This window comes from Streptomyces doebereineriae (genome assembly GCF_031845645.1).
In the GTDB taxonomy this organism is placed as follows: domain Bacteria; phylum Actinomycetota; class Actinomycetes; order Streptomycetales; family Streptomycetaceae; genus Streptomyces; species Streptomyces canus.
Genome location: NZ_JAVREZ010000002.1, coordinates 739,366 through 796,428, shown reverse-complemented (window position 1 = coordinate 796,428; position 57,063 = coordinate 739,366). Strand labels below are relative to the sequence as shown.

The following is a 57,063-nucleotide window of genomic DNA, read 5'->3' as shown; positions in this document are numbered from 1 at the left end:
CCACCTCTGGCTGACAGGGCCGCCCGACGCCGCGGTCCCCAACTCGGCCGGCCGCCTCGCCCCCGGCATCGACATCCGGGGCGCCGGCGGCTACCTCGTCGGCCCCGGCTCCCGCACCGACCACGGCGTCTACGGCACGGCCCCCGGCACCGCCCACCTCGCCCCCGCGGCCTGTCCACCGGCCCTGCTCCGCCTGCTCCTGCCACCACCGCGCCCCACCCACCCCGCGACCCATCCCTCGGCCGGCGACCAGGGCCAGGGTCTGGTCCAGTTCGTCCTCGCCGCCCACGAGGGCCAGCGCAACACCCGCCTCTTCTGGGCCGCCTGCCGCGCCTACGAGAACGGCATCGGCCCCGCACTGGTCGCTCCCCTGGTGGACGCGGCCCTCAACACGGGGCTCACGGAACGGGAGGCACGGGCGACGATCGCGTCGGCGGCGCGGATGACGGGGCATCGGCCATAGAACGGAACAGCATCACCAGCACCATGGGAGCGCCACAGAGTGCCGATCATGACCCTGTCCCGGCTCGTCCTGACCTCCGGCCGCAGGGTCGACCTCGGGGAGCTGCGCCTGACGTCGACGTACGGCGGGATGCTGGACGGCTACCCGTGCAGACCGGTCAACGAGCTGAGGATCAAAGGCCTGCTGAGGTCGGCCGAACACGACTACCCGACCGCCCCTGTGTACCTGGTACCGCCCCCGCACGAGTACCCGGACCACTACCCGGGCGCCTTCGGCCCGGTCGAGATGCTGCCGGCGGTGGCCTGCGTCGGCGTCTTCCGCTCCACGGCCCTGACACCCTCCCGCGATCCCATCCTCTACGGCTCCCACCTCACGATCATCTGGTTCCAGCCCCACGCACGCGTGCCGTCGGAGTGCGACGCGCAGGAGGGGCTGAGGGAGATCGCGTGGGAGGATCTGGCTCGGGACTACGAGCTCTAGACCTGGGCTCTGTCCGACCCACCCGACCCACCGCAACAGGGAAAGGGTGCCCCTCACCGAGGGACACCCTTTCTGACCAGCACCTACGAACTACTGCGGTGGGTGTGGGATTTGAACCCACGGTGACTCGCGCCACGACGGTCTTCAAGAGCGTCGCGTACGCGGGGTCGATATGGGGCCTGACCTGCCGATACACGGCACCAGCCAGTTCTTCATCGGTAGTTGGCCCACACATGGCCCACGCGCACCCGCCTCATGGACGCGTGCCCTTCCAGGAGACTGCGTCGCTGGCCCGCACGCACCACCACCCGGGACCACCGCTAGCCACCCGTGGGGCACGTGCAACCAACCTGACAAGCCCGAGTGTCCTACACATCATGATTCACACGCGCGGAAGGCGAGGCCGATGGCCCCGGTGTGGCTACGGTCCCCCGGAACAGCCTGCCTGTAATGGCTACCGACTGGTACCCTTCGCATTCTGCCTGACCCATCTACCGGAGGAAAACAGGCGCGATTATTTGGCTACCTTCTCCTATGGCATGGACGTAAATTTTAGCGGCACAACATTCACCGCGGAGCTACTCAGTCAATTACTTGATTCCGTGCGAGACCCTGAAACCGGAAGAGCCGGCTTCGGGTCGGCTAAATTCACTGGGGCCGTCTTCTCTGAGGCAGCAAATTTTAGCTCCGTACACTTTCTAGGTGAAGCCACTTTTCATAGAACTCGCTTCCTCGAAGACGCCCAGTTCGGTGGAGCGAAATTTCAAAGCAAGATCGAATTCGTAGATTCTGAATTCAAAAAGGAGTGCCGGTTCGAGGGAGCCAGATTCCATGGTGTTGCAATATTCAACAACACAACGATCGAGGGCGCCGCATCTTTCACGAATTGCACTTTCTCAAGCATGGCCGAGTTTCGAGCATTGCAATTTTCCAGAGCTTCCTTTGTTCAGGCGATATTCGGAGACCGCTGCGCGTTCACTCAGTCGACGTTCAACAAAAGGACGAAATTCACTAACGCTCAATTTGCCCGAACCGCAGATTTCTCCTCCAGCTCATTCCATAGCCTCGCCCAGTTCGTATCTGCCAAGTTTCACTCGGTAGTTACGTTCTCCGAAGCCTCGATCAGTGAGGCCTTTTTTAGCAGCGCCACCTTCGACCGTGAAGCAGACTTCCATAACACAGTCTTCGGTCGAGCAGTATTCTCTGAGGCGCTATTCTCCGCTTCCGCAAACTTCGACAACACAAGGTTTACTAGAAAGTCATACTTTACCGATTCCGTCTTCTCTAAAGCGGCTTTGTTTCGCGGTGCAAAGTTTCACCAAGACGTACACTTCGTTAGAGCAGCTTTCGAGCGAGCCAAGCGCATGGGACCCATTATTTCGCATGGGTGCATAGTCTTTAGCGGCGCAACATTTGAGCGCCCTATAATCCTTGAACTTTCCGCAGTCGATCTTTCCTTCCAGCAGGCAGAATGGTCATCCACCGGCGTCCTGCGAGTCAGGCACGCCAAGGTAGACCTGAGTGGCGCGTACTTTTCCTCTAACATGGTCGTCGCAACGATGCCTAATCCTTTTCGTAATGCAGAAGGTTCAGCCCTGGACGACTCGCCCATTAGCGAGTCGCTTCCAGCAAAGATAACTTCATTGCAGGGCACCGATGTAGCGAAACTTCTACTGGTCGACGCCGACCTTAGGGAATGCCAATCCCCTGGGGCCATGCACTTAGACCAAATACGTCTTGAGGGGGAATGCCAGTTCAGTAACTCGCCTCGCGGAATTCAGGTCAACGGTTGGCGGATAACTCGTTGGCCCCCACGGCGAGTGCTGGCCGAAGAAGTTGAATGGAGGTCAACTAGCCAGTCCCCAAGAGGGTGGAGCATAAATACGTCAGCTACAAGCACTACACCTGCCGCATTATCCGCGAATTACAGGCATCTCCGAAAATCCTTTGAAGACTCGAAGAATGAACCGGATGCGGCAGATTTCTACTATGGCGAAATGGAAATGCGGCGGAATGACAGAACGCGGCCACGTTCAGAACGCTACTTGCTCGCTATTTACTGCCTGGTTTCCGGATATGGACTGCGAGCCGGACGGGCATTGGTCTGGCTCGCATTCACCATAGTTGCAACGCTAACTGGTTTAGTTTTCTGGGGTTTGCCGTCTCAGGCACCAATGACGGTGTCCAACGGTGTCATCCATGGTCGCACTTTCGAGGAAGTAACGAAGACACCAAAGCCGGTGAATCCGTCTGGTCCGATACATGACCGCGCGACTCTACAGCGTTTTGAGAAGGGATTTCGCGTAGTGGTCAACTCGGTCGCGTTTCGATCATCCGGCCAGGTCCTGACGACTTCTGGAACATATATCGAGATGTCTTCCAGGATCATCGAACCTGTTTTTCTGGGCCTGGCAGTACTGGCTATCCGAAGTCGCATTAAGAGGTAGGAAGCTTAAGGCATCTGCTCCGGAGTAGCCACACACCGAAACCCAGTCAATCGTTTCTTGTGCGTCATTGGCAACAGCTGGCGCGCCTCGAGGATGCCGACGAACCGGCCCTGGGCATCCTGGTCAGCCTTGGCAAGCACGGTGTCTAACAACGGCTAACACAATGAGGTGGATCGGTCCTGATGGCCGTGTCCGAGGCGGGAGTTGAGCGTTCGGCTGGACGTGGGGACATCGCCGTGGATCGTGTCGGATGAGCTGTGGGACCGTCTGGAACCGTTGCTGCCGCAGCATGCGCGCAGGTTCCGGTATCCCGGCCGCAAGCCATTGCCGGACCGCGAGGTGCTGTGCGGGATCCTGTATGTGCTGCACACCGGCATCCAGTGGGAGTACCTGCCGCAAGAGTTGGGGTTCGGGTCGGGCATGACGTGCTGGCGCAGGCTGCGGGACTGGAACGAGGCCGGCGTCTGGCAACGGCTGCACGAGGTCCTGCTCGCCGAGCTCAACGCGGCCTCGCGCCTGGACTGGTCCCGCTGCGTGGTCGACTCCTCCCACGTCAGGGCGCTAAAAAGGGGCAGCACACGGGCCCGTCGCCGGTCGACCGGGGGTGAGCCAGCTCGAAACACCATGTGATCACCGACGGCCACGGCACCCCGCCCGCAGTCCTGCTGACCGGCGGCAACCGCAACGACGTCACCCAGCTCCTGCCCCTCTTCGACGCGATCCCACCGGTCCGCGGCCGAGTCGGCCGTCCCCGCCGCAGACCCGACTCCCTCTTTGCCGACCGCGGCTATGACCACGACATCTACCGCGACCAGGTCCGCGCCCGCGGCATCGTGCCCGCCATCGCCCGCCGCGGCACCCGGCATGGCACCGGGCTGGGCACCTACCGGTGGGTGGTGGAGCGGACCTTCGCGTGGTTGCATGGCTTCCGCCGCCTGCGTATCCGCTGGGAACGCAGAGCCGACATCCACGAAGCGTTCCTCAAGCTCGCCTGCTGCCTCATCACCCAACGACAGATTCGCTTCCTGTGTTAGCTGTTGTCAGTAGGCTGCAGGTATGACCGAGTTGGCGGCCAGCAGGCCCGGGCCACGCAAGCCGCGAGAACTGCGTGATGTCCACGAGTTCCTGGACCAGGTGAGGCTGCGCCCGGGAATGTGGGTTCGCCGCGGCTCTCTTCAGCATCTGGACTCCATGCTTGTCGGCTACGCGGTCGCCTGCGAGATCCACGACAACGACGAGAGTTTTGACTTCTGGAACGGCGGCCCCTTCTCCCAGTGGCTGTGGAAGCGGACGAACATGGCGCACCCCAGCAACCTGGGCTGGGCTGTCGAGATCGAACGGGCAGCCGAGTCGGCGGGTACGCCACCGATGGAGATGTTCTTCTCCCTCTTGGACGAGTTCCGTGCTGAGCAGGGTAGAACGCGGAGCACACAGGAGAGGTAGCAATCCCTCCCGACAGACGGGACCCGCACTCCCAGCCGAACGCACAACTCGCTCCACCATTGCTCCGATCAGGAGCCATCCGCCTCATTGTGTTAGCCGCTGTAAGGCCGCTTGGTTCACCTTGCGCAGGTGCCCGCGCGTACGCGGGGCCGTAGGGGTGCTCGTAGGCTGATCCTGCTCGGGCCTCACGCGGCGCTTCGCCCAGTGGAGTCAGGAGCGGGACTGGGGCCGGCTCCACCGCGTGATCCTCGACCCACCGCATCCCGTCGGAACTTACGCCATCAGAGTGCAACAAAATCCTGGCTCGATCATGGCGAAGGATTCTGGGGGACATCCTCCTCAGGAAAGTTGGTTGAGCGCCCTCTGGAGGTATGCCATGGAGAAGTCACTGTTGACCCACATCGACGCCACCACAGGCAGCGGAAAGGCGACAATCTCGGCGGACGAGTCTACCGTCGTAGGCATCGTCAAGGATGCTATCAAGAACGGCAGGACAGCGTCATTTTACCTGACAGAAGGTCAAGCAGAAGCGTTTAAAATCTGGTACTGGACCCCGGAGCGGATCAAATCTTCGGGGCTCAGGTCGTTGTCTGACGAAGAGAAGGAACGGATCAAGTCTGAGCTTGGCATCGATGTTGGCACCTTTCGGTGCAGCCGTATTGAGTGTGTGTGCGGACACACGTATGGAGGGTTTGAATTTCTACAACAGGGAATTCGCCAACATGGCCTCGATGGCGTGAAATCTGTATTTGAGCTAAAAAACGGAAAACTCCTGCAAGTGAATACCACACTTTTGGTAGTTTGCCCAAACTGCGACGAGCTACTGGACCGTGGCATCGAGTACGAGGGCGATACGTACGCAGGGTGCTGCTGCTGTGCGGAACAGTAAGATTCCGTGCATAAGAGCGAAATGTCATGGCGGTCGCCCGGGGGCGGGACAGTCGGTCAAGGTTCCGGCCTCCGCCAGGCATCGCAGTTACCAGGATTTGGGTATCTGTCAGAGTTGCCGAGCGATTAGTTACCAAATCCATGGCTGGCAAGCTGCTTCTGTAGTCACAAACCATAATGCTCCACCCTGTTGATGCCAGGGTTGATATCAGCACGTAGCGCCTTATCTGACTTCCAACCCAATCGACATTTATGATGGAATACCCTGACGTCAGGAAACATCACCTCCCGGATTGCCTCCGGTTGGTTGCCGTGAATCCACCTGGCCATCACCCGAAGTGGACCCCATGATGGAGCCGAGAATGACTCGGGGAGAAACTCCAAGGCTTTTCCCGCCCCAGATCACTGGCCCCACAAGAGAGACGAGAGCTGCAGGCAATACCGCTGTTTCCGCGGAAATGCCAACCGTAGTCGCCAGGCCGACTACGAGAGCGGCAATTGCGGCTCCACTTATGATAATCAGGGCATTTCGTCTGGAATCCCGATCTCCAGCGGAGCGAACTATGGACTCAGCGTCTGCTGCATCTGGCAAATCCAGCAGCCCTAGCCATCGCTGATCAACCAAACGCTCAAGAAATGGGCCGACCGTCTTAACCAAGTCGGGGAGAGCAAGAACGCCATCAGATAACAGTCGATCAGAGCATTTCATCAACTCTCTCTGAACTGCGGCCACGTGCCGCAATACAGAATCCCGCCGCTCAGGATCAGCAAAATAATCAGAATGGGCGGCAAAGTCTCCGAGATTGGCGCGAACCAGGGAAAGGGCCTCGTCTACATCCAGTACTTTTCCTTTGCCATTTGCGAGGTCCCAGGAAATCCAGAGAACGCTATAGCCGAAAAAAATGGCAGACACGTCAGCACTTTCACGCCTCCACGCCTCAGCTCGGCGCAGCAGGAGGATCAGAAATACAATTTCTGAAAGCAAGATTGAAGTGACGAAGCTTAGGTCACTGAGGTCCGCCGCAGTAAAGCCCGGACGATTAGGTGTTACGGTGTTGAGATATAGCGCATACGTAGCGGTAATAGCCGCAGAAATAAACGCCACTGCATGCATTAACAGATAGAATGCCGAACGCACCCTTAGAGCGTCACATACCTCGCTCACGTGATCGCTAAATGTCTTTTCGAGGGGAAACCCGAATGCGCGACAAGCTGCAATAGCTCTTCGTACCTGAGCCCTAATTGGACCCGTCCGCACGAAATATCGAAGCGGTATAAAGGGAACGATTTTCCCGTCGCGCCATGGAGTTAATGCAGACAGGGGTAGGAATATGAGCTGCGCAGTCAGGGCGCCAAGAGACGGAATCAGCACTAGATTAACTGCAGTATCCACAATGGCGCGAGACCAAGAAACACTCATTACGCCTCTTCCTGAGCCTAGGCTGCCATCGGAAGTCGTGAGGGGGGTGGTGTGCGGTCCGTGAAGCCGTGATCTGTCTGTCGCGCCGGGCGCTGTGCGAGCCAACCGGAGACCCGTGGGCCACCGTTAACGGCCGCTCCCTCCCGGACCGTACGGATGTGAGTGAAGCCCTGCTCGACGTAGTACCGCTGGAGCGCGTCATTCGTTGTCCACGCGTCCAATCGAATCCACTGGGCCCCCGCACGCTTCGCCCGATCACCCGCCCAGTCGAGCAGTCGACTGCCCAGGTTCTGCCCGGCGTATTCGCGGGCGACGGTGAGCTTGTTGATGAACATCGACGGTTCGGTCAGTTCATCGTCAGTCCAGAGGCCATCTTCGGCGTCCGGGGTGAGCGTGATGGTGCCGGCGGTCGTGTGCCCGTCGCGCAGCATGAACACCGTGCCCGCTTCGATCGTGGCGAGCAGCTTGTCAGCCGGATACGGACGGCTCCACTGGTCAGAGCCGAGCCCACGCAGCCAAGCAGCGGCCTCCTCGCGGAAGGCCAACAACTTGGCTACGTCGTGCGGCTCAGCAAGCGTGATGATCACGTGTTCTCGCTCCGGGCGGCCAGATCGCCGATCTCGTAGTTCATCCGGTTCAGATCGCCCCGGAAAGTGGTGATGGTGCACCGGATCGGGCGGTCTGCCGAGTAGCCGGTTCGCGTCCAAAGCAGTACCGGGACGCCTGCTCCGACCTCCAACAGCCGTGCCTCCTCCGGGGTCGGCATCCGCGCGGCGATTTCGTCGAAGTACCCAATCTGCTCAATGCCTTGAGTAGCCAGGTAGCGCGTTGTGCCCTCTTTGATGTCTCCAGGCTCAGCCAGTCGCGGTGATGCGTCGACCAGCCAGGATGGATAGTAGGTCGCCTGGGTGGACCAAGGAACGTCGTCCACATAGCGATGACAAAACCGCAATACTGCCGTAGTGCCGGGCTCGACCTTCAAGCGCTCGGCGACCTCTTGGGGTGCTGGCAGCATCTCAACTCGGAACGTCTGGTGCGGTCGTCGCCCCGCATTGGTCACGTCGGTGCTGTAGGCGTCGCCGTTCTGCGGGAAGGTCAGGTTCTCGAACCGAGACGCGTTGAGTTCGAACACCTCCTGCGACTTCACCTCGTAGCCGAGTCCCTGGCTGGACGAGATAAGGCCCTCGCCCACCAGCAGGCTTAGGCCGTTCCTGATGGTGTTCCGCGACGCGTCAAACCGCTGCTGTAGGTCGTTCTCCGAAGGCAGCCGAGCGCCTGGCGCGTAGGTGCCGTTAGCGATCTCGCGACGTAGGACGTCCGCGACCTGTCGGTACTGCGGCTGCTTGCTCATGCCAAAGCCGTTACCGCGTTCGCCGACTACATGGAGCCGACGGAGGCGGAGCTGGACGCGATCGACCGCGAAATGCCCGTCATCCTCGCGGATATCGACCTGCTGGATGCGCACATCGCCACCCTCGACCGCACCCCGAGCGAGCTGGACCAGCGGCGCATCCGCCGGGCCCGCCGCCGGCCACTGGCCGCGCGGGTTGAGCTGATCAACCACACGGTCACGGCGTCGGGGGTCGGGGCGTGATGGCCCAGACGTTCACGGCGCAGATGTCCGTGTTCAAGGGCCAGTGGCGCCTGTACGTGGTGCTGCTGAACACCACCGAGGCGTGGCCGGAGTTCGGCTTCGACCGGGCCCTTCCGGTGCCGACGTTCACGGAGCGTACGGACGCGCTCAGCGTGCTCGGATTCGAGCCGGTACCGGGCGCTGAGTGGCGGTGGACCGAGGACAGCGACGACCCCGGCAACCCTGCCTCGCCGGTCGTTCTGATCGCTGCGACGCAGGTGCGTTCAGGGACGGGGGCGATCGCGTGAACGCCGTTCAGATCCGTTCAGCCGAACGCGCCCTGTCCGTCGGCACATGGCTGATCGTGGCGGGCGCGATGCTGTATTCGATCCTCACCGTCACCCCCCTCGCCGCCGCCCACACCCCCGACAAGTGGAAGTGGACCGCCCCGATCCTGCCCCTCGTGGTGGATGCCGCGGTGGTCATCGTGGTCCGCCTCGATGCGGTGCTGGCCCGGCTCGGAGGGCACGGCGGGAAGTGGCCGGTCGTGCTGCGCTGGATGACCGGCTGCATGACCCTCGCCCTCAATGTCGCCGACTCCGCCCTGCACAACGACCTGGTCGGGGTCGCTGTGCATGCGGTCGCACCACTGCTGCTGATCGTCACCGCGGAAACCGGGCTCGCCTACCGGCGGGCAATCGCCGCCGCCGTGACCGAGCTGGAGACACGGCAGCAAGCCCAGCGCGAAGCCCGCGAGCGGGCGATTGCCGAGCAGCGTGAGACGGCCGCCCGGCTGGCCCGCGAGGAGCGCGAGCACGCCGCGCTGCTGGCGCGTGAACAGCGTGAACACGAAGCCCGCCTGATCCGCGAACAAGCCGAACGCGAGGAAGCCGCCCGCCGCGAGGAACGCGAGCAGGCTGCGGCCCGTGAGCAGGCTGAGCGGGAGGCGCGTGAACGCGCTGAGCGCGAGCGTGAACAGCAGCAGCGGGAGCGTGAACGCCGTGAACGCGAGGCCGCTGAGCGGGCCGAGCAGGAGCGGGCCGCTCGCGCGGAGCGTGAACGCCGTGAACAGGCTGAGCGTCAGGCCCGTGCCGAGCGTGAACGCGCCGCGCTGCTGGCCGCTGGGCCTGCTGTGGAGAAGCTCCCCGAGGACCGTGCCCGTTCGACCGTGCAGGCCGCGTTCGAGGTAGGGCTTCCGGTGCGATCCGCTGCCGAGCTGTGCGGCTGGTCGGTGGGGTGGGTGTCCACCCGCTACTAAGAGTTCCGCGACGCCGGCCACCCCGAGTTCGAGGCTGACGGGGCGGTGGTCTGATGCCGACCGCCTACGCGAAGTGCTTCGACCCGAACGGGGCCCGCTTCGGCGTACCGACCTACCCGTGGCGCATGTCCCCTCACGGCTACGCCACCCGCCGCCAGCTGCGCGCGAAGGGCTTACGGCCCGGCGGGCAGCCGATCGCCGCACAGGTCATGGTCACCAACCGCAAGACAGGGACGCCCCGCGTGGCCTTCCTCTACCGCGAGGACCTGGCCAAGCCGGTCCGTCCGATGAGCTCGCGCAAGTGGGGCGCCCTCGCGCTGGCGATGCTCGCGCGGCGCACGTGCCCGCGCTGCCGGCTGGACGTCGGTTACTGCATTCCCACCTCGCACGGCATCTGCGGCCTGTGCCTGGCCGCCGAAGAACAGCGCACCGCCTGAACATCCCAACCCGGCAAGGGAGTTCGAGTGAAAGACACACGTCACCGCGTCCTCGTGACCGGCGCCGTCGCCTTCAGCGCGGCGCTGTCCGTGGTCATCGGCCTGCGGCTGTCCGGCTACGGCGTCCCGCTCTCGCTGCTGCTGGCCTGCGGCCTGTCCTGCGTGGCCACCTTCTCCAGCCTGCTCTTCCGCCTGATCAGCGCCATGTCGACGACCACACACCGGTGTACGCGGCCCGGCTGCGACTTCCGCGTCAGCCTCGCCCACACGGACGCCGCGGAAAACCGGCGCTGGCAGGAGATCGCCGCCCACCACCCGCACCGCAGCGCATGAGTAAGGAGACCAGCATGAGCACCGCCCAGCCCATCATCGACAGCCGGTCGGGCACGCACTTTTGGGTGCTGTCCGTCGACAAGCCCGGTCGGGTCTCCACCACCCGCAGCGGCACCTGCACCCCGGCGTCCGGCAGCACCCGCGAGAGCGTCTACCGGAACATCTACCTGTCCGTCACCGACGCGGATCCGATCCTGCGGGGCGCCACGGTCCTGTTCTTCTCGCTGGAGCCCAACCGGCTCTGACCTGCTCTCAGTCCATCTGCCGGGCCTGGCCGCCGACCTCTCACAGCTAGCGGCCAGGCCCCTTTGACTCCCGTGAAGGAGTGCTCACAGCATGACGGAACTCAGCACTGAGCCGGTAGTAGCCCCGGCTCCCGACGCACCGCCCCTGCCGCCTCCCGACACGGCGCCCGCCAAGGCGCAGGACGTGCCGGAGGTGGAGCACACGCCCGGTGGCTGGCCGATCGTCCCGCTCGCCCTGTCCGGGGCGAACAGCACCGTGGGCGCGGTCGCCGCCGCTTCCCTGGCTGGCGGGCCGGTCGCCGCTGCCGTGGCTGCCACCGGCATGGTGGTGCTCGGCACGGTCGCCGCCGCCCGCTCCCGCAAGCCCAATCCCCGCCGGGAAGCGCGCCGTTCCGCGGCCCGCGCTGCCGGCCGTTCGGCTGCTCGCTCCGCAGGGCTGCGCCGCTCCGGTACGGGCACCCGCGGAAGCTCCGGGGGCCGTTCGTCCGGCTCGCGTGCCGGTCGCTCCGGTGGCCGGTCGGGCAAGGTGCCCGGCCAGCACCGCCGCAGCGCGACCGGCGGAAAGACCCTCGGCAAGAGCAGTCACGGCACGTCCAAGCACCCGGCATCCCGCACCGCGGGTACGGCTGCGGGCCGGGCCGGACAGGTCAAGGCGCTGCGGGCCGCGCAGAAGGCCCGCGCCGGGTCACGGGCCGGGCAGCGGGCGCAGACCACCAGCGCGCGGCGCGCGGTCGCCGACGCGCGCCGCAACGCCAAGGCCGCTGCCGGCAACACCCGGTTGAACAAGCGGGCCGGTCTGGCGGGCCGCCTCATGGGCGGGGCGGTCCGTAAGGCGCGGGCGGCGCGGGATGCGGCGATCGCCAAGCAGCGCGCCAAGCGGGACGCGAAGAGGGGCGGCACGGTCGCGGCGCAGCGCGCCAACATCCGTAAAGCCCCGGCCCGTGCGGCGGCGCGTAAAGCGCTGCGCAAGTCCGCGGCCCGCTTCCACGGACGCCGCCTGCTCGCCGCACGGGGAGCTCCGGTGGCGGGTTGGCTCACAGCCGCATTCCAAGAGCTACAAGCTCAAGCCACAGGCTGATGGACGCCGTTCCGAACTCATGGCCGCGCTGCGGGAAGGGCAGCAGTTCGACGAGGAAACGGGGCTCCCGGCGAAGGAGTTGGCCGCGCTCGCGATGCCGACGTGGTTCGAGCACGCTAAGGCGTATGCCCTGATGAAGTGGCCTGGTGCGGCAGCGAAGCTCCGCGCCGGCATCGCGGAATCCCTCGCTGTCGTCACCCCTGCGTTCGTGAGCACGAAGCAGGGAACCCCCCAACCCACGGTGTTGCGGGCCGCCTTGTACCAGTGGGCTTTCCGAGCCGTACAGCGGGAGAACGGCGAACACCTGCTGCGCTGCGACGCTGAGGACGCTCCTACGGAGATCCGGGAGGCTCTCGATTGGGTCGCCGCTCACTCCTTCAAGGTCGACGAGGCCGCGCGGCCGGAGCACGTCCGCGCGGCACTCACGGCCCTCTCCAAGTTGCTGAACGGGAAGCCCGCGGCGGAGAACACCTTCAACCGGAAGCGCATGGTGCTGAGCAACGCCTTCCGCTACGCCGTTGAGGAGCGCGGCCTGTTGCTCCGGCATCCCTTCCTCGCGGTCGACTGGGCTGTCACCGACACCTCGGATGAAGTCGACTTCCGGTATGTCCCTGGTCCTCGGCTAGCTCGTGACCTGCTCGCTGCGGTGGCGAACCTCGGGACTCGGGGCGAGCACCTGGAAGCGTTCTTCGGGGCGATCTACTACTCAGCCACACGCCCTGGGGAAGCGGTAACCCTGCGAGAGCAGGACTTCGTTCTGCCACCGGAGAGCAAGCCCGATGCCTGGGGCGAGGTGCTGCTCTCGGAGAGCCATCCGGAAGTAGGTGCGGGATGGACCGACAGCGGCAAGTCGCACGACGAGCGAGGTCTCAAGCACCGCGCGCGGAAGACCGTTCGGGCCGTACCGATCCCTCCGGTGTACGTGCGAATGATCCGCTCGCACATCGCACGTTTCGGAGCGGCCCACGATGGCCGGCTGTTTCGGGCAGCGCGGGGTGGGCGAGTCGCATCGACGGAGTACTGCGACGTCTGGCGGCAGGCTCGGGAAGCCGTCCTGACCCCGCACGAAGTCGAGACGGAGCTAGCCGAAGTGCCGTACTCCCTGCGCCATGCCGGCATCTCACTGTGGATCAAGTCAGGCGTGGACCCGGTGGAGGTCGCTCATAGGGCGGGCCACAGCCTCACCGTGCTCTACCGCTTCTACGCCAAGATCCTCAAGGGTGGGTCGGCCCGTGCCAACAGCCTCATCGAGCAGGGGCTACAGGCCGAGGACGAGCGCTGATCCTGGCCCACGTATGGCCCACACGCACTGGTCAGAGGCGGTACACACCCGATCCGGGGTGAGACAGGGTGAGCAGAGAGGGCGTGCCCCCGTATCGGGGGCACGCCCTCTGAGCTGCTATTTCTCTGACCTGCTGCGGTGGGTGTGGGATTTGAACCCACGGTGACTCGCGCCACGACGGTTTTCAAGACCGTTCCCTTAGGCCGCTCGGGCAACCCACCCCGCGCCATCGGTGACCGTGGCGCGGGGACCAGAGTAACGGGTCAGGACGGGCGCGTGCCGGTCAGCTGTCCCCTGTGCGGGCGCCCAGGGTGAGATCCACCGTGTGGGTCTGGCCGCCACGCTCGTAGGTGATCTTGACCTTGTCGCCGGGCTTGTGGGTCCAGATCTCGCCGATCAGGGTGGGGCCGGAGTCGATCACGTGGTCGTCCAGCTTGGTGATGACGTCGCCGGGCTTGAGGCCGGCCTTGGCGGCGGGGCCGCCCGCCTCGACCGGGTCGGAGCCGCCGGCGCCCTCGGTGGTGATCTTCGCGCCGCCCGTGGAGTCCTCCAGGGAGACGGACGCGCCGATCTTGGCGTAGACCGGCTTGCCGGTCTTGATCAGCTGCTGGGCGACGTACTTGGCCTGGTTGATCGGGATGGCGAAGCCGAGGCCGATCGAGCCGGACTGGCTGGTGCCGCCGAGGCCGCCGCCGCTGGTGGACTGGATCGCGGAGTTGATGCCTATCACGTTGCCCTGCGCGTCGAGGAGGGGACCTCCCGAGTTGCCCGGGTTGATGGACGCGTCCGTCTGCAACGCGCTCATGTAGGAGGCGTTGCTGCCGCTGCCGTCGCTCGACGCCACCGGGCGGTCCTTCGCGCTGATGATGCCCGTCGTGACGGTGTTCGACAGACCGAAGGGGGCGCCGATCGCGATCGTGGAGTCGCCGACCGCCACCTGGTCGGAGTTGCCCAGGGTGAGCGGCTTGAGGTCACTCGGCGCGTTCTTGAGCTTGATGACGGCCACGTCATAGCCCTGCGCGTGGCCGACCACCTCGGCGTCGTACTTCTTGCCGTTCGGGAAGGTGGCGGTCAGTTTGCCGCCGTCGACCGCGTCGGCCACCACGTGGTTGTTGGTGACGATGTGGCCCTGGGTGTCGAAGACGAATCCGGTGCCGGTGCCGCCCTCGCCGCTGGTGGACTCGGCCTCGATGGTGACCGTGCTGGGCAGGGCCCTCTGCGCCACGCCCGCGACGGTGCCGGCGTCCCGCTTGACGCTGCCACCGCTGTCGGAGGCGGAGAGGGTCGTCGAGGAGCCGTTGTCGTTGTCCTTGGCCAGGGTGTAGCCGAGACCGCCGCCCACGCCGCCGGCGACGAGCGCCGCCACCAGGACCGCGGCGACGAGACCACCACGGCCGTTCTTGGGCTTCGGCGCGGGCTGCTGGTAACCCGAACCCCAGGCTCCGCCCGCCCCGCCCGCGCCGCCATCGGCGTACAACGGGGTGCCCGGGGCCTGTGGCGGCGGCCAGGCGCCCTCGGGGCCCGGACCGGGGTGCTGCGGCGCGCCGCTCGCGCCCTGCTGAGCACCGCCCTCCGCCGAGGCGTACGCCCGCGCCGGTCCCGCATGCACGAGTTCCGGCCCCTGTGCGCCGCCGGAGGCGTGCGGCGGCACCGGCGGGATCGGGGTGGTGGGGGCGCCCGCCTCGGAGGCCTGGGGCGTCGAAGCCGCGGGAGCGTCCACCGGCACGGGGGGTGCAGACGGGGCCGGGGGTACCGCGGTGCCCTCGTTCTCGGTGCTCACAGCTTCTCTCCTCGGTCACGGCTGTCGGTTGTCGGTCGCACTCGGTCACGCTCGGCCAGTGCCGCTCGGTGTCCGGCGTGCGTCAGCTGTGCATGTCCTTTTGTATGCCGTCAGCTTTTCCCACGGGCCGTCAGGGCACCATAAGCGGTGCCTGTGGGTTCGTGGCTGCTCTTTATATAGGCCATGTAAGACAAATGAGGCGCAATCCATATGCCTCCGTTCGCACGCGTACCCCTTAGCGGTGGCACCATGACGCAGTGACCCACGCACGGCAGCAGCTGACTCAAGTCGTCGCCCACCGCGGAGCATCGGAAGACGCTCCCGAGCACACTCTCGCCGCGTACCGGAAGGCGATCGAGGACGGTGCGGACGCCCTCGAATGCGATGTACGTCTCACGGCCGACGGTCATCTCGTGTGCGTCCACGACCGACGGGTCAACCGTACGTCCAACGGCCGCGGAGCGGTCTCGGCCCTTGAGCTCTCCGACCTCGCCGCCCTGGACTTCGGCTCCCGCAAAACCAGGGAGTTCTGGCGCACCCGCGACGAGGAGCCGGACTGGGTGTACCGGCCCGAGGACCGGGAGGACACCTCCGTCCTCACCCTGGAGCGACTGCTCGAACTCGTCGCCGACGCGGGGCGACGGGTGGAGATGGCCATCGAGACCAAGCACCCGACGCGCTGGGCAGGCCAGGTCGAGGAGCGGCTGCTGGTGCTCCTGAAGCGGTTCGGCCTGGACGCCCCCGCCTCGGCCGCCGAGTCGCCGATCAGGGTCATGAGCTTCTCGGCCCGGTCGCTGCATCGCGTGCGTGCCGCCTCGCCGACCCTTCCGACGGTCTATCTGCTGCAGTTCGTCTCACCCCGGCTGCGGGACGGCCGGCTGCCCGCGGGGGTGGGGATCGCGGGTCCCTCGATCCGCATCCTGCGCAACCACCCCGGCTACATCGAGCGCCTGAAGCGGGCGGGCCACCAGGTGCACGTGTGGACCGTGAACGAACCCGAGGACGTGGACCTCTGCATCGAGCTGGGCGTCGACGCCATCATCACCAATCGCCCGCGCGCGGTGCTCGACCGACTGGGCCGCTGACGTCCCCTCCGTCACAGGGTGTACCCCGGCGCGTTCGGTGCGTGTTCGATCGTTACGAATGCGTCGGCGGAACGTGATTGGCCGGTTTCCGGTACAGGCCAATGGGGCATCCACACCGTGGCGTGGGGCGAAGGAGGTCTCGGGGGTGGCGTTGGTGGTGGCACAGGAGGTGCCCACGTCGTCGAGCATGGCCATACCCCATGGCCCTGCGGGCGTGGGGGAAGCGAGACACCGTATGCGCGTGCAGCTGCGCAGGGGTGGCGTGAGGGAATCGGTCATCGACGACGCCGTACTGATTCTTTCCGAACTCTTGAGCAACGCGTGCAAACACGGCCGGCCGCTGGGCGACGCCCTGGCCGGGGACGGTGACGTCCGCGCCGCCTGGCGGGTGGACACGGGCGGCAGGCTCACGGTCGAGGTGACGGACGGCGGCGGGCCCACCCGCCCGGCTCCGGCCACGCCCTCGGTCACCGCGCACGGCGGCCGCGGGCTGAACATCATCACCGCGCTGGCCGACGACTGGGGTGTCAGGGACGACGCCCGGGGCGAGGTCACGGTCTGGGTGATCGTCCACTCGGACGTTCACGATCCAGACGCCGGCCGCCGCCGGGACGACTTCGCCACACGTGTCGTGGCCCCGTCGGTCGCGATACCCGACCTGGACTTCTCGGACGCGTTCGACGATCTCGACTGAGGCAACCTGGACCGAGCGTCCGTGAAGGACACCGGGGTGGTTGTCCACAGGCTCCCGTCGGCCAAGTCGCAAGCGGCTAGGCTCGCGCCCGTACGAGACGAGCCGTAACCGGGAGACAGCCACGATGGCCAAGAAGCGACCCCTGACGAAGGCCAAGCGCCCGCAGCTCACGGATGGGGAGGTCCCGGTCGTCGGCGCCCGCGAACCCTGCCCGTGCGGAAGTGGCCGCCGCTACAAGGCCTGCCACGGCCGGGCCGCCGCACAGGCCGCGACCGAGCTGGTGCACCGCCCGTTCGAGGGCCTCGCGGGCGAGGGCGACTGGGTGGCCCTGCGCGAGCTGGTCCCCGCCGCCACGGTCGAGCTGACCCTCAAGAGCGGCCTGCCCGAAGGCGTCCCGTCGGTCACGCTGGCCACGGTCCTGCCGATGGCCTGGCCCGCCCTGCGCCGGGACGACGGCTCGGTGCTGCTCGGCCTGCAGAACGACACCGCGTCCGGCGACATCAGCCGCGACCTCGCCGACACCCTCCAGCGCGCGCTCACCGCGGCTCCGGGCACCCCGGTGGAAGGCCGACGCGCTCCCGCCGACGGCCCGCGGCTGCAGGACCTGCTCGATCCCGAAGGCGCGTTCGAGCCAGTTGTGCACGAGGGCTTCGAGTTCTGGGTGCCGGACGCGGAGAACGCCACGCCCGAGGTGACCGCCTCGCTGGAGCGGGCCAACGCCGCGGCCATCCCGACCGTCCGGCTGACCGGTGTCGACGCCGCCTACTGGTGCGAGACGCCGGACAAGAACCACCTGCGCTGGGTCATGCCGCACCCCGAGGAGCAACTTCTGGACGCGCTCGCGCGGCTGCACGCGGCCGGGAAGTCGAGCCTCGGCGAGGGCACCCGGCTCGTCGGTTCCTTCCGCGCCCACGGCCTCACCGTGCCGGTCTGGGACCTGCCGAGCGGGGTCACCGCGGAGGATGTCGAGAAGCCGGCCGCCGAGTTCGCCGAGCGGCTCGCAGGCGCTCTGGCCACGGACGCACCGCTGACCGCCGACGAGCGCCGCGCCCGTGGCGGCCTCACCAACCGTCAGGTCACGCTGAGTTGACAGAGCCGGTGCGGCTGACCGGTCGGTCAGCCGCGCCGCACCTTCACGGAACGTCCGGGCCCTGCTCACAACTCCCCCCAGGAGAAGGTGAATCGGTGTCCGAATAAGCCACGAAGCGTCACGGTCGAATTTGCGAACAGCCGATCTCTTGTTACGGTTCCAATAGCCCGGTTGCTGGTGCATCCCCCGTCGCCAGCAACCGGGTCTTTCTGTGTCCGGGCAGCTTTACGGAACGCCGCCGCGCGTCAACTGCCCGTAGTTTCCCCGGAGTTGCTCCCGGACCGCAGCAGCAGTGGTCCGCTGCCCCGCCGGGCGGCGAACTCCGCGACCGCCGTGTAGTCGGCCGGCGTCCCCCGGGTGCGCCCCCGGGGTGTCTCACAGCTGTCCGGCTCGTCCCCGGCGCCGACCGGGCAGTGCATCTGCACGGTGCGTCCGTCGGGTCCCATGAAGCTGAGCACGGCGTCCAGCACCATGCCGGTCGCATTGCGGTAGTAGGTGCGCGCCCAGGTCTCCTCGCCCTGCGTGAGCACACAGGTCTGCGCCTCGATGCCCTCGGGGGAGATCAGTTCGGGACCGCAGCGCGCGGCGGTGGCCAGACCCAGGCCGAGCAGCAGCGGGGATCGGCCGGCATCGGCGAGCGGCGCCTTGTAGTCATCGGCGGCGGAAGACCGTACAGCGGAAGGCTGCACGGGAGCCCGTGCAACGGAACGCCGTACGGAGGAAGGCTCCGCGGAAGGACGCACGAGATCGCGTACGACCTTGCGGCCTCCGTCGCCCACCTGGCCCGCGGAGGCCACGGCCAGCGGCAGCGCGACCGCGCACGCCACGACTCCCGACAGGGCAAGCAGACGAAGGTTCATGAAGCGGACGATAACGACCTGGCGCGGGCACTCGGTTCCGCCCGCGCCCGACACCCCTACAACTCGGGTGCGCTCACACCCGTACGGGTGAGGGCCTCGACCACAGCGTCCACCACGGCCTCGACATCGGGGACCCACGGAGAGGCCGAGCCGGGGAGCGGAGCCCGCTCCCAGGTGATGTCGCCGTGGCCGGTCTCGGACGGGGGCAGGGCGAGGTAGCCGCCCTCGCCGTGGAAGCGGAGGGAGCCGGGGACATGGTCCTGGGCGTACAGCAGTTCGCCCAGCTGCTCCATGGAGTACGGCTTGACGAGGATCGCCCAGCGGGTCGGCGAGGCGATCACCGGGCCGAGGCGCATGCCCTCGGCGTCGAGCGCGGCCAGGGCGCGGGCGGCCGGGAGGGCCGGCAGACTGACCGCGCAGGGGGCCTTGGCGCCGGTGGCCAGGATGATCGGCGCGGCCGGGCGGTTGGTCCACCACCAGCGCACCATGCGGTCGTCGGTAGTGGCCGCGAGCAGGCCCGGGTCGAAGGGGTGGGCGCCGGGGACCGTGCACTCCGGGTCGGGGCATCCGCAGCGGGCCCGGCCCTCCGGGTCCGGTGCCACGCCCGGGAGTACGGGCCACTGCCATTCCTTCGCGAAGGTCAGGGCCGCGCCGAGCAATTCAGGCCTTCCGTCGCTGCGCTGGGACAGGAGCCTGCGTCGCCTTCCGAGGATCTCGCGCATGAGCGCTCGTTCCTTTCCGTTGCACCGCTGGCAACACCGTGGACCACATCACACCATGTGTCGATCACTTCACTGTGCGTACCTGTTGGCGCATCACACCCTTGTCCGAGACAAGGGGAACCCCATACTGCGTCTATCAAAAGCCTGGGCGTGGCGGGGGGTGGCGAAGTCTGGCGTTTGCCGTCCCGCGTATTTCTCTCCGCCTCCGCCACGGGAGGATGGGGCTCGGTCGTCGGTGGCTAAGACGCCCGGGTCGGTCACCAGGTTCCGGGTGGCTGTCCACCACCCCTGGCCCTTACCGAGTACGTACCCATCACGACCGCTGTGACGCTCTGTGGAGCAAGGCCAGTCGACCTCAATACACCGTAACCCGAGGCAGTTTTTAGCCAAGTTTACCCTTCGACCCACTCCCCACCGGTCACTCACGGACACCAGGAATCCCGGCAGGACAATGCTGGACATCCCCTTACGAGTGCGTGTAGATGTGGAGACACTGCTAGCGGCGCAGAATGACATGGGGGTTTGCGATGCTTTTGAGCAATACGCACCGGTCGGAAAGCCGGACGCCATGAACGCCCCTCACCCTCCGAAAGTGGCTGGAATCGATTCAACGGTTCCCGCACCCGCACACACTGTCGCGCCCGCGCCAGCCGCCCCGGCCACCTCTTCGGTCTCCTCGCCGAACGCACCCGGCGCCCTGCTCCAGGACCGGCTCGCCGGCTGGGTCTCCGACCTCACGACCCTCCACGAACTCACCGAACGCCTCGTGCGCACGGATGCCCTGTCCGACGCTCTCCAGGAGCTCCTGCGGGCCGGAGCCGCCCTCGTGGGAGCCCGGCGCGGACTGGTCGTCCTCGAACCGGACGACGGCCTCGGCCCCGACACCACCATCGGCCTCGGACTCGCCCGCGCCGACCTCGGGCACATCGAGACCGTCCCGCGCAGCTCCATGTCGTACGGGAAGATCCTCGACGGACTGCCGGGCGGTGACGGCGAGATCGCCCAGCCCGATCTGCTCGCCGAGGACGGCCTCGACCCGCGTCACCGCGAGGTGGCCGCCCGCCTCGGTTACGCGGCCAGCTACGCGCTTCCCCTGTCCACCGCCGGCGCCGGCCGCCTCGGCGCCGCCGTGTGGCTCTACGACGAGCCCGCCGAACCGTCCGAGCGCCGGCGCCACCTCGTCGGTCTGTACACCCGCCATGCCACCGAGCACCTGGCCCGGCTCCTCGAGGTCGAGCGCACGCGCGCGTGCATGGCGACGATGGCGGAGGAACTGCTGCCGTCCCGGCTCCCCCGCGTCGCCGGTATGCGGCTCGCCGCCCGGCACCGCACCGGTCCGCGCGGCGGCGGCGACTGGTACGACGCACTGCCGCTGCCGGACGCGGCGCTGGGCCTCGCGGTCGGTTCGGTGACCGGCAGCGGCGCGAGCGCGATCGCCGCGATGGGACGCCTCAGAGCCTCCCTGCGGGCGTACGCCGTCATGGAGGGCGAGGACCCGGTCGCGGTCCTGTCCGACCTGGAGCTGCTGCTCAGGCTGACCGAGCCGGCCCGCTCCGCCACCGCCCTGTTCGCCTACTGCGAGCCCGCGCTGCGCAAGATCACGCTGGCCGGTGCCGGGCACTGCCCGCCGCTGCTGATCGGCGAGCGGCGCACCGACTTCGTGGAGACCACCGTGTCCGCGCCGCTCGGCATGCTCGCCTGCTGGGAGGCGCCGAGCGTGGAGCTGAGCGCGGAACCGGGAGAGACGGTTCTGCTGTACACCGACGGGTTGCTGCACCGCACCGGCGACGCCACAGACCGGGCCTTCGCACGCCTGCACGCGGCGGCGGCCGGGGTGCCGAAGGCGCTGCGCGGCGACCCCGGCGCCGTCGCCGACCACGTGCTGCGGACCGTGCTGCCGGACGGGCAGGACGAGGCGGACTCCGAGGAGGACGTCGTACTACTCGCGGCTCACTTCGAGTAGCAGGTGGTAACAGGTCTTCCGGCCCTGGGCCCCCTTCCGTACGACCGTACGATGGAGGGGGTCCAGTGCCGTATCTAGGAGGATGACCGTGGCCGACGAACTCACCCCGGAGACCCCGGAAGAGTCGGAAGAGCCGATCAAGAAGCGGAAGAACGGCCTGTACCCGGGTGTCTCCGACGAGCTGGAAGAGAGCATGAAGTCCGGCTGGGCCGACACTGAGCTGCACGACCTGGAGCCGATCGCGCAGGCCGCCGAGACCGCGGCCCGCCGTGCGGCGCTCTCCGCGCGGTTCCCGGGCGAGCGGCTGGTGATCCCGTCCGGCAACCTGAAGACGCGCTCGAACGACACGGAGTATCCGTTCCGGGCATCCGTCGAGTACGCCTACCTCACCGGCAACCAGACCGAGGACGGCGTGCTCGTCCTGGAGCCGACCGCCTCCGGCGGTCACACCGCCACGCTCTACCTCCTGCCGCGCTCCGACCGCGAGAACGGTGAGTTCTGGCTCTCCGGGCAGGGCGAGCTGTGGGTCGGGCGGCGGCACTCCCTCACCGAGTCCGAGAAGCTGTACGGCATCCCCGTCTCCGACGTCCGCGAGCTCGCGGACGCGCTGCGCGAGGGGTCCGGCCCGGTGCGGGTCGTCCGCGGGTACGACGCCGGCATCGAGGCCGCGCTGACCGACAAGGTCACCGCCGAGCGGGACGAGGAGCTGCGGGTCTTCCTGTCCGAGGCGCGGCTCGTCAAGGACGCGTTCGAGATCGCCGAGCTGCAGAAGGCGGTCGACTCGACGGTCCGCGGCTTCGAGGACGTGGTGAAGGTCCTCGACAAGGCCGAGGCCACCTCCGAGCGGTACATCGAGGGCACCTTCTTCCTCCGCGCGCGGGTCGAGGGCAACGACGTCGGCTACGGCACGATCGCCGCGGCCGGGCCGCACGCGTGCACGCTGCACTGGGTGCGCAACGACGGGGCCGTGCGGTCGGGTGAACTGCTGCTGCTCGACGCCGGTGTCGAGACGCACACGTACTACACCGCCGACGTGACGCGGACCCTGCCGATCAACGGCCGCTTCAGCGAGATCCAGAAGAAGATCTACGACGCCGTGTACGACGCCCAGGAGGCCGGGATCGCGGCCGTGCAGCCGGGCTCCAAGTACCGGGACTTCCATGACGCGGCCCAGCGGGTGCTGGCCGCGCGGCTCGTGGAGTGGGGGCTGGTCGAGGGGCCTGTGGAGCGGGTGCTGGAGCTGGGGCTCCAGCGGCGGTGGACGCTGCACGGGACCGGGCACATGCTGGGCATGGACGTCCACGACTGTGCCGCCGCGCGGGTGGAGTCGTATGTCGACGGGGTTCTCGAGGCGGGCATGGTGCTGACCGTCGAGCCCGGACTGTACTTCCAGGCCGATGATCTGACCGTGCCCGAGGAGTACCGGGGTATCGGGGTGCGGATCGAGGACGACATCCTGGTGACGCAGGAGGGGAACCGGAATCTGTCGTCGGGGCTGCCTCGGCAGTCCGACGAGGTCGAGGCGTGGATGGCCCGGCTCAAGGGTTGAGTCTCGACTGCGGGTGGATCGTGGCCGGTCGCGCCCCCGGGTGGGTTCCGTGGACCTCCATCTAGAAGCCGGCTCTGCCGAAGGGCGTCGTGTCGGGCTCGAACGGGCCCTGCGCGACGCCGTTCGGGACGGGAGGCTCGCCCCTGGGGCCCCTTTGCCTGCCACTCGGCGGCTCGCCGAGGAGCTGGGTGTCTCCCGGGGCACCGTGAAGGCGGCCTACGACCAGTTGATCGCCGAGGGATATCTGACCGCTCGGCAGGGATCGGGGACGGTCGTCGCTCCGCTGCCCGGCGCCGAAGCCGAACCGCCGGAAAGCGGTACACGCGCGCGTGCGCCGCTTTTCGATCTGCGGCCCGGGAGTCCGGACGTCGGCGCCTTTCCCGCCGCCGCCTGGCTCAAGGCCGTACGGCGGGCCGTCGCCACCGCGCCCGTCTCCGCGTACGACTACGGCGATCCCCTGGGGCGCGTCGAACTGCGGACCGCTCTGGCGGAGTATCTCGGGCGGGCCCGCGGGGTCGTCGCCTCTCCCGAGCGGATCGTCGTCACCTCCGGGGCCGTGCAGGGGCTCGCGCTGCTCGCCCGGGTTCTGGAGGGCCCGGTCGTCGCCATGGAGGACCCCGGGCTGCCCTTCCACCGGGATGTCGTACGGCATGGCGGGGGGCGGGTGGTGCCGGTGCGGGTCGATGAACTGGGGGCCTGCCCGGAGGACTTGGGGTCCGCCGACGCCGTCGTCGTGACTCCCGCCCATCAGTACCCGACCGGCGTGACGCTGCACCCCTCGCGGCGGCGGGCGCTCACCGACTGGGCACGCGCGCGTGGGGCGTTGGTCGTCGAGGACGACTACGACGGGGAGTTCCGTTACGACCGGCAGCCCGTCGGGGCTCTGCAGGGGATGGCGCCGGGGCAGGTCGTCTACCTGGGGACGGCGTCCAAGACGCTCGGGCCCGCGCTCAGGCTCGGGTGGATGGTGCTGCCGCCCCAGCTCGTCGGGCCCGTCGCCGACGCCAAGCTGCACAGCGACCACAGCACCGAGACCATCGGGCAGTTGGCGCTCGCCGAGCTGATCGGGAGTCATGCCTACGACCGTCACGTGCGCGCGTGCCGGATCGGATACCGGCGGCGCAGGGACCGGCTCGTGGAGCGGCTGGGGGCGCGGTGGCCGATCCAGGGGATCGCGGCCGGGCTGCACGCGCTGGTCGAGGTCGGGGACGAGGCGGCGGTGCTGGCGCGGGCCGCGGCCGAGGGGCTCGCGGTGGGGTCGCTGCGGGAGCACTGGCACGCGGCGGGATCGCGCGAGGGGCTCGTCGTGGGGTACGGGACGCCTCGGGAGGGTGCCTATCCGCAGGCGTTGGAGACGCTCGTCCGGGTTCTGGAATTGGGCTAATCCCAAGGGCACTGATTGGGCCTGCCGATCGGTCCACCGCGCTTCTAGTGTCGTTTCCATGACGAACTCACTCGTCCCGCCCGCAGGGCCGCAACGCGTCCTGGCGCTCGCCCAGTTGAGCAACTCCGTCGGGGACGGCGCCTACTACGTGACGTCGGCGCTCTACTTCACGCACGTCGTCGGGCTCGATCCCGCGCGCGTGGGGCTCGGGCTGACCGTCGGGTGGGCGGTCGGGGCGATGGTGGGGGTACCGCTCGGGCGGCTCGCGGACCGGCGTGGAGCGCGCGGCACGGCGGTGCTGCTGGCGCTGGCCACGGGGCTGGCGGTGGCGTCCTTCCTGGTGGTGCGGGACTTCGCGCCGTTCGTCCTGGCGGCCTGCGCCTACGCCTCCGCGCAGTCCGGGCTCGCCGCGGCCCGGCAGGCACTGCTCGCGGGGCTGGTGTCCACCGGGGAACGGACCGGGTTGCTGGCCCACCTCCAGGCGACGCTCAACGCCGGGCTCGCGGTCGGTGCGGGGCTCGGCGGGCTGGCGTTGCACGCCGGGACGCGTACTGCGTACCTCGGGGTGTTCGCGGTGGACGCGGTGAGCTTCGTGGTGTGTGCGGGGCTGTTGCTGCGGCTGCCGTCGGTGGCGCCTCGCGTGCCGGTGGAGAAACATCACGGCTCGGGGGTGCTGCGCGACCGGCCGTACGCCGTGATCACTCTGCTGAACACCGTCCTGCTGCTGCGGATGCCCTTGCTGAGCCTGGGGATTCCGCTGTGGATCGCCGAGCGGACCGCGGCTCCGACCTGGCTGGTCTCCGCGCTGTTCGTGCTCAACACCGGGGCCGTGATGGTGTTCCAGGTGCGGATGGCCCGCGGGGTGACCGGGCTCGCGTCGGCCACGCGCGCGGTGCGGCGGTCGGGGTGGGTCATGCTGGCGGCCTGCGCGGTCTTCGCGCTGTCGGCGGGGGCTTCGCCGTGGGTGGCCGTGGGAGCCCTGGTCGTCGGGGCCGTGCTGCAGGTGGTCGCCGAGATGGGGCAGTCGGCGGGGTCCTGGCAGCTCTCCTTCGCCCTGGCTCCGGCCGAGCGGGTCGGCGAGTACCAGGGGTTCTTCGGGACCGGGGTGACGGTGGCCCGGACGCTCGGTCCACTGGTGCTGACCACGCTGCTCGTGGAGTGGGGCACGCCGGGGTGGCTGCTGCTCGGCGGGGTGACGCTGATGGCGTCGTACGCGATGGGACCGGCGACCAGGAGGGCCGCCGGCCGCGCCTCGAAGCCGGGGGTGGGGCGGGCTGTGCTCGTGGACTAGCCGATGTCAGGCCGCCCTTGGACCGGCCGGCACCGGCAGTGTGTCCACGAACAGGGCACCCGCGAGCAGCCCCGCGCTGCCTCGGGGGCTCCACGCGCGCGCGTGGAGGTCGGTGTCGAGGGCGAACAGGGCCTCGCGGCCCGCGTCCGTCGTCGTACCGCCCGCCTCCAGGACCCCGCGGGCGCCCGCCTGGACGTGCCGGAGGCCCGACGGGCCTGCCGTGTAGAGGAGTTCGGTGTCCTGAAGGGTGGACATCACGGTGAGCAGGGCGTCCAGGCGGGCCTCGGCCTCGTCGGCGCCCGCCTTGCGGGACACGGCCAGCGCGTCCAACGCCCGCCGTACGTGCGGGAATCCGGCCCGCGCCTCGCCCCGGGCGCCCGCCGCGCCGTACTTCGCGGACACCGAGGAGCCCCGGGAGGGCCGGCGCGGGGCCCGTCTGTCGCTGTGCGCGGCGATCTTCTTGGCGGCCGTGGCCACGTCCTTGGACCGCGCCCCCGGGTCGAGGGCGGCCGCGGCGACCAGCAGACCGAGGGTCCACAGGGCACCGCGGTGGCCGCCGCCGGCCAGTCCCACCGAGTGCTCGGTGCAGCGGCCGATCGCGCCCAGCTCCGCACGCAGCTGGGGACTGGGCTCGCCGGTGCGGCGGGCGGCGGCTGCCATCGCCGCGAGGCCGGGCGCGAGCGCCTTGGCCGACCAGCGCAGGGAACAGTGGTCCGGGCTCGTGGCGCGGGCGCCGAGGTCACGCGGGTCGGGCAGGCCCGGCTTGGGAGCCAGGGCCAGCTGACCGGTCAGCGCGTCCACGGCGGCCAGTGCCAGCGCCTCGTCCTCGCGGCTGCTCATGGCCGTACCTTATGAGGACGCGGAGGCCGAGGGACTGGCACTTTCGGACGGAGCGCCGCTCGGCGGTTCGCCCGACGGGGCCCCGCTCGGAGGCGTGCCGCCACCGCCGCTGCCCGCGCCCGTGTTCTCGGCGTCCGGGTCGATGGCGAGGGACAGGGAGCCCTTGTAGCCCTTGGACGGGTCGGCCTTGTGCACGGCCTTGAGGGTGAGCAGACCGCTGGAGGCGCCACCGCCGTCGTAGACCATGTCGTCGTCGAGGGTCGTGTAGCTGCCTGAGTGCTGCGCGTAGGGCTCCAGAGCGAAGATCTCCTCGGCGATCGTGTCGTCGAAGAACAGCTGGCCGGTGTAATTGACCGTGCCGCCCTCGTAGGTGCCGTCCTCCTTCTCGCCGCCGGTGTGCACCTTCACGTGGATGTGGCAGGTGCGCGGGGTGTACCAGCCCGGGAAGATCGTCTCGAACTTCACGACCCCGTTGGCGTTCGCGATCTGGTAACCGCGCAGGTAGGTGTTGTCGTTCGCGGTCGAGCCGTCCTCGCTCTCCGCGGGCGCGGAGCCGCCGGGGTTGGCGGTGGTGTAGCCGGAGTAGTAGCCCCAGGCGTCGCAGTGCCAGATCTCCACGGCCGCGCCCTTGACCGGGGTGCAGCCGTCGGTGGCATCAACGACGGTCAGTCGCAGCGTCAGCGGGACCCCGCTCTTGCCCTCGGTGATGTCCTTTCTGACCAGGGCGCCGTCGAGGTAGTACGGACCTTCGGTGACGCTCGACATGAGCGTCATGCACGCGCCCGTGCTGGTCGCCGAGGCGGTGGCCGTCGCGTCGGTGGTGTCGGTGGTGTCGGCGAAGGCCGACTGGTACCCGGTGACGGCGAGCCCGCCCGCCGCGACCGTTCCGCCGGTCACCGCGATGGCGCGGCGCCGGGTGATGCTGGAATTCCTGTGGTTTCCCGTCATGGCCAGGACCGTAGGAATCCTGTCCGTCAGGACCTTGAGGGGACGCTGTGCGCAACCTGAGGATGCTGAAAAAGCTGAAGCCTCCGGTTCACACCGCCATCAGCGGCGCGTCCTTCCTCCACTTGAGGATCTTGTCGAAGCTCACCACGGCACCGCGGCCCGGTTTGTTGCCGATCTGGACGTGGTCGGCGAGTTCGCGGATGAGACAGAGGCCGCGGCCGTTCTCCGCCTCCATGGGGGTGGGGCGCGGCCGCACGGGAGGGAAGCCCGGGCCGGAGTCGGTGACTTCGATGCGGCACTTCTCACCGTCGAGGTAGGCGGTGACCCGGTACGCCGCCGAGGAGTCCGGCGGCCCGCTCTCCCCGCCGTGCTCCACGGCGTTGGCGCATGCCTCGCTGAGCGCGAGGGAGAGATCGTAGGAGACGTCCGGGTCGACGCCCGCGGTCTCCATGGTGCCGAGCAGCAGGCGCCGGGCGAGCGGAACGCTCGCAGCCTCGCGCCGCAGATGGAGTGACCACCAGATGCTCATGCTCCAGCCTCCTGGCCGCGGCTCGACATACCGTTACGTATTGCCGCGCGTGCCCCGGTGTAAGCACATCGTTGACGTGATGCCGCCCATACGGGGGATGCGCCGGGAGCAATGACCGGTGTATGTGGGGCAGCCCGGGTCAGAAGTGACCTTCCGGTCGTACCCCCCGTACGTCATCTTGTGGACCTGCCGTATGGCGCTCATAAGCCCAGTGCGATGATGAGCCCGCCATGACTGCCCCCCACGCACGCTCCGGAGGGGATCTCCGGGTTCTGCGGGCCGCGGTGTTCGCCGCGGTCTGCGTCGTGCTGGCCGCGGCCGGTCACTCGATCGCCTCCTGCGCCACGGTGCCGCTGTGGACGCTCGGTGCGGGGTTCGTCGGGGCCGTTCTCGTCGTGGCACCTCTTGCCGGGCGCGAGCGCTCACTGGCGGGGATCGCGACGCTGCTGGCGGTCGGACAGACCGTGCTGCATGTGCTGTTCGGGCTCGGGCAGCACGGCACGACGGCGATGTCGTCGTCCATGTCGTCGATGTCGTCCACTCAGCCCGCGTCCGACGCCACGCTGGTCCAGCAGGCCGCCCGGCTGCTGTGCGGGACCACCGCCGCGGCGATCAGCCCGGCGCAGGCACAGAAGATCCTCACCGACGCCCGGCTCCAGCCCGGGACCGGCACCACCGCGGTGCACCATTCCGCTGACGTCATGACCGGCTCCTCCGTCTGGCCGTCCCTGCCGATGGTCCTCGGGCACGTCCTCGCGGCCGTCGCCGCCGGGTGGCTGCTGCGGCACGGGGACCTGGCGCTGCTGCGGCTCGCCGAACTGTCCACGTGCTCGGCGCATTCGGTCGCGGAAGGGGCGCTCGTACGGTCCCTGCGCGGGGCCCTCGCGCTGGTGCGTGCCCTGCGTGCGGGGCTGCCGGGAGCGCCCGAGGCCGGACCACGCGCCCCGCTGGCGGCGTCGCTCGCGTCGCCCCGACCGCGTACCGCGGCACTCCAGCACATGGTGATCAGGCGCGGCCCCCCGGCCGTTGCCGGACTCGTTCTCGCCGCCTGACGCGACGCGATCACCACTCCACTTTCTGAGGGACATTCCCCAGGGAGATGGGACAGGGGCCGCCGTCGTGCGGCACGCGCGTGTGCGCACGCGTATCCCTCTTCACCAGATCCCTTTCGAAGCGGAGTGCTCTTTCATGAAGGCTTCTCGTCTCGCCGCCACCGGTGCCGTCGCCGCCACCGCCGTCATCGTTCTGTCCTCGCCCGCGTTCGCGCACGTCAGCGTGCAGGCCGAGGGCACCGCCGCCAAGGGCGGTTACGCGGTCGTGGACTTCAAGGTCCCCAACGAGCGCGACAACGCCTCCACCACCAAGCTCGAGGTCAACTTCCCGACCGACCACCCGCTGGCCTCGGTCATGCCGGAGCCGATGGCCGGCTGGAAGATCGAGGTCACCAAGTCCAAGCTCGCCAAGCCGCTCGAACTGCACGGCGAGCAGATCACCGAGGCCGTCTCCAAGGTCACCTGGACCGCCGCCACCAAGGACAGCGGCATCCAGCCCGGCTACTTCGAGAAGTTCCCGGTCTCCGTCGGCGCCCTGCCCGAGAACGCCGACGAACTGGTCTTCAAGGCGATCCAGACGTACTCCAACAAGGAGGTCGTGCGCTGGATCGAGGTCCAGGAGGACGGCGCGGAGGAGCCCGAGACGCCGGCTCCCGTCCTCGCCCTGTCCGCGGCCTCCGAGGACGGACACCACGGCTCGACGGCCGCCGAGGACGCGGACGCCAAGACCGAGAACGCCGCCGCGACCACCGAGGCCGACGCCGGCGACAGCAGTGACACCACCGCCCGCGTCCTCGGCGTGGTGGGCATCGTCGTCGGCGCCCTGGGCGTGGCCTATGGCGTGCTGGCCGGCCGTCGGCGCAGCGACGCCTGACCCTGGTTCGCGGGACGCGCGCCGGGTCGTACTACCCCGGCGCGCACCGAAATTCTTACATCTGGGACATTTTGATATGCGCAAGAAGACGTTCGCCGCGGCCGCGCTGGTCGCCGCCGCCACCCTGACCCTCTCCGCCTGCGGCAGCGGTGACGACAGCGGCTCGCCCGTCTCCGTGGTCTCGGAGGAGGCCGGCTCCGACAAGGCCGCCACCGTCCTCGACCAGCCGTTCGAGAAGCCGGACCTGGTCCTCACCGACACCAAGGGCGAGAAGTACGACCTCCGCAAGGAGACCGCCGGCAAGCCGACGCTGATCTACTTCGGCTACACCCACTGCCCCGACATCTGCCCGCTCACGATGAACAACATCGCCGTCGCGAAGAAGCAGCTGCCCAAGTCCGAGCAGAACAAGCTGACCGTCGTGTTCGTCACCACCGACCCGGCCCGCGACACCCCCACCGAACTCGGCAAGTGGCTCAAGGGCGTGGACACCTCGTTCGTGGGCCTGACCGGCGACTTCGCCACCATCCAGGCGAGCGCCCGCACCCTCGGCATCTCCATCGAGCCGTCCCACAAGGACAAGAAGACCGGCAAGACCGTCTCGGTGCACGGCACCCAGGTCGTCGCCTTCTCCCCGAAGACCGACGAGGGGTACGTCCTCTACGGCGAGGACGCCACCGTCGACGACTACACCAAGGACCTGCCCAAGCTCATCAAGGGGCAGAACCCGTGATGCGTTCCTCCACCGGGCTCGCCGTACTGACCGGGGCGGTCCTGCTGCTGGCCGGCTGTTCGGATTCCGACGGCTTCTCCGGAGGCCTCACCGTCTCCGGCGCCTACATCCCCCAGCCCGTCTCCGCCGACATGGCCGCCGGGTTCATGACGATCTCCAACTCCGGCTCGTCGAAGGCCGAGCTGACCTCGGTCACCAGCGACGACGGCGAGATCACCATGCACGAGACGACCGGCGGCGCGATGGAGGAGGTCTCCCGCCTCTCCGTCCCCGCCCACGGTCAACTCGTGTTCAAAAGCGGTGCCAACCATCTGATGTTCGACAAGCTGAAGCAGGCCCCGAAGCAGGGGCAGACGGTCACCGTCGAACTGCACTTCGCCAAGTCCGACCCCGTCGTCGTGAAGATGCCGGTGAAGTCGGCGACGTACGTCCCGAAGACCGGACACTGAGGGAGGGATCACCTTGACGCAGACCATCGCCCCCCGCGTCCGGACCCTGGTACTGCTGCTCCTGGCCGCGTGCGGCCTGCTGCTGACCACGGCCGGGCCTGCCTCCGCGCACGCCGCGCTCACCGGCAGCGACCCCCAGCAGGGGGTGGTGGTCGACAAGGCGCCCGACCAGGTCTCGCTGACCTTCTCCGAGAAGGTCGCCCTGTCGAACGACTCGCTGCGGGTCCTCGACCCCAAGGGCAAGGCCGTCCAGCAGGGCAAGCCGTTCGAGGTCGGCGGCACGACGTACGGCGTGAAGGTCCACAGCGGCCTGCCGGACGGCACGTACACCGTCACCTACCAGGTCGTCTCCGCCGACAGCCATCCCGTCGCCGGCGCCTACACCTTCTCCGTCGGCGCCCCCTCGACCACCTCGGTCTCCGTCTCCGGGGACACCGCGGGCGGCGGGGTCGTCGGCTGGCTGTACGGCTTCGGGCGGTACATGTCGTACGCCGGTTTCATCGTGCTGGTCGGCGGCGCCGCGTTCGTGCTCGGCTGCTGGCAGCGCGGCGCCGGAGTGAAGCCCATGCAGCGGCTCGTCGTCGGCGGCTGGCTCACTCTCACCTCGGCCACTCTGCTGCTGCTCCTGCTGCGCGGCTCCTACACGGGCTCCGGGAAGGTCGGGGACGTCTTCGACCTGGACCTGCTCGGAAACGTGCTCCAGACCAAGGCGGGCGCGGCCCTCGTGTCCCGGCTGCTGCTGCTCGCGGCGGCGGCGCTGTTCATCTCCGTGCTCTTCGGGGCCTACGACAAGCGCGAGGACGAGGAGAAGCGGGACCTCACCTTCGGGCTCGCGATCGGCGGGACCGTCGTCGCGGCCGGACTCGCGGCGAGCTGGGCGATGGCCGAGCACGCCTCGGTCGGTCTCCAGGCGGCCATCGCAATGCCCGTCGACGTCGTCCACCTGCTGGCCGTCGCCACCTGGCTCGGCGGACTGACCGCACTGCTCGTCGCGCTGTACCGCTCCGACGCACCGATCGAGTCGGCCGCCGTACGACGGTTCTCCCAGGTCGCCTTCGGCAGCGTGGTCGCGCTGGTCGCGACCGGCGTCTACCAGTCCTGGCGCCAGCTCGGCTCCTGGTCGGCGTTCACCGAGACCCGGTACGGACAGCTGCTGCTGGTCAAGATCGGGCTGGTGGCGCTGCTGGTCGGCATCGCGTTCATCTCGCGGCGGTGGACGGCCCAGCTGGCCGACACCGCCGTACGGCAGAACAAGCGGGCACCTCAGAAGGAGCGGGTCGCTGCGAGTGCGTCCGGCTCCGGCAAGTCCAAGGGCGGCGGCTCCAAGCGGGCCGCTCAACTCGCCCGGCAGCAGGCCGCAATGGACACCGCGCGGCAGAAGCGGACGCGGGACGCCGATCCGAACCGGTTCGGGCTGCGCCGCTCGGTGCTCGCCGAGGCCGGTGTCGCGGTCGTGCTGCTGGCGGTCACGACCGTGCTGACGCAGACCGAGCCCGGCCGTACGGAGGAGGACGCCAAGGCGGCCAAGGCGGCTTCCTCTTCGTCGTCCTCCTCGGACGCGTCGAACGCCTCCGGGGCGCTGACGCTCGACATGTCGTTCGACACCGGCGGCACGGACGGCAAGGGCGTCGTGACCGTCGACTTCGACCCCGCGCGCGTGGGCGGCAACGAGATGCACGTCTACGTCCAGCGGCCCAACGGCCGCGCCTTCGACATCCCCGAGGTGAAGGTCGCCCTCACCCTGGAGGCCAAGAAGATCGGGCCGCTGGCCATCACCCCGGACCGCATCGCCACGGGCCACTGGTCGGCGAGCAACGTGCAGATTCCCATGGCGGGTGACTGGAAGGTCGCCGTGACCGTACGGACCTCCGACATCGACCAGACGACCGTCTCCAAGAACGCGCAGATCGGCTGAACCGCACCATGGCTGAACAGTCCCTCCCCGTCGTCGACGATGGCGCCTCCGCGAAAGAGAGTCCCTCTTCGCGGGAGGGCATCTCGCGCCGGGCCCTGCTCGGCACCGCCGGTGCCACCGGGCTCGTCCTGGGCGCGGCCGGCGGAGCCGCGGGGTACGCCTCCGCGCCCGCCGCGGCCACTCCGCTGACCTCGGTGGGCAGCGACGAGGTGATGTTTCACGGGAAACATCAGCCCGGCATCACCGAAGGCCTCCAGGCCCGCGGCCATCTCATCGCCTTCGACCTGGCGGCGGGCGCGGGCCGCAAGGAGGCAGCCGCGCTGCTGCGCCGCTGGTCACATACGGCTCGACGGCTGATGGCGGGGGAGACTTCCGGGCCCCACGACACGGATGTCGCCCGGGACGCCGGGCCCTCCTCACTGACTCTGACCTTCGGCTTCGGGCACAGCTTCTTCGCCCGCACCGGGCTGGAGAAGCAGCGGCCGGTCGCCCTCGACCCCCTGCCCGACTTCTCCTCCGACCAGCTCGACAAGGCCCGCAGCAACGGCGATCTGTGGGTGCAGATCGGCGCCGACGACGCCTTGGTCGCCTTCCACGCCCTGCGCGCGATCCAGAAGGACACCGGCAGCGCGGCGAAGGTCCGCTGGCAGATGAACGGCTTCAACCGCACGCCGGGGGCCACGGCCCACCCCATGACGGCCCGCAACCTCATGGGCCAGCTGGACGGCACGCGCAATCCGAAGCCGGGCGAGCCCGACTTCGACCAGCGCATCTTCGTCCCGGAGTCCAGCAGCCCCGCGTGGATGGCGAACGGCTCCTACGCCGTCGTACGGCGGATCCGGATGCTGTTGGACGACTGGGAGAAGCTGTCCCTGGGTTCCCAGGAGGCCGTCATCGGGCGCCGGAAGGCGAACGGCGCGGCGCTGTCCGGTGGGACCGAGACGACGGCGATGGACCTGGAGAAGACAGACGCGAAGGGGGATCTGGCGGTGCCGATCAATGCGCACGCCCGGATCACCCGGCCCGACCAGAACGGGGGCGCGGCCATCCTGCGCCGCCCGTTCTCGTACCACGACGGCATCGACGCGGACGGGGTGCCGGACGCCGGGCTCCTGTTCGTCTGCTGGCAGGCCGACCCGTTGCGCGGCTTCGTCCCGCTCCAGCGCAAGCTCGACCGCGGCGACGCACTCTCCCAGTACATCCGGCACGAGTCGAGCGGTCTGTTCGCGGTGCCGGGCGGGGCGGCGGAGGGGGAGTACGTGGGGCAGGGGCTGCTGGAGGGGTGAGGGTTCGGGCGGGGCGGGGGTCACGCGAACGTCCGGGGACGGCTCTTGGTCACGCCGTTTCACTCAGCGGAGGGGCAGTAGTGAGACGCCCGCGCCCTGTTCCGCAAGGGCCATTAGGGTGAGGTCATGCCAGCGAGCTATGCCTATCTCGGCCCTGAGGGCACCTTCACCGAAGTCGCGCTGCGGACGCTTCCCGAGGCGGCGACCCGGGAGCTGATCCCCTACGTGTCGGTGCAGTCCGCGCTGGACGCGGTGCGCGTGGGTGAGGCCGAGGCCGCGTTCGTGCCGATCGAGAACTCCGTCGAGGGCGGCATCACCACCACCCTCGACGAACTGGTCGCGGGCGCCCCGCTGATGATCTACCGCGAGGTGCTGCTGTCGATCACCTTCGCACTGCTGGTCAGGCCGGGCACGAAGCTCACCGACATCAAGACGGTCTCGGCGCACCCGGCCGCCCAGCCACAGGTGCGCAACTGGCTGAAGACGCACCTTCCGGACGCCCACTGGGAGTCGGCCGCCTCGAACGCGGACGCGGCCCGGCTGGTCCAGGAGGGCCAGTACGACGCGGCTTTCGCCGGCGAGTTCGCGGCCGCCCGGTACGGCCTTCAGGCGCTGGAGACCGGGATCCACGACGCCGAGAACGCGCAGACGCGGTTCGTGCTGGTCGGCCGCCCGGCCCGGCCCGCCGCACCGACCGGCGCCGACAAGACCTCCGTCGTGCTGTGGCAGCGCGACGACCACCCCGGCGGGCTGCGTGATCTGCTGGGCGAGTTCGCCACGCGCGGTATCAACCTGATGCTGCTGCAGTCCCGGCCCACGGGCGCGGGCATCGGCAACTACTGCTTCTGCATCGACGCCGAGGGCCACATCACCGACCGCCGGGTGGCGGAGGCGCTGATGGGGCTGAAGCGGATCTGCCGAGAGGTGCGGTTCCTCGGTTCGTACCCGCGTGCGGGCAAGGAACCGGCGGACCTGCGGGCGCCGCTTACGGGCACCTCGGACGAGGAGTTCATGGCGGCCTCGGACTGGGTGGCCCGGTGCCAGGACGGGCGTTTCTGACCTGTCTTACCTGCAGATTTTAGTTATCCACAGAAGTTATCCACAGGCCTGCGTCTCGACCTGGGGACAAGTCGACACCAAAGCGCGACCCTGTCGACAAATCGGCCTACAGACCCCTCCGGCGTTCACGGGCGCGCACATCACCCTTCGTCCATTCTTTTCCCTTGGGTAACCCTTTGGAGTGACCGCTTTCCACTCGAAAGCAGGGGTAGATATGGGTTTGCGACGGGAATCCTCGGCGTGACCCCCACGTTTCGAAGTGATCAATTCCGAAATCCACAGATCCTCCGCACAGCCTGTGGATAACTTCTCGGGGTGTGTGGATTCCTGTGGACAACCGCACGCCAAGTCCCGCTCTCCACAAGGGAGTCCAGTCAACCCGACTCCTCACGCATGCTTCGTCCCGGGGATCCGGGGTGCTTTTCATTGACACACGCCGCAATTAGCCCATAACGGAACGTAAGCCACGATTCGGTACGGCTGGGAATAGTGAGTCGTGGGCCGTATCCCTGCACCGGTAGCCTTGACCGCGTGATTGACCTTCGCCTGCTCCGTGAGGACCCCGACCGAGTGCGCGCCTCCCAGCGCGCCCGTGGAGAGGACGTCGCCCTCGTCGACGCCCTCCTGTCTGCCGACGAGCGGCGCAGGTCGTCCGGCGTCCGCTTCGACGAGCTGCGTTCCGAGCAGAAGTCGCTCGGCAAGCTCATCCCCAAGGCCACTCCGGAGGAGCGCGCCGAGCTCCTGAAGAAGGCGGAGCAGCTCAAGGCGGACGTCAAGGAAGCCGAGGCCGCGCAGAACGACGCCGACGAGGAGACCAAGCGCCTCGCGTCGCAGCTCGGCAACCTCGTCCACCCCGACGTCCCCGTGGGCGGCGAGGAGGACTTCGTCGTCCTGGAGACGCACGGCACCATCCGCGACTTCGGCGCCGAGGGCTTCGAGCCCAAGGACCACCTGGAGCTCGGCGAGGCGCTGGGCGCCATCGACGTCGAGCGCGGCGCCAAGGTGTCCGGCTCCCGCTTCTACTACCTGACGGGCGTCGGCGCCCTGCTGGAGCTCGCCCTCGTCAACGCGGCGATCGCGCAGGCCACCGAGGCGGGCTTCACCCCGATGCTCACCCCCGCGCTGGTCCGCCCGCGCGCCATGGAGGGCACCGGCTTCCTCGGCCAGGCCGCGGAGAACGTCTACCACCTGGAGAAGGACGACTACTACCTGGTCGGCACCTCCGAGGTCCCGCTCGCCGCGTACCACATGGACGAGATCCTCGACGCCGACAAGCTGCCGCTGCGCTACGCCGGCTTCTCGCCGTGCTTCCGCCGCGAGGCCGGCACCTACGGCAAGGACACCCGGGGCATCTTCCGCGTGCACCAGTTCGACAAGGTCGAGATGTTCTCGTACGTCGCCCCCGAGGACGCGGAGAACGAGCACAAGCGGCTCCTGGACTGGGAGAAGCAGTGGCTGACCGGCCTGGAGCTGCCGTTCCAGGTCATCGACGTGGCCTCGGGCGACCTCGGCGCCTCGGCGTCCCGCAAGTACGACTGCGAGGCGTGGATCCCGACCCAGGGCAAGTACCGCGAGCTGACCTCGGCCTCCAACTGCGACGGATTCCAGGCGCGCCGCCTGTCGGTCCGCATGCGCGACGGCAAGAAGGTCCAGCCGCTGGCGACGCTCAACGGCACGCTGTGCGCCGTACCGCGCACCATCGTGGCCATCCTGGAGAACCACCAGTTGGCCGACGGCTCGGTGCGGGTGCCCGAGGTGCTCCGTCCGTACCTGGGCGGCCGGGAGCTGCTGGAACCGGTCGCCAAGTGAGCGGTGGCTTTCCGTACCGGCTGATCGCGACCGACCTCGACGGAACGCTCCTGCGCTCCGACGAGTCGGTCTCGCGGCGCACCCGTGACGCGCTCGCCGCGGCCACCGCGGCGGGCGCCGTCCACATCGTCGTGACGGGACGCGGGGCCCGCTGGACCAGGCACGTCCTCGACGACCTCGGCTACGACGGCCTCGCGGTCTGCGCCCAGGGCGCACAGGTGTACCACGCCGGCGAGCACCGTCTGCTGACGTCGGTGACCTTGGACCGGCAGCTGGCCGGCGTCGCCCTCGCGAAGATCGAGGCGGAGATCGGCCCGCTGTACCTGGCCGCGAGCCGCGACGGCCTCGACGGCGACGTGATGGTCGGGCCGGGGTACGCGGTGACGGGCGCCCTGCCGTCGACGCCGTTCACGGACGCGTCGGATCTGTGGGCCGCCCCGCTGAACAAGATCTACATCCAGCATCCGGAGCTGTCGGACGACGAGTTGGCGCAGGCCGCCGTGCGGGCCGCGGGGGGTTTCGTCAACGTCGCGATGGCGGGCCAGGGCATCGTCGAACTGCTCCCGCTGGGCCTGTCGAAGGCGACGGGCCTGTCGTTGGCCGCTCGCCGCCTGGGAGTGAAGGCCGCGGACACGATCGCCTTCGGCGACATGCCCAACGACCTCCCGATGTTCGCCTGGGCGTCGTACGGCGTGGCGATGGCGGACGCGCACGAGGAGCTGAAGGCGGTCGCCGACGAGGTGACGTCCTCCAACGAGGAGGACGGGATCGCGGTGGTGCTGGAGCGGTTGCTCGGCTGACGGATACGCGCGCAGGTTCCCGGGCCGTACGGCCGAGAAGCCCGGCCAAGTCCCAGTGACAACGTCTCGCGGAGGATGCACGGATCGAACGTGCGCGGGCTTTCCAGGCCCGACCACGGCTTAGCAAGCCGGTGCCTTACCACTCGGCCAATCCTCCGGGTGGGCGGCCTCACGCGAGAGCGACATCGCGTGCTCGAAGCGGCCGCCCCGGGCAGTTCCTGCGGGTGGACTCGACGATGGCGTAACTACACCGGAGTCCTCCGCGGGCTGCCCTGGTGGGAGCTGGACGTACTGTCGTGCATGGACATCGCCCGGCTCCTCCCCAGAACGTGGCGCCGGACCTCGTCCGGCGGTGTGGACAACAACCACTCTGCCTTTACGACGAGTTGGGCGCCACCGATTAAATGCGGCCGTGTGTTCGAGCCTACCGGCGCCGCCAGCGACGCCGGCGCTTGCTGAAGAACCACCCCGCGGGCGGCTCGTCGGAGCGCCAGGGCTGCGGTTCGGGCTCCTCGTCACGCCAGCGCGCCGCCAGCATCCGGGCGCGGGCAGACGGCTCGGTCGTCCCTGCGGACCGTATGAAGTCCTCGTCCAGGACCAGCTCGTCCCAGTCGTCTGCCATGCCCGTTCCCTTCGACTCCCAGCCGAACGTTCCCCTTTGTCCAGTCTGCCCGGACAAGGGTGAAGTCCCTGTCAATAAGCGGGACATCAGTGACACGTCGGGGCGCCTACTCCTCGCCCGCCAGCGTCAGCGACCGCAGCTTCTGTCCCGCGTACCAGGTGGCGAGGACGGTCACCACGACCAACAGCACCGTGGCCGTCGGCAGGCCGACGTCCGAGGTGACCAGGTCCCCGCCCGCGACCTTGTGGGCGACGGCCAGCGACCACTGCTGGACGCTCAGGGTCCTCGCCCCGGCAACCAGGGACCCGAACAGGGCCTCCCAGACCAGCGCGTAGACGAGCCCGAAGACCACCGCGTGCCGGGACACCGTGCCGAGCAGCAGGAAGAGCGCCGCGTAGGCGATCGAGGAGACCAGCGCGGCCACCGTGTAGGCGACGGCGATCTGCTGGCCGTTGCCGTTGAGGATGAATCCCGCGATCAGCGTCGGCAGGGCCGAGAACACCATGGTCACGGCGATCGCCACGATCAGCTTGGTGAAGATGATCGTCGGCCGCTTGACCGGCTTGGACAGCAGATACACCACCGAGCCGTCGTCGATCTCCGGGCCGATCGCGCCGGTTCCCGCGATGACACCGATGATCGGCACCATGGTGGCGAGCGCGAGCCCGCCCAGCAGGTCGGAGGCGGTCTGGTCGTCGGCGCCGACGAGGGCGCGCACGATCACGGAGATCACGATCAGCAGCAAGGGCAGGGCGCCCAGGATGAGGGCCCGGCGGCGGCCGAGCAGGGCCCGATAAGTGAGTCGGGCGACTGTGGGGTCGTACATCTTCGGCCTCCTACGCCGCGACAAGATACGAGAAGACGGACTCGAGCGACTCGTCGGACGGCGAGACCGTGAGCAGCCGGATGCCGTGGTCGCGCGCGACCTTGGGCAGCAGCGCGGTGAAACGGCCGAAGTCGACAGCCTGGATGCGCAACGCGCCCTCCGCCAGGTCGACTTCGATGCCGGACGTCGACGGGTCGGCGATCAGCGCGGCCGCGAGGGCCCGGTCGTCGCTGGAACGCACCAGATAGCGGTGCGGACGGTCCGTCATCAGGCGGCGGATCCTGCGGAAGTCACCGCTGGCCGCGTGCCGGCCCGCGACGACGACCTCGATGTGCCAGGCGAGCTGCTCGACCTCTTCGAGGATGTGCGAGGAGAACAGCACGGTACGGCCCTCGTCGCCCATGCGCCGCAGCAGGTCCATGAGCTGCATGCGCTGGCGCGGGTCCATGCCGTTGAACGGTTCGTCGAGCAGGAGCAGTGAGGGGTCGTGGACCAGCGCGGACGCCATCTTCACGCGCTGACGCATGCCCTTGGAGTACGTCGAGATCTTGCGGTCCTGCGCGTACTCCATCTCGACCGTGGCCAGCGCCTTCTGCGCGGCCTTGGCGCCCAGGCCGTGCAACTCGGCGTTGGCGACGACGAATTCGCGGCCGGTGAGGAAGTCGTACATCGCCTCGCGCTCGGGGACGATGCCGATGTGTTTGTAGATCGCCTCGTTGCGCCACACCTGCTGTCCGTCGAGGGTGACGGTGCCGGTGGAGGGGGCGAGGAAGCCGCCCATCATGTTGATGAGGGTGGACTTTCCGGCGCCGTTGGGGCCGAGGAGGCCGGTGACGCCGGGGCCGATCGTCATGGTGATGTCGTTGACGGCGACCACGTTGCCGAACCAGCGGGAGACATGGTCGATCTGGAGCGTGGTCACAGTCCCACCTTCTTGTAGCGACGCATCAGGAGGCCGTAACAGGCGGCGATCAGGCCGAGGACGGCCAGGACGTAGACCACGCCCTCGCCGCTCGACGGGCCGACCGCTCCCGGGAACGCCGAGCTCGCGCCGAGGAACGCGGACTGCAGTCCGTCGATGAGCGTGACCGGCGAGAACAGCCCGATCCACGGAACGGCACTGGAGCTGCCTTGGGCGTCGGCGATCGCCTGGACGGTGGAGACCGCGCCGTAGGAGATGGTCAGCACGGCGATCACCGCCGCGATGCCGAAGCCGCGGCGAGGGGTGACCGCCGCGATGACCAGGCCGATACCGGCGAAGAGCAGCGAGAGCAGCGCCACGGAGACGAGTCCCTGGCCGAACCCCTTGGTCTGGTCGGCGAAGTCCAGCTTGGCCAGCAGCGCGCCCACATAGAGCACGATCAGCGGGGCGGCGGTCAGGATGAACATCGCCGAGGCCAGCGCCGCGTACTTCGCGCGCACGTAGTCCGCGGTCTCGATGGGCCGCGAGAAGTAGAGCGGCACGGTCTTGAAGCGCAGGTCGCGCGAGACGGACTGAGGGGCCTGCGAGGCGACGTACAGGCTGATGACGGCCTGCATGATGATCGCGTAGCGCGTGTAGTCGACGGGCAGGTCGTTCGCCTTCGTGGCGACCGCGACGGCCACCATGATGGCCGCGGGCACGCACATCACGACGAACAGCAGCATCGGCAGCACCTTGGACTTCACCGAGCGGCCGAGGCCGTAGGCGCCGCGCAGGGACTGCGAGTAGAGCGAGCGGGTGGCGTAGGAACGACCGAGGCGAGGGCCGTCGTAGGTGCGGTAGCCGATGTTGTGGATGCGGGTCTGGTCGCCCGAGGGGGCGACCGGGTTCTCAACTGCCATGGCTGACGGCCTCCTTCCGCTGCTCGTCCTCGTTCGTGAAGACTTCCGAGATGTGGTGCCTGCGCTGCTCCATGCGCACCAAGCCGAGACCGAGGTCGGCGACGACGTCCCGGACGAGGTCGTAGGTCTCCTCGCCCTGGGCGGTCAGCAGCAGGATGTGGCCGGCGCCCGGCAGACCGCTCTGGGAGTCGAGGGCCTCCACCCCGCGCGCGTGGAGCGCCTCGCGCACCGCGCGGGTGCCGTCCGGGTGCTCGTCGCTGTCGGTGACCTCGACCGCGAGGGTCGTCGTGGTCTGGGTGAAGTCGGTGGTGGAGCTGGAGCGCAGCAGCTTGCCGCCGTCGATGACGACGACGTGGTCGCAGGTGCGCTCCAGTTCACCCAGGAGATGCGAGGTCACCAGGACCGAGATGCCGAAGTCGGTGTAGATACGGCGGATCAGACCCAGCATGTCGTCGCGGCCGACCGGGTCGAGGCCGTTGGTCGGCTCGTCGAGGAAGACCAGCTGCGGGTCGTGCACCAGGGCCTGCGCGAGCTTCACGCGCTGCTTCATGCCGGTGGAGTAACCGCCGATGGGGCGGTAGCGCTCCTCGTACAGGCCGACATGGCGCAGGGTGTCCGCGGTGCGCTCGCGCGCGGCGGTGGGCGGCAGACCGGACATGCGGGCCATGTGCACGACGAACTCGGTGGCCGAGACGTCCGGCGGCAGGCAGTCGTGTTCCGGCATGTAGCCGACGCGCTCGCGGATGGCGGCGCCCTTGGTCGCGACGTCGAGCCCGAGCACTTCGGCACGGCCCTCGGAGGCGGGGGACAGACCCAGCAGGATCTTGATCATGGTGGACTTGCCGGCTCCGTTGGCGCCGACGAGTCCGGTCACACCGGGTCCGACGTCCAAGGAGAGCCGGTCAAGAGCGGTCACCCGGGGGAACCGCTTGCTCAGGCTTTCGGTCGCGATCACAGTCACGTCGTCGACAGTAGTGACGCGGACCACTCAGGTCGTCACCCCGCAGAGCTGCATCGGCATCAGACTCCAGACGTACGGGCACCTAGGGGTCACCCTGAAGTAGAACAACGCGGCCTGCGTTTTCCACATCGGCAGGTTTTTCCACAGCCCGACCCAGCTCTATTGACGCAGCCTCTAACAACTGTCACATTCGCCAGTGTCACGTTACGGGCACGTACCGCAGTCGACGGGGACGAGGCGGCATGACGACGGCAGTGAACAACGAACTCTCCGCCCGATTGCGGGGATTCAGGCAGGTCCAGCGGCTCGCGTACGAGTGTGCGGAGGCCGTCGCGGCCCGTCTGGAGCCCGGCATGAGCGAGCGGCAGGCCGCCCGGATGCAGCGCGAGTGGCTGCGCGAGCGGGGCGTACGGGACTGGTTCCATCTGCCGTTCGCCTGGTTCGGGGACCGTACGGCGTTCACGGGCTTCCGCGTTCCGCTGCAGTTCTTCCCGACCGACCGCCGCCTGGCGCCCGGCATGCCGTTCATCCTGGACATGGCCCCGGTGTACGAGGGCTTCACCGCCGACATCGGCTACTCCGGATCGCTGGGGATCAACCCCGTCCAGGACAGACTGATGGCCGACCTCGAGGCGCACCGCGAGCTGATCCTGCGCGAGGTCCGTGAGCGGCGGTCGCTGCGCGAGGTCTACGAGGACGTGGACCGCCTCATGGTCCGCCAGGGCTACGCCAACCGGCACCGCGCGTACCCGTTCGGCGTGATCGCCCACAAGGTCGACCAGGTCAAGCAGCGCCGCTGGTCACCGCATGTCTTCGGGTTCGGCACGCAGTCCTTGAAGGGCCTGGCGGCCGACGCGCTGCACGGCCACCGCGAGGGCTGGTCGCCCCTGTGGTCGCCGTACCGCTTCTCCGACCACCCGCCGCGGCCGGGCCTGTGGGCGGTCGAGCCCCACCTCGGGTTCCGGGGCACAGGCGCGAAGTTCGAGGAAATCCTGGTCGTCACCGACTCCAAGGACCCCGAGCAGAGCGCCTTCTGGCTGGACGACGATCTGCCGCACGTGCGGCGCTGGGCGGAGGCGAAGTGAGCTTGCTGAAGGGTGCGCGGGAACGCCGGGTGCGGACCGGTGGCGTCGAACTGTGCGTGGCCGAACTGGGCGACCCGGGGCAGCCGACCGTGGTCCTGGTGCACGGCTACCCGGACAGCAAGGAGGTCTGGGCCGAGGTCGCGACCCGTCTCGCCGACCGCTTCCACGTCGTCCTCTACGACGTCCGGGGCCACGGCCGATCGACGGCACCGAAGCCGCTGCGCGGCGGGTTCACCCTGGAGAAGCTGACGGACGACTTCCTGGCCGTCGCGGACGCCGTCAGCCCGGACCGGCCCGTGCACCTGGTCGGACACGACTGGGGCTCGGTGCAGGCCTGGGAGTTCGTCACCGTCCCGCGCACCGAGGGGCGCATCGCGTCCTTCACCTCGATGTCCGGACCGTCCCTCGACCACCTCGGCCACTGGATCGCGGGACGCCTCAGGCGCCCCACCCCGCGCCGGGTCGGCCAGCTCCTCAGCCAGAGCGCCAAGTCCTGGTACATCTACCTGCTGTACACCCCCGCCCTGCCCGAACTGGCCTGGCGCGGCCCGCTCGGCAAGGTCTGGCCGCGCCTCCTCGAGCGCGTCGAGAAGGTTCCCGCCGACGGCTACCCGACCTCCTCGCTGCGCACCGACGCGGCCCACGGCGCGTGGCTGTACCGGGACAACGTCCGGGCCCGGCTGCGCCGCCCGCGCACCGACGCGTACGCACACGCGCCCGTGCAGCTCATCACGCCCCTGGGGGACGCGTTCCTCTCGGAGAAGCTCTGCGACGGCCTGGAGCAGTGGGCACCACAGCTGACCCGGCGCACCCTCCCCGCCAAGCACTGGATCCCGCGCTCACGCCCGGACCAGCTGTCCGCGTGGATCACGGAGTTCGTGACGTCCGTCGAAGGCGGCCGGACCGCTGTGCGGGCGAACGGGAAGTACGCCGAGCGGTTCGCCGGACAGCTCGTGCTGGTCACCGGCGCGGGCAGCGGCATCGGCCGCGCCACGGCGTTCGCCTTCGCGGAGGCCGGCGCGCGCGTGGTCGCCGTCGACCGGGACGCCGAGGCCGCCGCCCGCACCGCGGAACTGTCCCGGCTGGTCGGCGCGCCAGAGACCTGGGCGGAGACCGTCGACGTCTCCGACGAACAGGCCATGGAGAAACTCGCCGACAAGGTCGCCGCCGAGTACGGCGTCGTGGACGTCCTGGTCAACAACGCCGGGATCGGACTTGGCGGCTCCTTCCTCGACACCACCACCGAGGACTGGAAGAAGGTCCTCGACGTCAACCTGTGGGGCGTCATCCACGGCTGCCGGCTCTTCGGCAAGCAGATGGTGGAGCGCGGACAGGGCGGCCACATCGTCAACACCGCCTCGGCGGCCGCCTACCAGCCCTCCAAGGCGCTGTCCGCCTACGGCACCTCCAAGGCGGCCGTCCTCATGCTCAGCGAGAGCCTGCGCGCCGAACTCGCGGGCCGGGGCATCGGCGTGAGCGCGATCTGCCCCGGCTTCGTCAACACCAACATCACCTCCACCGCGCGCTTCGCGGGCGTCGACGCCGACGAGGAGAAACGCCGCCAGAAACGCACGGCCCGCCTCTACGGACTGCGGAACTACCCGCCCGAGAAGGTCGCCGACGCGATCCTGCGAGCCGTCGTGCGCAACCAGGCCGTCGTACCGGTCACACCCGAGGCCCGCGCCGCGCGCGCCATGGCCCGGTGGGCGCCGAAGGCACTCCGCGCGATCGCACGGTTGGAGCCGCCGCTGTGAGCCACGAGATCGCCCCGCGCCGGGTGTCCTTCGACTGGTCCCGCACGCCCCTGCACTGGATCCCCGGCGAGCCCACCGCGACCCACGTCATCAACGTGCTGCACCTGCTGCTGCCGGCGGGGGAGCGCTGGTTCGTGAAAGTCCTCAAGGAAGGCCTGCCGCTGGTCAGTGACCCCGAACTCCGCGCCGACGTCAAGGGCTTCATGGGCCAGGAGGCCACGCACAGCGTCCAGCACACGCACGTACTGGACCACCTGGCCGCGCAGCGCCTCGCCACCGCCGACTTCACCAAGTACGTCGACTTCCTCTTCGAGCGGCTGCTCGGCGAGCGCCCGCCCCTCAACGCGCCCATTCCCGCGCGCGAGTGGCTGCGCTTCCGGCTGTCGGTCGTCGCCGCCATCGAACAGTTCACGGCCGTGCTCGGCGACTGGGTGCTGGCCGCCGGCGGACTCGACCGGGCCGGCGCCGACGAGATCATGCTCGACCTGCTGCGCTGGCACGGCGCCGAAGAAGTCGAACACCGCGCGGTCGCCTTCGACATGTACCAGCACTGTGGCGGCACCGGAACGTCCCGCTACGCCCGCCGGATCGCGGGCATGGCGGTCACCGCCCCGGTGATGCTCCACCTGTGGCTGTGGGGGACGGCCTACCTGATCCGCCACGACCCACAGCTCGCGGGCCGCCTGCGCTACTCCCTCAAGGAGCACGAGAGGGCCGTACGAAAAGGACTGCTGCCCGCCTGGCGGGAGCTCGGCGCGGCCATACCGCGGTACCTCCGGCGGTCCTACCACCCTTCGCAGGAGGGGTCGTTGAGCCGTGCGGTGGAGTACCTGAAGCGGTCACCGGCGGCGAGGGCCGCCGCGTGAGCGACACCCCCGCCCACCGGATCGAGGACCTCGCCCACCTCAGCGGCGCCACCGTCCGCACCATCCGCGCCTACCAGGACCGCGGACTGCTCCCCCGCCCCGAGCGCCGCGGCCGGGCCAACATCTACACCGACACCCACCTCGTCCGGCTGCGCCAGATCGCCGATCTCCTCGACCGCGGCTACGGCCTGGCCTCCATCAAGGAGCTCCTGGAGGCCTACGACTCCGGCCGTGGCCTCGGCGGCATCCTCGGTCTTGTCGCCGAGGTCGACGGTCCGTGGACCGACGAGGAGGCCGTCCGGATCTCCCGCGCCGAGCTGGACGCCCGCTTCGGCGGCACCCCCGACGAGGCCGCGGTCGCCGAGGCGGTGGAGCTCGGCGTACTGGAGCCGGTACCCGGCGACGACGGAACATTCCTCGTGCCGAGCCCCCAAGAGCTTGCCGTGGCCGCCGAGTTGTACGCGGCCGGGGTTCCGCTCTCCGCGATCTCCGGCCACCTGAGGGAGTTGAGGGGACAGGTCGAGCACATCGCGGCCCGTTTCCTGGAGTTCACCACCGAGCACGTCTTCGCGCGCTACCTGGCAGGACCGCACCAGCCGACCGACAGGGATGCCGCCGAAGCTGCCTCACTCGTACGACGGCTGCGGCCGCTCGCGCAGCAGACCGTGGACGCCGAACTCGCGCGCGCGATGCGGACATTGGCGGTACGACACCTGCGGCAGCACCTCGGTTCCGGGGAGACGTCGGATGGGCGTCGGGCGTCACGATCCGTGTCCGTGCCCGAGGAGACGATGCGGGCGGTGGAAGGGCTGGTTGGGGCGGAGCGGGCGGCGGAGTTCTTTGTGCTGGCGGCTGAACGGGAGGTGCGGGCAAGGGCGTTGGATGCGCTCACGTCAAATGGTCAGCCCCCAGTCGATCTTGACGAAGAGGGCTGACATGACAGGGAGTTGTCCACAGAAACGCCAAGTAGCCTGTGGATAACTACAGTTGGTTGTGGATCAAACATCCGGGCCAAAATCATTCGCGTGATTCACGTCTCTCCCGGCACCCTGGCGGGATGAACGAGAACAAGCCACGCGAGAGGGACGAGAGACGCACCGTGAAGGTCTCGAAGTACCTTTCCAAGCATCTGCGCCACCAACCCGAGCGCATCGGGCTCACGCTCGACGAGGCCGGCTGGGTCGAGATCGACGTACTGATCGCAGCGGCCACCGAGCACGGCTTCCGCTTCACCCGGGACGAGCTGGACCACGTGGTCGCCGCCAACGACAAACAGCGTTTCGCGATCGACGGCACCCGTATCCGCGCCAGCCAGGGCCACAGCATCGACGTCGACCTCGGACTGCCACCGGCGACCCCGCCGCCGTACCTCTACCACGGCACGGTGGCGCGCTACCTGGACGCGATCCGCGCCGAGGGACTGCGCCCCATGAACCGGCACGACGTTCACCTCTCGCCCGACCGCGAGACCGCGACCCGGGTCGGCGCCCGCCGCGGCCGTCCCGTCGTGCTCTCCGTGGACGCGGAAGCCATGCACCGCGACGGCCATGTCTTCCACGTCAGCGCGAACGGCGTGTGGCTGACCCAGGCCGTTCCACCGCGCTACCTGCGGTTTCCCGAGCAGCACTGAGACGGCACCCTGCCCCACGAGGCCCACGTCGAGCTCGGCGGCCGGCCCCAGGTGGATGTGCGGCTGAGTCACGGTTTCACGTGAAACACGGCCCGGCACATACGCTCGGACACATGAGTCTGCGTCTGAGCACCGTGATCCTCCCCTACCGCCGCTGGAACGAGGGGAGCCGCGAGGCATGGCAACGCGCGGACCAGCTCGGCTTCCACACCGGATACACCTACGACCACCTGTCCTGGCGCACCTTCCGCGACGGCCCCTGGTTCGGTGCCCTGCCCACACTGACCGGTGCAGCGGGCGTCACCGACCGGCTGCGCCTGGGCACCCTGGTGACCTCGCCGAACTTCCGGCACCCGGTGAACCTCGCCAAGGAACTGATCACCCTCGACGACATCTCCGGCGGCCGCGTCACCCTCGGTATCGGCGCGGGCGGCACCGGCTTCGACGCCACCGCGCTCGGCCAGGATCCGTGGAGCCCGCGCGAGCGTGCCGACCGGCTCGCCGAGTTCGTCCCGCTGCTCGACCGCCTGCTCCGCGAGGACTCGGTCTCCTACGAGGGCGACTTCTACTCGGCCCACGAGGCCCGCAACATCCCCGGCTGTGTCCAGCGGCCCAGGCTGCCCTTCGCCGTGGCCGCCACCGGCCCCCGCGGCCTGCGGCTCGCCGCACGCCACGGGCAGGCGTGGGTGACCACCGGCGACCCGAAGCTGTACGAGAACGGCACGCCCGAGCAGTCCCTCCAGGCCCTCCGCGGCCAGATCGAGAAGCTCACCGACGCCTGCGTGTCGCTCGGCCGGGACGTGAACTCGCTCGACAAGGTCCTGCTCACCGGCTTCACCCCGGACCGCGGGCGCCCGCTGGCGTCCCTCGACGCCTTCGTCGACTTCGCGGGCCGCCACCGGGAGCTCGGCTTCACGGAGCTTGTGATCCACTGGCCGATCCCCGACTCGGACTTCGCCGCCGACGAGAAGGTCTTCGAGCAGATCGCCATGGAGGCACCGGCACAGCTGGGCTGAGGCGGCACCGGGGCGGGTGAGGTCCCCTCCCGCGTCGTCTATGTCTCACCTGTGCGGGCACCCGCCCGGTCGTGCAGGCATATGCGGGAGACTGAGCGGGTGACCTCAGCTACTCGACAGCCCGAGACCCCGGCCGCCGGCATACCTCCGCGCCTGATTGCCACCGATCTGGACGGCACTCTGCTGCGCGACGACAAGTCGGTGTCCCCCCGTACGGTCGCGGCTCTCGCCGCCGCCGAGGAGGCGGGCATCGAGGTCTTCTTCGTCACCGGCCGCCCGGCCCGCTGGATGGACGTCGTCAGCGACCACGTCCACGGCCACGGCCTGGCCATCTGCGGCAACGGCGCAGCCGTGGTCGACCTGCACGGCGGCCCCGGCGCCCACCGGTTCGTGAAGGTGCGCGAGCTGGCTCGGGAGAACGCGCTGGACGCCGTAGGGCTGCTGCGGGAGGCAGCGCCCGGCACGGTGTACGCGGTGGAGCAGACGTACGGCTTCTACCAGGAGCCGGACTATCCCAAGCTGCACATGGAGATCCCCGACAACCTCGCACCGGCCGAGGAGCTGCTGGCCGAGGACGGACCTGGTGCCGCCGAACCGGTGCTGAAGATCCTCGCCTACCACCCCTCGATCGACCCGGACGCCTTCCTGACCCTCTCGCGCCTCGCCATCGGCGACCGCGCCAACGTCACCCGGTCCAGCCCCAGCGCCCTGCTGGAGATCAGCGGACCCGGGGTCTCCAAGGCCAGCACGCTCGCCCTGTGCTGCGCAGAGCGGGGAATCTCGCACGAGGAGGTCGTCGCGTTCGGGGACATGCCCAACGACGTCGAGATGCTCACCTGGGCCGGACAGTCGTACGCGATGGGCAACGCCCACCCGGACGTGATCGCCGCGGCCTCGGGCCGGACCGTCGCCAACAACGACGACGGGGTGGCCGTCGTGATCGAGCGGATGCTGGAACGGCGGTAGGGGGCTGCTGCGGCTCAGCCGGCCGGAGCCCCGTGTGCCGCCACCAGCAACTCCGACTCCGCCTCCCGCTCGGCCATCCCCCGCAAAGGCCCCTCCACGCCCGCCAGCTCCGCGTAGGACCCTCGCTGCACGACCCGTCCCTCATCGAGTACGACCACCTCGTCCACCGACTCGAGTCCTGCCAGCCGGTGCGTGATGAGGAGTGTCGTACGGCCTTCGGTGGCGGCCAGCAGATCGGCGGTGAGCGCATCGGCGGTGGGCAGGTCGAGATGCTCGGCGGGCTCGTCCAGGACGAGGACCGGGAAGTCGGCGAGCAGTGCCCGGGCCAGCGCGAGCCGCTGCCGCTGACCGCCGGACAGCCACGCCCCGTGCTCGCCGACCAGGGTGTCGAACCCGTCGGGCAGGCTCTCGGCCCAGTCGAGCAGGCGGGCCCGCTTCAGCGCGTCCCGCAGCTCGTCCTCGGTCGCGTCCTTCTTGGCGAGGAGCAGGTTCTCGCGCACCGAGCTGTCGAAGAGATGCGCGTCCTGCGCGCACAACCCCACCAGCCGCCGTACGTCGTCGCTGTGCAGCCCGTAGGCGTCCACACCGCCCAGCGTGTAGGTGCTGGCGTCCGCGTCCAGGAAACGCAGCAGCACCTGCGCGAGCGTGGTCTTGCCGGAGCCGGATGCGCCGACGACGGCGATCCTCCGGCCCTCCGCCAGGCTCAGGTCGAGGCCCGTGAGCGCGTCCCGGTCCTGGCCCTCGTGCCGAGTGGTCAGCCCCTGGAGGACGACCGGGAACGGGGAGGCGGGCGCCTGCCGAGCAGACTCCGGTTCCCGCACCGGCTCGGGCGCGTCCAGCACCTCATGGACGCGCTCCGCGCTCCTGCGCACCCGCTGCCGGTACTGCACGGCGAGCGGCAGCCCGAGCACGGCCTCGAAGGCTGCCAGTGGAGTGAGCACCACGACGGCCATGGCGACCCCGCCGAGCCGCCCGGAGGCGACCGCCTGGGCGCCGACGAGGGCGGTCGTGGTGACGGTCAGACCGCAGATCAGGGCGGTGAGCCCGTCACCGAGGGCGGTGGCGGTGGCGGCACGGGAGGCGATCCGGGTGAGGACGCCGTCCGCCCGCCGTGCCTCGGCGGTACGGGCGGGCAGAGCACCGGCGACGGTCAACTCCGCGGTCCCGGTGAGGAGATCGGTCACCCGCGTCGCCAGTTCACCGCGGGCGGGGGCGAGCCTGCGTTCGGCGCGGCGAGCCACGGCTGCGGTGATGAGCGGGACACCGGCACCGGCGGCCAGCAGGCCCACGGCGAGCGCGGCACCCGCCTCGGGCAGCAACCAGGCCGTGAAGCCCACGGAGGCCGTGGACACCCCGAGGGCGGCACCGGCGGGCAACAGCCAGCGCAGCCAGTAGTCCTGGAGGGTGTCCACGTCGGAAACGAGCCGTGAGAGCAGATCACCCCGGCGGGCCGTGCGCAGACCGGCCGGCGCCAGTCGCTCCAGGCGCCGGTACACGGCGACCCGAGTGTCGGCGAGCATCCGCAGCACGGCGTCGTGCGACACCAGACGCTCCGCGTACCGGAACACGGCCCGGCCGATCCCGAAGGCCCTGGTCGCTGTCACGGCCACCATCAGATACAGCACGGGCGGCTGCTGCGAGGCCCGCGAGATCAGCCACCCGGAGGTGGCCATCAGACCCACGGCACTGCCGAGCGCGAGGCTCCCGAGCAGCAGCGCGAGCGCGAGTCGGCCTCGTCGGGGGCCTGACATGGCGCGAACCCGGGAGAGAACGCTGCGCGCCTCGGTCGGCGGCTCGGTCGTTCCGGGCTCGGCCGAAGCGGGGCTGCTGTCCTCGACCGCACGTGCCGCGGACGCCCTGGCCATGGCCTCCACCGGGGCCTGTACCGCCGGCTCCGCCAGCCGCACCACCCGGTCCGCCACCCCCAGCAGTGCCGGCCGGTGCACCACCAACAGCACCGTCCGCCCGGCCGCGAGTCGCCGTACCGCCGTCACGACCTCCGCCTCGGTGGCTCCGTCGAGCGCCGCCGTCGGCTCGTCGAGGAGCAGTACCGGCCGATCCGCGAGGAACGCCCGGGCCAGCGCGAGCCGTTGCCGCTGCCCGGCGGACAGCCCGGCCCCGTCCTCGCCGAGCACGGTGTCGGCCCCCAGGGGCAGCGCGTCGATGAACTCCAGCGCCCCCGCGTCCCGCAACGCCCTTCGCACTGCGGTCTCGTCGGCGTCGGGGCGGGCCAGCCGTACATTCTCGGCAATCGTCCCGGCGAACAACTGCGGCCGCTGCGGCACCCACGCGATGCGCGACCGCCACTCTTCCAGGTCGACCTCGGCGAGATCGGCTCCCCCGACCCGCACCCGTCCTTCGGCCGGCCGCACGAATCCCAGCAGGACGTTCAGCAGCGTCGACTTGCCCGCGCCGCTGGGCCCGACCAACGCGACCGTCTCCCCGGGCGCGACCTCGAAGGACACGTCCGCAACGGCGTCATCCGAGCGCCCCGGGTACGTGACCGTGACATGTTCGAAGGCCAGCGCACCTTCGGGCACCGCAGCGGTACCCGACCTCGGCACCGGCGTCTCCAGCACCGAGAAGATCTCCTCGGCGGCGGCCAGCCCCTCCGCCGCCGCGTGATACTGCGCGCCGACCTGCCGCAGAGGCAGGTACGCCTCGGGGGCCAGGATGAGGATGACCAAGCCGTCGTACAGGTGCATCTCGCCGTGGACGAGTCGCATTCCGATCGTCACGGCGACCAGTGCCACCGAGAGCGTCGACAGCAACTCCAGGGCAAAGGAGGAGATGAAGGCGATCCGCAGCGTCCGCATGGTCGCCTGCCGGTACTCGCCGGTGATGCGTCGAATCGACTCGGCCTGCGCCTTGGCCCGGCCGAACACCTTCAGCGTCGGCAGTCCCGCGACGACGTCCAGGAAGTGCCCCGACAATCTGGACAACAGCCGCCACTGACGGTCCATCCGGGACTGAGTGGCCCAGCCGATCAACACCATGAACACGGGGATGAGTGGCAGGGTCCCGACGATGATGGCCGCCGAGACCCAGTCCTCGGTCACGATCCGCGCCAGCACCGCCACCGGCACGACCACCGCCAGTCCCAACTGCGGGAGGTAGCGCGAGAAGTAGTCGTCGAGGGCGTCGACCCCCCTGGTGGCGAGGGCGACCAGCGACCCGGTCCGCTGCCCGCTCAGCCACCCGGGCCCCAGCGCTGTGGCCCGTTCCAGCAGCCGCCCCCGCAGTTCCGACTTCACTGCGGCACTCGCGCGGTGTGCCGCGAGCTCGGTGAGCCAGGAGACGAGCCCCCGACCGACAGCGACGGCCGCCAACAGCAGCAGGGGAGTGCGGAGTTCTGCGACCGCCAGACCGTGCTGGAACGCACCGACCACAACCTCTGCGACGAGCATCGCCTGGGCGATGACCAGCAGAGCGCCGAGGCCGCCCAGGCCAACCACAGCCACCAGGAAGAGGCGGGTGGCCCGGGCGTATCGGAGCAGACGCGGGTCGATCGGTTTCACGTGAAACACACCCTCTTCTCAAGGGGCATGTTTCACGTGAAACATGCCCACCTCGGGCTCAGTGCGCGGCTTCGGCGATGTGCTGTGTGCCGATCCGCTTGCGGAACACCCAGTACGTCCAGCCCTGGTAGAGCATGACGATCGGTGTGGCGATCCCCGCGCACCAGGTCATGATCTTCAGGGTGTAGGGGCTCGACGAGGCGTTGGTGACCGTCAGGCTCCAGTCCGCGTTGAGCGAGGACGGCATGACGTTCGGGAAGAGCGTCAGGAAGAGCATCGCCACGGCTGCCACGATGGTGACGCCCGACAGGGCGAACGACCAGCCCTCACGCCCGGCCTGGTTGGTCACCAGGGCGGCGACCAGTGCGGCCACGGCGACCACCAGCGCGACCAGGCTCTTGGCGTCGCCGCTGTCGACCTGCGTCCAGAGCAGGAAGATCAGCGCCAGCACGGCCGAGACGAGGCCGACCCGGGTCGCCAGCTTCCGCGCCCGCTCCCGGATCTCCCCGACGGTCTTCAGGGCCGTGAAGACCGTTCCGTGGAAGGTGAACAGCGTCAGCGTCACCAGTCCGCCGAGCAGGGCGTACGGGTTGAACAGGTCCCAGAGGGTGCCGACGTACTCGAAGTGCTGGTCGATCTTCACCCCGTGCACGATGTTGCCGAAGGCCACGCCCCACAGGAACGCCGGGATGAGCGAGGTCCAGAAGATCGCGGTCTCCCAGTTGCGCTGCCAGTTCTCCTCGGGCCGCTTGGCCCGGTACTCGAAGGCGACCCCGCGGACGATCAGGCAGACCAGGATGACCAGCAGCGGCAGATAGAAGCCGGAGAAGAGCGTGGCGTACCAGTCGGGGAAGGCGGCGAAGGTGGCACCGCCCGCCGTCAGCAGCCACACCTCGTTGCCGTCCCAGACGGGACCGATGGTGTTGATCAGGACACGCTTCTCGGCCCGGTCGCGGGCGAGGAGCTTGGTGAGGACACCGACCCCGAAGTCGAAGCCCTCCAGGAAGAAATAGCCGGTCCACAGGACGGCGATGAGGACGAACCAGACGTCGTGAAGTTCCATGACTCGCTCTCCCTCGGCCTAGTACGAGAAGGCCATCGGCTTGTCGGCGTCACGGGTGTCGCCGCCGATCTTCGTGGGCGGGTTGAGGTCGGCCTCGGTGAGTTCGGGCGGGCCGGCCTTGACGTACTTCACGAGCAGCTTGACCTCGACGACGGCCAGGATGGCGTACAGAGTCGTGAAGACGATCATCGAGATGAGTACCTCGGCCTGGGAGACGCCGGGGGAGACCGCGTGCCGGGTCTGCAGGACGCCGTAGACGACCCATGGCTGGCGGCCCATCTCGGTGAAGATCCAGCCCCAGGAGTTGGCGATCAGCGGGAAACCCAGGGTCCAGATCGCCACGAGCCAGTAGAGCCTGCCGAGCTTGGGGCTGAGGGCCTTGTTGAAGAGGACCAGATGCGGAACCTCGTCCTCTCCGACGCGCAGGTGCTGCGGGAGCATGAACCTCTTGCGGGTCAGCCAGAGTCCGGCCAGGCCGATGGCGAAGGACGCCATGCCGAAGCCGATCATCCAGCGGAACGCCCAGAAGGTGACCGGAATGTTGGGCCGGTAGTCGCCCGGTCCGTACTTCTGCTGCTCGGCCTTGTTGACGTCGTTGATGCCGGGGACGAACGAGGTGAAGTCGTCGTCGGCGAGGAAGGACAACAGGCCGGGGATCTCGATGGCCACGGTGTTGTGGCCCTTCTCCACGTCGCCGTAGGCGAAGATCGAGAAGGGTGCCGAGTCCTGGCCGTCCCACAGGGCTTCGGCGGCCGCCATCTTCATCGGCTGCTGTTTGAACATGACCTTGCCGAGGGTGTCACCGCTGATCGCGGTGAGCATGCCGGCGATGACCACGGTGACCAGACCTAGGCGCAGCGAGGTCTTCATCACGGCGATGTGCTTCTTGCGGAACAGATGGAATGCCGCGATGCCCACCATGAAGGCGCCACCGGTCAGGAAGGTGGCCGACATCGTGTGGAAGACCTGGGTGAGCGTGGTGTTCTGGGTCAGTACCGCCCAGAAGTCGGTGAGTTCGGCACGGCCCTTCTCCTTGTTGATCCGGTAGCCGACGGGGTGCTGCATCCACGAGTTGGCCGCGAGGATGAAGTACGCCGACAGGATCGTGCCGATCGAGACCATCCAGATGCAGGCCAGGTGGATCTTCTTGGGCAGCTTGTCCCAGCCGAAGATCCACAGGCCGATGAAGGTGGACTCGAAGAAGAAGGCGATCAGTGCCTCGAAGGCGAGCGGGGCGCCGAAGACATCGCCGACGAAGCGCGAGTAGTCGGACCAGTTCATGCCGAACTGGAACTCCTGCACGATGCCGGTGACCACACCCATCGCGATGTTGATCAGGAAGAGCTTGCCCCAGAACTTGGTGGCCCTGAGGTACTTCTCGTTCTCTGTGCGCACCCAGGCGGTCTGGAGGCCGGCCGTGAGGGCGGCCAGAGAGATCGTCAGAGGGACGAACAGGAAGTGGTAGACGGTGGTGATGCCGAACTGCCAGCGCGCCAGGGTCTCCGGCGCCAGAGCCAGGTCCACGTCGCCGCTCCTTACCTCACAGGCTTGTGGAACAAATGCTTGCGAAGCGACCGCTTGTGAAAGCGTTCACATTCACAAGCCAGTATGCCGCACCTGCTTTCGATAGATGAAGGGGGGTCCCGGTCAACCACCGGAACCCCCTTGCCAGCCCGCCCTGACCAGCGCAGAAGCGCGGTCGGTGTGAGCTAGAGCTCCTTGCGGAACCCTTCCGCCACCTTCAGGAAGATGTCATTCGCCTCGGTCTCCCCGACCGTCACCCGCACGCCCTCGCCCGCGAACGGCCGTACGACCACACCGTGCTGCTCACACGCCGCAGCAAAGTCGACCGTGCGCTCCCCCAGCCGCAGCCACACGAAGTTGGCCTGAGTCTCGGGCACCGTCCAGCCCTGGGCTCGCAGTCCCTCCACCACGCGGTTGCGCTCGCAGACCAGTGAGCCGACCCGGCCCAGGAGTTCGTCCTCGGCCCGCAGCGAGGCGATCGCCGCCTCCTGTGCGATCTGGCTCACCCCGAAGGGCACCGCCGTCTTGCGCAGCGCCGCGGCCACCGGCTCGTGGGCGATCGCGAAGCCGACCCTGAGGCCCGCGAGGCCGTACGCCTTGGAGAAGGTGCGCAGCACGCAGACGTTCGGCCGCGTGCGGTACAGCTCCACACCGTCCGGCACCTCGGGGTCACGGATGAACTCGCGGTAGGCCTCGTCGAGCACCACCAGCACGTCACTCGGCACCCGGTCGAGGAACCGTTCCAGCTCGGCCCGCTTCACGACCGTGCCCGTCGGGTTGTTCGGGTTGCAGACGAAGATCAGCCGGGTCCGCTCGGTGATCGCTTCGGCCATCGCGTCCAGGTCGTGCACGTCGCCCGCCGTCAGCGGCACCTGTACCGAGGTGGCACCGCTGATCTGCGTGATGATCGGGTACGCCTCGAAGGACCGCCAGGCGTAGATCACCTCGTCGCCCGGTCCCGAGGTCGCCTGGATCAGCTGCTGGGCGACGCCGACGGAGCCGGTGCCCGTGGCCAGATGGGAGAGCGGGACGCCGAAGCGCTCGGACAGCTCGTTCATCAGACTCGTGCAGGCCATGTCCGGGTAGCGGTTGAAGGAGGAGACGGCGGCCGTCACAGTCTCCAGCACCCCCGGCAGCGGCGGATAGGGGTTCTCGTTGGAGGACAGCTTGTAGGCCACCGGACCGCCGGCAGCGGCGGGCTTGCCCGGCTTGTACGTGGGGATACCCTCCAGCTCGGCGCGCAGCTTGGGGCTCGTCTCGCTCACCGCAGTCCTCCTCATGACCACCGACTCATGGCGTCCGACTCCCGCAGCCGGCATCCAATACTGCTCACCTTATGAGGATTGGGC

The 57,063-nt window shown here is 68.8% G+C and carries 54 protein-coding genes, 2 tRNA genes and 1 pseudogene (1 of these 57 only partly in view); 37 read left to right on the top strand and 20 right to left on the bottom strand.

The window, feature by feature from the left end; all coding sequences use genetic code 11:
• From RNB18_RS09195 to RNB18_RS09170, 6 genes and pseudogenes are all read left to right on the top strand, one after another.
• Positions 1-463: the 3' portion of a bifunctional DNA primase/polymerase gene (locus tag RNB18_RS09195; RefSeq protein ID WP_311713620.1), read on the top strand. Its footprint begins 410 nt before the window's first position; 463 of the gene's 873 nt are visible here — the last part of the coding sequence; the start codon falls outside the window, past its left edge; its stop codon occupies positions 461-463.
• Between the two features lie 48 nt (positions 464-511).
• Positions 512-943, top strand: coding sequence for a hypothetical protein (locus tag RNB18_RS09190; protein WP_311713619.1), 432 nt, complete (start codon positions 512-514; stop codon positions 941-943).
• 539 nt (positions 944-1,482) lie between these two features.
• Positions 1,483-3,390, top strand: coding sequence for a pentapeptide repeat-containing protein (locus tag RNB18_RS09185; protein WP_311713618.1), 1,908 nt, complete (start codon positions 1,483-1,485; stop codon positions 3,388-3,390).
• Between the two features lie 222 nt (positions 3,391-3,612).
• Positions 3,613-4,424: pseudogene (locus RNB18_RS09180) on the top strand (IS5 family transposase).
• 22 nt (positions 4,425-4,446) lie between these two features.
• Positions 4,447-4,833, top strand: a complete 387-nt coding sequence (locus RNB18_RS09175) for a hypothetical protein (protein WP_311713617.1) — start codon at positions 4,447-4,449, stop codon at positions 4,831-4,833.
• A 376-nt stretch (positions 4,834-5,209) separates the two neighbouring features.
• On the top strand, positions 5,210-5,722 hold the full coding sequence (locus RNB18_RS09170; protein WP_311713616.1) for a hypothetical protein: 513 nt from the start codon (positions 5,210-5,212) through the stop codon (positions 5,720-5,722).
• Positions 5,723-5,992: 270 nt separating this feature from the next.
• Here the strand turns inward: RNB18_RS09170 and RNB18_RS09165 are convergent, their stop codons facing one another.
• From RNB18_RS09165 to RNB18_RS09155, 3 genes are all read right to left on the bottom strand, one after another.
• Positions 5,993-6,859 (bottom strand): hypothetical protein, encoded by an 867-nt coding sequence (locus RNB18_RS09165; protein WP_311713615.1) that lies wholly within the window; start codon positions 6,857-6,859, stop codon positions 5,993-5,995.
• Between the two features lie 299 nt (positions 6,860-7,158).
• Positions 7,159-7,728: a GNAT family N-acetyltransferase gene (locus RNB18_RS09160; protein ID WP_311713614.1), complete on the bottom strand. Its 570-nt coding sequence runs from the start codon at positions 7,726-7,728 to the stop codon at positions 7,159-7,161.
• The gene (locus RNB18_RS09155) at positions 7,725-8,492 is read right to left on the bottom strand and encodes a GntR family transcriptional regulator (protein WP_311713613.1); all 768 of its coding nucleotides are present in this window, start codon (positions 8,490-8,492) and stop codon (positions 7,725-7,727) included. The genes RNB18_RS09160 and RNB18_RS09155 overlap by 4 nt, the downstream gene beginning before the upstream one ends.
• A gap of 30 nt (positions 8,493-8,522) precedes the next feature.
• Here RNB18_RS09155 and RNB18_RS09150 point away from each other — a divergent pair, with 30 nt between their 5' ends.
• The 8 genes from RNB18_RS09150 (at position 8,523) to RNB18_RS09115 (ending at position 13,347) form a co-directional block, all read left to right on the top strand.
• A complete protein-coding gene (locus RNB18_RS09150; protein ID WP_311713612.1) occupies positions 8,523-8,735 on the top strand; it encodes a DUF6284 family protein in 213 nt (70 codons plus the stop codon).
• The gene (locus tag RNB18_RS09145) at positions 8,735-9,022 is read left to right on the top strand and encodes a DUF6303 family protein (RefSeq protein WP_311713611.1); all 288 of its coding nucleotides are present in this window, start codon (positions 8,735-8,737) and stop codon (positions 9,020-9,022) included. The genes RNB18_RS09150 and RNB18_RS09145 overlap by 1 nt, the downstream gene beginning before the upstream one ends.
• Entirely contained in the window at positions 9,019-9,972 is a 954-nt protein-coding gene (locus RNB18_RS09140) for a DUF2637 domain-containing protein (protein WP_311713610.1), read from the top strand. Before RNB18_RS09145 ends, RNB18_RS09140 begins: the two co-directional genes overlap by 4 nt.
• A gap of 53 nt (positions 9,973-10,025) precedes the next feature.
• Positions 10,026-10,409 carry an RRQRL motif-containing zinc-binding protein gene (locus RNB18_RS09135; RefSeq protein WP_311713609.1) on the top strand — a complete coding sequence of 128 codons (384 nt, stop codon included), beginning with the start codon at positions 10,026-10,028 and terminating at the stop codon, positions 10,407-10,409.
• A gap of 27 nt (positions 10,410-10,436) precedes the next feature.
• The gene (locus RNB18_RS09130; protein ID WP_311713608.1) at positions 10,437-10,742 is read left to right on the top strand and encodes a hypothetical protein; all 306 of its coding nucleotides are present in this window, start codon (positions 10,437-10,439) and stop codon (positions 10,740-10,742) included.
• Positions 10,743-10,756: 14 nt separating this feature from the next.
• Entirely contained in the window at positions 10,757-10,987 is a 231-nt protein-coding gene (locus RNB18_RS09125; RefSeq protein ID WP_311713607.1) for a hypothetical protein, read from the top strand.
• A 91-nt stretch (positions 10,988-11,078) separates the two neighbouring features.
• Complete coding sequence (locus RNB18_RS09120; RefSeq protein ID WP_311713606.1) at positions 11,079-12,065, top strand: hypothetical protein; 987 nt, start codon at positions 11,079-11,081, stop codon at positions 12,063-12,065.
• Between the two features lie 19 nt (positions 12,066-12,084).
• Positions 12,085-13,347: a tyrosine-type recombinase/integrase gene (locus RNB18_RS09115; protein WP_311713605.1), complete on the top strand. Its 1,263-nt coding sequence runs from the start codon at positions 12,085-12,087 to the stop codon at positions 13,345-13,347.
• A gap of 136 nt (positions 13,348-13,483) precedes the next feature.
• Here the strand turns inward: RNB18_RS09115 and RNB18_RS09110 are convergent.
• Both RNB18_RS09110 and RNB18_RS09105 read right to left on the bottom strand, forming a co-directional pair.
• Positions 13,484-13,568: transfer RNA gene (locus RNB18_RS09110), tRNA-Ser, on the bottom strand.
• 62 nt (positions 13,569-13,630) lie between these two features.
• Positions 13,631-15,127: a S1C family serine protease gene (locus RNB18_RS09105; RefSeq protein WP_311713604.1), complete on the bottom strand. Its 1,497-nt coding sequence runs from the start codon at positions 15,125-15,127 to the stop codon at positions 13,631-13,633.
• Between the two features lie 257 nt (positions 15,128-15,384).
• Between RNB18_RS09105 and RNB18_RS09100 the strand changes: the two genes are divergently transcribed.
• From RNB18_RS09100 to RNB18_RS09090, 3 genes are all read left to right on the top strand, one after another.
• Positions 15,385-16,212, top strand: coding sequence for a glycerophosphodiester phosphodiesterase (locus RNB18_RS09100; protein WP_311713603.1), 828 nt, complete (start codon positions 15,385-15,387; stop codon positions 16,210-16,212).
• Positions 16,213-16,270: 58 nt separating this feature from the next.
• Positions 16,271-16,906: an ATP-binding protein gene (locus RNB18_RS09095; protein ID WP_311713602.1), complete on the top strand. Its 636-nt coding sequence runs from the start codon at positions 16,271-16,273 to the stop codon at positions 16,904-16,906.
• A gap of 124 nt (positions 16,907-17,030) precedes the next feature.
• A complete protein-coding gene (locus RNB18_RS09090) occupies positions 17,031-17,996 on the top strand; it encodes a DUF5926 family protein (protein WP_311713601.1) in 966 nt (321 codons plus the stop codon).
• Between the two features lie 245 nt (positions 17,997-18,241).
• Here the strand turns inward: RNB18_RS09090 and RNB18_RS09085 are convergent, their stop codons facing one another.
• Entirely contained in the window at positions 18,242-18,856 is a 615-nt protein-coding gene (locus RNB18_RS09085) for a hypothetical protein (RefSeq protein ID WP_311713600.1), read from the bottom strand.
• A gap of 56 nt (positions 18,857-18,912) precedes the next feature.
• Positions 18,913-19,578 carry a bifunctional DNA primase/polymerase gene (locus tag RNB18_RS09080; RefSeq protein ID WP_311713599.1) on the bottom strand — a complete coding sequence of 222 codons (666 nt, stop codon included), beginning with the start codon at positions 19,576-19,578 and terminating at the stop codon, positions 18,913-18,915.
• Positions 19,579-20,029: 451 nt separating this feature from the next.
• Between RNB18_RS09080 and RNB18_RS09075 the strand changes: the two genes are divergently transcribed.
• From RNB18_RS09075 to RNB18_RS09060, 4 genes are all read left to right on the top strand, one after another.
• Complete coding sequence (locus RNB18_RS09075; protein WP_311713598.1) at positions 20,030-21,541, top strand: PP2C family protein-serine/threonine phosphatase; 1,512 nt, start codon at positions 20,030-20,032, stop codon at positions 21,539-21,541.
• Positions 21,542-21,623: 82 nt separating this feature from the next.
• On the top strand, positions 21,624-23,090 hold the full coding sequence (locus tag RNB18_RS09070) for an aminopeptidase P family protein (protein ID WP_311713597.1): 1,467 nt from the start codon (positions 21,624-21,626) through the stop codon (positions 23,088-23,090).
• A 49-nt stretch (positions 23,091-23,139) separates the two neighbouring features.
• Positions 23,140-24,474, top strand: a complete 1,335-nt coding sequence (gene pdxR / locus RNB18_RS09065) for a MocR-like pyridoxine biosynthesis transcription factor PdxR (protein WP_311713596.1) — start codon at positions 23,140-23,142, stop codon at positions 24,472-24,474.
• Positions 24,475-24,532: 58 nt separating this feature from the next.
• Complete coding sequence (locus tag RNB18_RS09060) at positions 24,533-25,765, top strand: MFS transporter (RefSeq protein ID WP_311713595.1); 1,233 nt, start codon at positions 24,533-24,535, stop codon at positions 25,763-25,765.
• A 6-nt stretch (positions 25,766-25,771) separates the two neighbouring features.
• Here the strand turns inward: RNB18_RS09060 and RNB18_RS09055 are convergent, their stop codons facing one another.
• The 3 genes from RNB18_RS09055 to RNB18_RS09045 form a co-directional block, all read right to left on the bottom strand.
• Positions 25,772-26,605, bottom strand: coding sequence for a triphosphoribosyl-dephospho-CoA synthase (locus RNB18_RS09055; protein ID WP_311713594.1), 834 nt, complete (start codon positions 26,603-26,605; stop codon positions 25,772-25,774).
• Positions 26,606-26,614: 9 nt separating this feature from the next.
• Complete coding sequence (locus tag RNB18_RS09050) at positions 26,615-27,553, bottom strand: intradiol ring-cleavage dioxygenase (RefSeq protein ID WP_311713593.1); 939 nt, start codon at positions 27,551-27,553, stop codon at positions 26,615-26,617.
• Positions 27,554-27,641: 88 nt separating this feature from the next.
• Positions 27,642-28,082: an ATP-binding protein gene (locus RNB18_RS09045; protein WP_311713592.1), complete on the bottom strand. Its 441-nt coding sequence runs from the start codon at positions 28,080-28,082 to the stop codon at positions 27,642-27,644.
• A gap of 230 nt (positions 28,083-28,312) precedes the next feature.
• Between RNB18_RS09045 and RNB18_RS09040 the strand changes: the two genes are divergently transcribed.
• The 9 genes from RNB18_RS09040 (at position 28,313) to RNB18_RS09000 (ending at position 38,059) form a co-directional block, all read left to right on the top strand.
• Complete coding sequence (locus tag RNB18_RS09040) at positions 28,313-29,134, top strand: hypothetical protein (protein WP_311713591.1); 822 nt, start codon at positions 28,313-28,315, stop codon at positions 29,132-29,134.
• A 136-nt stretch (positions 29,135-29,270) separates the two neighbouring features.
• Positions 29,271-30,008, top strand: a complete 738-nt coding sequence (locus RNB18_RS09035; RefSeq protein ID WP_311713590.1) for a YcnI family copper-binding membrane protein — start codon at positions 29,271-29,273, stop codon at positions 30,006-30,008.
• 76 nt (positions 30,009-30,084) lie between these two features.
• Positions 30,085-30,741, top strand: coding sequence for an SCO family protein (locus tag RNB18_RS09030; protein WP_311713589.1), 657 nt, complete (start codon positions 30,085-30,087; stop codon positions 30,739-30,741).
• The gene (locus RNB18_RS09025; protein WP_311713588.1) at positions 30,741-31,190 is read left to right on the top strand and encodes a copper chaperone PCu(A)C; all 450 of its coding nucleotides are present in this window, start codon (positions 30,741-30,743) and stop codon (positions 31,188-31,190) included. Before RNB18_RS09030 ends, RNB18_RS09025 begins: the two co-directional genes overlap by 1 nt.
• A 13-nt stretch (positions 31,191-31,203) precedes the next feature.
• On the top strand, positions 31,204-33,105 hold the full coding sequence (locus tag RNB18_RS09020) for a copper resistance CopC/CopD family protein (protein ID WP_311713587.1): 1,902 nt from the start codon (positions 31,204-31,206) through the stop codon (positions 33,103-33,105).
• 8 nt (positions 33,106-33,113) lie between these two features.
• On the top strand, positions 33,114-34,391 hold the full coding sequence (efeB, locus tag RNB18_RS09015) for an iron uptake transporter deferrochelatase/peroxidase subunit (RefSeq protein WP_311713586.1): 1,278 nt from the start codon (positions 33,114-33,116) through the stop codon (positions 34,389-34,391).
• A 126-nt stretch (positions 34,392-34,517) separates the two neighbouring features.
• Positions 34,518-35,450: a prephenate dehydratase gene (pheA, locus tag RNB18_RS09010; protein ID WP_311713585.1), complete on the top strand. Its 933-nt coding sequence runs from the start codon at positions 34,518-34,520 to the stop codon at positions 35,448-35,450.
• A 531-nt stretch (positions 35,451-35,981) separates the two neighbouring features.
• Complete coding sequence (gene serS / locus RNB18_RS09005; RefSeq protein WP_057609188.1) at positions 35,982-37,259, top strand: serine--tRNA ligase; 1,278 nt, start codon at positions 35,982-35,984, stop codon at positions 37,257-37,259.
• Complete coding sequence (locus RNB18_RS09000; RefSeq protein WP_311713584.1) at positions 37,256-38,059, top strand: HAD family hydrolase; 804 nt, start codon at positions 37,256-37,258, stop codon at positions 38,057-38,059. Before serS ends, RNB18_RS09000 begins: the two co-directional genes overlap by 4 nt.
• A gap of 69 nt (positions 38,060-38,128) precedes the next feature.
• Here the strand turns inward: RNB18_RS09000 and RNB18_RS08995 are convergent.
• The 6 genes from RNB18_RS08995 to RNB18_RS08970 form a co-directional block, all read right to left on the bottom strand.
• Positions 38,129-38,216, bottom strand: a tRNA-Ser gene (locus RNB18_RS08995).
• A gap of 267 nt (positions 38,217-38,483) precedes the next feature.
• Complete coding sequence (locus RNB18_RS08990) at positions 38,484-38,681, bottom strand: SGM_3592 family protein (RefSeq protein WP_057609185.1); 198 nt, start codon at positions 38,679-38,681, stop codon at positions 38,484-38,486.
• 106 nt (positions 38,682-38,787) lie between these two features.
• Complete coding sequence (locus tag RNB18_RS08985) at positions 38,788-39,507, bottom strand: ABC transporter permease subunit (RefSeq protein WP_266562505.1); 720 nt, start codon at positions 39,505-39,507, stop codon at positions 38,788-38,790.
• Positions 39,508-39,517: 10 nt separating this feature from the next.
• Entirely contained in the window at positions 39,518-40,429 is a 912-nt protein-coding gene (locus RNB18_RS08980) for an ABC transporter ATP-binding protein (RefSeq protein WP_057609183.1), read from the bottom strand.
• Positions 40,426-41,331 (bottom strand): ABC transporter permease, encoded by a 906-nt coding sequence (locus RNB18_RS08975; protein ID WP_311713583.1) that lies wholly within the window; start codon positions 41,329-41,331, stop codon positions 40,426-40,428. Before RNB18_RS08975 ends, RNB18_RS08980 begins: the two co-directional genes overlap by 4 nt.
• A complete protein-coding gene (locus RNB18_RS08970) occupies positions 41,321-42,286 on the bottom strand; it encodes an ABC transporter ATP-binding protein (protein ID WP_311713689.1) in 966 nt (321 codons plus the stop codon). Before RNB18_RS08970 ends, RNB18_RS08975 begins: the two co-directional genes overlap by 11 nt.
• 248 nt (positions 42,287-42,534) lie before the next feature.
• Between RNB18_RS08970 and RNB18_RS08965 the strand changes: the two genes are divergently transcribed.
• The 7 genes from RNB18_RS08965 (at position 42,535) to RNB18_RS08935 (ending at position 49,609) form a co-directional block, all read left to right on the top strand.
• Entirely contained in the window at positions 42,535-43,377 is an 843-nt protein-coding gene (locus RNB18_RS08965) for a M24 family metallopeptidase (protein WP_311713582.1), read from the top strand.
• Complete coding sequence (locus tag RNB18_RS08960; RefSeq protein ID WP_311713581.1) at positions 43,374-45,131, top strand: SDR family oxidoreductase; 1,758 nt, start codon at positions 43,374-43,376, stop codon at positions 45,129-45,131. The genes RNB18_RS08965 and RNB18_RS08960 overlap by 4 nt, the downstream gene beginning before the upstream one ends.
• The gene (locus RNB18_RS08955; protein WP_311713580.1) at positions 45,128-45,997 is read left to right on the top strand and encodes a metal-dependent hydrolase; all 870 of its coding nucleotides are present in this window, start codon (positions 45,128-45,130) and stop codon (positions 45,995-45,997) included. Before RNB18_RS08960 ends, RNB18_RS08955 begins: the two co-directional genes overlap by 4 nt.
• The gene (locus tag RNB18_RS08950; protein ID WP_311713579.1) at positions 45,994-46,932 is read left to right on the top strand and encodes a MerR family transcriptional regulator; all 939 of its coding nucleotides are present in this window, start codon (positions 45,994-45,996) and stop codon (positions 46,930-46,932) included. The genes RNB18_RS08955 and RNB18_RS08950 overlap by 4 nt, the downstream gene beginning before the upstream one ends.
• A gap of 122 nt (positions 46,933-47,054) precedes the next feature.
• On the top strand, positions 47,055-47,627 hold the full coding sequence (locus tag RNB18_RS08945) for an RNA 2'-phosphotransferase (RefSeq protein WP_311713578.1): 573 nt from the start codon (positions 47,055-47,057) through the stop codon (positions 47,625-47,627).
• 113 nt (positions 47,628-47,740) lie between these two features.
• A complete protein-coding gene (locus RNB18_RS08940; protein ID WP_311713577.1) occupies positions 47,741-48,643 on the top strand; it encodes an LLM class flavin-dependent oxidoreductase in 903 nt (300 codons plus the stop codon).
• Positions 48,644-48,724: 81 nt separating this feature from the next.
• Positions 48,725-49,609, top strand: a complete 885-nt coding sequence (locus RNB18_RS08935; RefSeq protein WP_311713576.1) for a Cof-type HAD-IIB family hydrolase — start codon at positions 48,725-48,727, stop codon at positions 49,607-49,609.
• A gap of 14 nt (positions 49,610-49,623) precedes the next feature.
• Here RNB18_RS08935 and cydD read toward each other — a convergent pair whose 3' ends face one another.
• The 4 genes from cydD to hisC all read right to left on the bottom strand — a co-directional run bounded on the left by cydD (position 49,624) and on the right by hisC (position 56,979).
• Complete coding sequence (gene cydD, locus RNB18_RS08930; RefSeq protein ID WP_311713575.1) at positions 49,624-53,127, bottom strand: thiol reductant ABC exporter subunit CydD; 3,504 nt, start codon at positions 53,125-53,127, stop codon at positions 49,624-49,626.
• 58 nt (positions 53,128-53,185) lie between these two features.
• Positions 53,186-54,190 (bottom strand): cytochrome d ubiquinol oxidase subunit II, encoded by a 1,005-nt coding sequence (gene cydB / locus RNB18_RS08925; RefSeq protein WP_311713574.1) that lies wholly within the window; start codon positions 54,188-54,190, stop codon positions 53,186-53,188.
• A gap of 18 nt (positions 54,191-54,208) precedes the next feature.
• Positions 54,209-55,714, bottom strand: coding sequence for a cytochrome ubiquinol oxidase subunit I (locus RNB18_RS08920; protein WP_311713573.1), 1,506 nt, complete (start codon positions 55,712-55,714; stop codon positions 54,209-54,211).
• A 185-nt stretch (positions 55,715-55,899) separates the two neighbouring features.
• A complete protein-coding gene (gene hisC / locus RNB18_RS08915; RefSeq protein ID WP_311713572.1) occupies positions 55,900-56,979 on the bottom strand; it encodes a histidinol-phosphate transaminase in 1,080 nt (359 codons plus the stop codon).
• Positions 56,980-57,063: the final 84 nt, after the last annotated feature.

Bases quoted from the DNA above. Each gene is read 5' to 3' on its own strand.
- RNB18_RS09040 (WP_311713591.1), top strand. From the start codon at position 28,313: ATGACTGCCCCCCACGCACGCTCCGGAGGGGATCTCCGGGTTCTGCGG.
- cydB (WP_311713574.1), bottom strand. From the start codon at position 54,190: ATGGAACTTCACGACGTCTGGTTCGTCCTCATCGCCGTCCTGTGGACC.
- RNB18_RS09115 (WP_311713605.1), top strand. From the start codon at position 12,085: ATGGCCGCGCTGCGGGAAGGGCAGCAGTTCGACGAGGAAACGGGGCTC.
- RNB18_RS09035 (WP_311713590.1), top strand. From the start codon at position 29,271: ATGAAGGCTTCTCGTCTCGCCGCCACCGGTGCCGTCGCCGCCACCGCC.
- RNB18_RS08935 (WP_311713576.1), top strand. From the start codon at position 48,725: ATGCGGGAGACTGAGCGGGTGACCTCAGCTACTCGACAGCCCGAGACC.
- RNB18_RS09070 (WP_311713597.1), top strand. From the start codon at position 21,624: ATGACCGTGGCCGACGAACTCACCCCGGAGACCCCGGAAGAGTCGGAA.
- pheA (WP_311713585.1), top strand. From the start codon at position 34,518: ATGCCAGCGAGCTATGCCTATCTCGGCCCTGAGGGCACCTTCACCGAA.
- RNB18_RS09090 (WP_311713601.1), top strand. From the start codon at position 17,031: ATGGCCAAGAAGCGACCCCTGACGAAGGCCAAGCGCCCGCAGCTCACG.
- RNB18_RS09045 (WP_311713592.1), bottom strand. From the start codon at position 28,082: ATGAGCATCTGGTGGTCACTCCATCTGCGGCGCGAGGCTGCGAGCGTT.
- RNB18_RS09050 (WP_311713593.1), bottom strand. From the start codon at position 27,553: ATGACGGGAAACCACAGGAATTCCAGCATCACCCGGCGCCGCGCCATC.
- RNB18_RS09175 (WP_311713617.1), top strand. From the start codon at position 4,447: ATGACCGAGTTGGCGGCCAGCAGGCCCGGGCCACGCAAGCCGCGAGAA.
- RNB18_RS09120 (WP_311713606.1), top strand. From the start codon at position 11,079: ATGACGGAACTCAGCACTGAGCCGGTAGTAGCCCCGGCTCCCGACGCA.
- RNB18_RS09060 (WP_311713595.1), top strand. From the start codon at position 24,533: ATGACGAACTCACTCGTCCCGCCCGCAGGGCCGCAACGCGTCCTGGCG.
- RNB18_RS09170 (WP_311713616.1), top strand. From the start codon at position 5,210: ATGGAGAAGTCACTGTTGACCCACATCGACGCCACCACAGGCAGCGGA.
- RNB18_RS09025 (WP_311713588.1), top strand. From the start codon at position 30,741: ATGCGTTCCTCCACCGGGCTCGCCGTACTGACCGGGGCGGTCCTGCTG.
- RNB18_RS09150 (WP_311713612.1), top strand. From the start codon at position 8,523: ATGGAGCCGACGGAGGCGGAGCTGGACGCGATCGACCGCGAAATGCCC.
- RNB18_RS09135 (WP_311713609.1), top strand. From the start codon at position 10,026: ATGCCGACCGCCTACGCGAAGTGCTTCGACCCGAACGGGGCCCGCTTC.
- RNB18_RS09075 (WP_311713598.1), top strand. From the start codon at position 20,030: ATGCTGGACATCCCCTTACGAGTGCGTGTAGATGTGGAGACACTGCTA.
- efeB (WP_311713586.1), top strand. From the start codon at position 33,114: ATGGCTGAACAGTCCCTCCCCGTCGTCGACGATGGCGCCTCCGCGAAA.
- RNB18_RS08975 (WP_311713583.1), bottom strand. From the start codon at position 41,331: ATGGCAGTTGAGAACCCGGTCGCCCCCTCGGGCGACCAGACCCGCATC.
- RNB18_RS09080 (WP_311713599.1), bottom strand. From the start codon at position 19,578: ATGCGCGAGATCCTCGGAAGGCGACGCAGGCTCCTGTCCCAGCGCAGC.
- RNB18_RS09055 (WP_311713594.1), bottom strand. From the start codon at position 26,605: ATGAGCAGCCGCGAGGACGAGGCGCTGGCACTGGCCGCCGTGGACGCG.
- RNB18_RS09190 (WP_311713619.1), top strand. From the start codon at position 512: ATGACCCTGTCCCGGCTCGTCCTGACCTCCGGCCGCAGGGTCGACCTC.
- RNB18_RS09030 (WP_311713589.1), top strand. From the start codon at position 30,085: ATGCGCAAGAAGACGTTCGCCGCGGCCGCGCTGGTCGCCGCCGCCACC.
- RNB18_RS08940 (WP_311713577.1), top strand. From the start codon at position 47,741: ATGAGTCTGCGTCTGAGCACCGTGATCCTCCCCTACCGCCGCTGGAAC.
- RNB18_RS08985 (WP_266562505.1), bottom strand. From the start codon at position 39,507: ATGTACGACCCCACAGTCGCCCGACTCACTTATCGGGCCCTGCTCGGC.
- RNB18_RS09145 (WP_311713611.1), top strand. From the start codon at position 8,735: ATGGCCCAGACGTTCACGGCGCAGATGTCCGTGTTCAAGGGCCAGTGG.
- RNB18_RS09155 (WP_311713613.1), bottom strand. From the start codon at position 8,492: ATGAGCAAGCAGCCGCAGTACCGACAGGTCGCGGACGTCCTACGTCGC.
- RNB18_RS09095 (WP_311713602.1), top strand. From the start codon at position 16,271: ATGCGTCGGCGGAACGTGATTGGCCGGTTTCCGGTACAGGCCAATGGG.
- RNB18_RS09125 (WP_311713607.1), top strand. From the start codon at position 10,757: ATGAGCACCGCCCAGCCCATCATCGACAGCCGGTCGGGCACGCACTTT.
- RNB18_RS08965 (WP_311713582.1), top strand. From the start codon at position 42,535: ATGACGACGGCAGTGAACAACGAACTCTCCGCCCGATTGCGGGGATTC.
- RNB18_RS09185 (WP_311713618.1), top strand. From the start codon at position 1,483: ATGGACGTAAATTTTAGCGGCACAACATTCACCGCGGAGCTACTCAGT.
- RNB18_RS08990 (WP_057609185.1), bottom strand. From the start codon at position 38,681: ATGGCAGACGACTGGGACGAGCTGGTCCTGGACGAGGACTTCATACGG.
- RNB18_RS09085 (WP_311713600.1), bottom strand. From the start codon at position 18,856: ATGAACCTTCGTCTGCTTGCCCTGTCGGGAGTCGTGGCGTGCGCGGTC.
- RNB18_RS08945 (WP_311713578.1), top strand. From the start codon at position 47,055: ATGAACGAGAACAAGCCACGCGAGAGGGACGAGAGACGCACCGTGAAG.